At 75.2% G+C, this 51,801-nt stretch carries 43 protein-coding genes; 11 read left to right on the top strand and 32 right to left on the bottom strand.

Going from position 1 to position 51,801, the window contains the following annotated elements; translation table 11 throughout:
• Positions 1 to 1,231, top strand: a 1,231-nt coding sequence (locus ACYVPE_RS22885) for an ADP-ribosylglycohydrolase family protein (protein ID WP_461035557.1), incomplete at its 5' end; no start/stop codon positions are given.
• Positions 1,228 to 2,142, top strand: coding sequence for a ribokinase (locus ACYVPE_RS22880; protein ID WP_461035556.1), 915 nt, complete (start codon positions 1,228 to 1,230; stop codon positions 2,140 to 2,142). The genes ACYVPE_RS22885 and ACYVPE_RS22880, both read left to right, overlap by 4 nt.
• A 5-nt stretch (positions 2,143 to 2,147) precedes the next feature.
• Here the strand turns inward: ACYVPE_RS22880 and ACYVPE_RS22875 are convergent, their stop codons facing one another.
• The 11 genes from ACYVPE_RS22875 to ACYVPE_RS22825 all read right to left on the bottom strand — a co-directional run bounded on the left by ACYVPE_RS22875 (position 2,148) and on the right by ACYVPE_RS22825 (position 15,838).
• Positions 2,148 to 3,449, bottom strand: a complete 1,302-nt coding sequence (locus ACYVPE_RS22875) for an ABC transporter substrate-binding protein (protein WP_461035555.1) — start codon at positions 3,447 to 3,449, stop codon at positions 2,148 to 2,150.
• Positions 3,446 to 4,429, bottom strand: a complete 984-nt coding sequence (locus tag ACYVPE_RS22870) for a hypothetical protein (RefSeq protein ID WP_461035554.1) — start codon at positions 4,427 to 4,429, stop codon at positions 3,446 to 3,448. Before ACYVPE_RS22870 ends, ACYVPE_RS22875 begins: the two co-directional genes overlap by 4 nt.
• Complete coding sequence (locus tag ACYVPE_RS22865) at positions 4,426 to 5,916, bottom strand: VWA domain-containing protein (protein ID WP_461035553.1); 1,491 nt, start codon at positions 5,914 to 5,916, stop codon at positions 4,426 to 4,428. The genes ACYVPE_RS22870 and ACYVPE_RS22865 overlap by 4 nt, the downstream gene beginning before the upstream one ends.
• A gap of 59 nt (positions 5,917 to 5,975) precedes the next feature.
• The gene (locus ACYVPE_RS22860) at positions 5,976 to 8,237 is read right to left on the bottom strand and encodes a serine/threonine-protein kinase (protein WP_461035552.1); all 2,262 of its coding nucleotides are present in this window, start codon (positions 8,235 to 8,237) and stop codon (positions 5,976 to 5,978) included.
• Positions 8,234 to 9,943: a S1 family peptidase gene (locus tag ACYVPE_RS22855; protein WP_461035551.1), complete on the bottom strand. Its 1,710-nt coding sequence runs from the start codon at positions 9,941 to 9,943 to the stop codon at positions 8,234 to 8,236. Before ACYVPE_RS22855 ends, ACYVPE_RS22860 begins: the two co-directional genes overlap by 4 nt.
• 118 nt (positions 9,944 to 10,061) lie before the next feature.
• The gene (locus ACYVPE_RS22850) at positions 10,062 to 10,793 is read right to left on the bottom strand and encodes a class I SAM-dependent methyltransferase (protein WP_461035550.1); all 732 of its coding nucleotides are present in this window, start codon (positions 10,791 to 10,793) and stop codon (positions 10,062 to 10,064) included.
• Positions 10,794 to 10,797: 4 nt separating this feature from the next.
• Positions 10,798 to 11,742, bottom strand: a complete 945-nt coding sequence (locus ACYVPE_RS22845) for a UbiA family prenyltransferase (protein WP_461035549.1) — start codon at positions 11,740 to 11,742, stop codon at positions 10,798 to 10,800.
• 4 nt (positions 11,743 to 11,746) lie between these two features.
• The gene (locus ACYVPE_RS22840) at positions 11,747 to 12,997 is read right to left on the bottom strand and encodes an FAD-dependent monooxygenase (RefSeq protein WP_461035548.1); all 1,251 of its coding nucleotides are present in this window, start codon (positions 12,995 to 12,997) and stop codon (positions 11,747 to 11,749) included.
• Positions 12,998 to 13,005: 8 nt separating this feature from the next.
• Complete coding sequence (locus tag ACYVPE_RS22835; RefSeq protein ID WP_461035547.1) at positions 13,006 to 13,596, bottom strand: hypothetical protein; 591 nt, start codon at positions 13,594 to 13,596, stop codon at positions 13,006 to 13,008.
• Positions 13,593 to 14,687: a polyprenyl synthetase family protein gene (locus tag ACYVPE_RS22830; protein WP_461035546.1), complete on the bottom strand. Its 1,095-nt coding sequence runs from the start codon at positions 14,685 to 14,687 to the stop codon at positions 13,593 to 13,595. The genes ACYVPE_RS22835 and ACYVPE_RS22830 overlap by 4 nt, the downstream gene beginning before the upstream one ends.
• A 131-nt stretch (positions 14,688 to 14,818) precedes the next feature.
• On the bottom strand, positions 14,819 to 15,838 hold the full coding sequence (locus ACYVPE_RS22825; protein ID WP_461035545.1) for an SGNH/GDSL hydrolase family protein: 1,020 nt from the start codon (positions 15,836 to 15,838) through the stop codon (positions 14,819 to 14,821).
• Between the two features lie 191 nt (positions 15,839 to 16,029).
• Here ACYVPE_RS22825 and ACYVPE_RS22820 point away from each other — a divergent pair, with 191 nt between their 5' ends.
• Entirely contained in the window at positions 16,030 to 17,046 is a 1,017-nt protein-coding gene (locus ACYVPE_RS22820) for an aldo/keto reductase (protein ID WP_461035544.1), read from the top strand.
• Positions 17,047 to 17,073: 27 nt separating this feature from the next.
• On the opposite strand, the gene ACYVPE_RS22815 is transcribed toward ACYVPE_RS22820, so the two are convergent.
• Complete coding sequence (locus tag ACYVPE_RS22815) at positions 17,074 to 18,078, bottom strand: aldo/keto reductase family protein (protein WP_461035543.1); 1,005 nt, start codon at positions 18,076 to 18,078, stop codon at positions 17,074 to 17,076.
• On the opposite strand from ACYVPE_RS22815, the gene ACYVPE_RS22810 reads away from it, so the two are divergent.
• Positions 18,077 to 19,123 carry an NADP-dependent oxidoreductase gene (locus ACYVPE_RS22810; RefSeq protein WP_461035542.1) on the top strand — a complete coding sequence of 349 codons (1,047 nt, stop codon included), beginning with the start codon at positions 18,077 to 18,079 and terminating at the stop codon, positions 19,121 to 19,123. The genes ACYVPE_RS22815 and ACYVPE_RS22810 overlap by 2 nt on opposite strands.
• A 63-nt stretch (positions 19,124 to 19,186) precedes the next feature.
• Positions 19,187 to 19,735, top strand: a complete 549-nt coding sequence (locus ACYVPE_RS22805) for an AAA family ATPase (protein WP_461035541.1) — start codon at positions 19,187 to 19,189, stop codon at positions 19,733 to 19,735.
• Positions 19,736 to 19,742: 7 nt separating this feature from the next.
• Here ACYVPE_RS22805 and ACYVPE_RS22800 read toward each other — a convergent pair whose 3' ends face one another.
• The 16 genes from ACYVPE_RS22800 to ACYVPE_RS22725 form a co-directional block, all read right to left on the bottom strand.
• Positions 19,743 to 20,837: an NAD(P)-dependent alcohol dehydrogenase gene (locus ACYVPE_RS22800; protein ID WP_461035540.1), complete on the bottom strand. Its 1,095-nt coding sequence runs from the start codon at positions 20,835 to 20,837 to the stop codon at positions 19,743 to 19,745.
• Positions 20,838 to 20,856: 19 nt separating this feature from the next.
• Positions 20,857 to 21,330, bottom strand: a complete 474-nt coding sequence (locus tag ACYVPE_RS22795) for a DUF4334 domain-containing protein (protein ID WP_461035539.1) — start codon at positions 21,328 to 21,330, stop codon at positions 20,857 to 20,859.
• A 120-nt stretch (positions 21,331 to 21,450) separates the two neighbouring features.
• Positions 21,451 to 23,475 (bottom strand): enoyl-CoA hydratase-related protein, encoded by a 2,025-nt coding sequence (locus tag ACYVPE_RS22790; RefSeq protein ID WP_461035538.1) that lies wholly within the window; start codon positions 23,473 to 23,475, stop codon positions 21,451 to 21,453.
• Positions 23,476 to 23,536: 61 nt separating this feature from the next.
• Positions 23,537 to 24,751 carry an acetyl-CoA C-acetyltransferase gene (locus ACYVPE_RS22785; protein ID WP_461035537.1) on the bottom strand — a complete coding sequence of 405 codons (1,215 nt, stop codon included), beginning with the start codon at positions 24,749 to 24,751 and terminating at the stop codon, positions 23,537 to 23,539.
• Complete coding sequence (locus ACYVPE_RS22780; protein WP_461035536.1) at positions 24,748 to 25,911, bottom strand: CaiB/BaiF CoA transferase family protein; 1,164 nt, start codon at positions 25,909 to 25,911, stop codon at positions 24,748 to 24,750. The genes ACYVPE_RS22785 and ACYVPE_RS22780 overlap by 4 nt, the downstream gene beginning before the upstream one ends.
• Positions 25,912 to 25,991: 80 nt before the next feature.
• The gene (locus tag ACYVPE_RS22775) at positions 25,992 to 26,492 is read right to left on the bottom strand and encodes a VOC family protein (protein ID WP_461035535.1); all 501 of its coding nucleotides are present in this window, start codon (positions 26,490 to 26,492) and stop codon (positions 25,992 to 25,994) included.
• 87 nt (positions 26,493 to 26,579) lie between these two features.
• Positions 26,580 to 28,856, bottom strand: coding sequence for a molybdopterin-dependent oxidoreductase (locus tag ACYVPE_RS22770; protein WP_461035534.1), 2,277 nt, complete (start codon positions 28,854 to 28,856; stop codon positions 26,580 to 26,582).
• Positions 28,853 to 29,881: a peroxidase-related enzyme gene (locus ACYVPE_RS22765; RefSeq protein ID WP_461035533.1), complete on the bottom strand. Its 1,029-nt coding sequence runs from the start codon at positions 29,879 to 29,881 to the stop codon at positions 28,853 to 28,855. The genes ACYVPE_RS22770 and ACYVPE_RS22765 overlap by 4 nt, the downstream gene beginning before the upstream one ends.
• 14 nt (positions 29,882 to 29,895) lie before the next feature.
• Positions 29,896 to 30,717 (bottom strand): ATP-binding cassette domain-containing protein, encoded by an 822-nt coding sequence (locus tag ACYVPE_RS22760; RefSeq protein ID WP_461035532.1) that lies wholly within the window; start codon positions 30,715 to 30,717, stop codon positions 29,896 to 29,898.
• Positions 30,718 to 30,738: 21 nt separating this feature from the next.
• Complete coding sequence (locus tag ACYVPE_RS22755) at positions 30,739 to 31,971, bottom strand: ABC transporter ATP-binding protein (protein WP_461035531.1); 1,233 nt, start codon at positions 31,969 to 31,971, stop codon at positions 30,739 to 30,741.
• A 19-nt stretch (positions 31,972 to 31,990) separates the two neighbouring features.
• Positions 31,991 to 33,175, bottom strand: a complete 1,185-nt coding sequence (locus ACYVPE_RS22750; protein ID WP_461035530.1) for a M24 family metallopeptidase — start codon at positions 33,173 to 33,175, stop codon at positions 31,991 to 31,993.
• 1 nt (position 33,176) lies between these two features.
• On the bottom strand, positions 33,177 to 34,028 hold the full coding sequence (locus ACYVPE_RS22745) for an ABC transporter permease (protein ID WP_461035529.1): 852 nt from the start codon (positions 34,026 to 34,028) through the stop codon (positions 33,177 to 33,179).
• Between the two features lie 3 nt (positions 34,029 to 34,031).
• Entirely contained in the window at positions 34,032 to 34,961 is a 930-nt protein-coding gene (locus tag ACYVPE_RS22740) for an ABC transporter permease (protein ID WP_461035528.1), read from the bottom strand.
• Complete coding sequence (locus tag ACYVPE_RS22735) at positions 34,961 to 36,520, bottom strand: ABC transporter substrate-binding protein (protein ID WP_461035527.1); 1,560 nt, start codon at positions 36,518 to 36,520, stop codon at positions 34,961 to 34,963. The genes ACYVPE_RS22740 and ACYVPE_RS22735 overlap by 1 nt, the downstream gene beginning before the upstream one ends.
• Positions 36,517 to 37,716: a C45 family autoproteolytic acyltransferase/hydolase gene (locus tag ACYVPE_RS22730; RefSeq protein ID WP_461035526.1), complete on the bottom strand. Its 1,200-nt coding sequence runs from the start codon at positions 37,714 to 37,716 to the stop codon at positions 36,517 to 36,519. The genes ACYVPE_RS22735 and ACYVPE_RS22730 overlap by 4 nt, the downstream gene beginning before the upstream one ends.
• Positions 37,713 to 39,521: an FAD/NAD(P)-binding protein gene (locus ACYVPE_RS22725; protein ID WP_461035525.1), complete on the bottom strand. Its 1,809-nt coding sequence runs from the start codon at positions 39,519 to 39,521 to the stop codon at positions 37,713 to 37,715. Before ACYVPE_RS22725 ends, ACYVPE_RS22730 begins: the two co-directional genes overlap by 4 nt.
• Positions 39,522 to 39,848: 327 nt before the next feature.
• On the opposite strand from ACYVPE_RS22725, the gene ACYVPE_RS22720 reads away from it, so the two are divergent.
• Positions 39,849 to 40,601 (top strand): GntR family transcriptional regulator, encoded by a 753-nt coding sequence (locus ACYVPE_RS22720; protein ID WP_461035524.1) that lies wholly within the window; start codon positions 39,849 to 39,851, stop codon positions 40,599 to 40,601.
• 9 nt (positions 40,602 to 40,610) lie between these two features.
• Here the strand turns inward: ACYVPE_RS22720 and ACYVPE_RS22715 are convergent, their stop codons facing one another.
• The gene (locus ACYVPE_RS22715; protein WP_461035523.1) at positions 40,611 to 41,339 is read right to left on the bottom strand and encodes an SDR family oxidoreductase; all 729 of its coding nucleotides are present in this window, start codon (positions 41,337 to 41,339) and stop codon (positions 40,611 to 40,613) included.
• A gap of 140 nt (positions 41,340 to 41,479) precedes the next feature.
• On the opposite strand from ACYVPE_RS22715, the gene ACYVPE_RS22710 reads away from it, so the two are divergent.
• Positions 41,480 to 41,995: an NUDIX hydrolase gene (locus ACYVPE_RS22710; protein WP_461035522.1), complete on the top strand. Its 516-nt coding sequence runs from the start codon at positions 41,480 to 41,482 to the stop codon at positions 41,993 to 41,995.
• Here ACYVPE_RS22710 and ACYVPE_RS22705 read toward each other — a convergent pair.
• Complete coding sequence (locus ACYVPE_RS22705; RefSeq protein ID WP_461035521.1) at positions 41,964 to 42,959, bottom strand: helix-turn-helix domain-containing protein; 996 nt, start codon at positions 42,957 to 42,959, stop codon at positions 41,964 to 41,966. The two genes, ACYVPE_RS22710 and ACYVPE_RS22705, sit on opposite strands and share 32 nt — an antisense overlap.
• Before the next feature lie 56 nt (positions 42,960 to 43,015).
• On the opposite strand from ACYVPE_RS22705, the gene ACYVPE_RS22700 reads away from it, so the two are divergent.
• Positions 43,016 to 44,287, top strand: coding sequence for an MFS transporter (locus tag ACYVPE_RS22700; RefSeq protein WP_461035520.1), 1,272 nt, complete (start codon positions 43,016 to 43,018; stop codon positions 44,285 to 44,287).
• A 26-nt stretch (positions 44,288 to 44,313) separates the two neighbouring features.
• Here the strand turns inward: ACYVPE_RS22700 and ACYVPE_RS22695 are convergent, their stop codons facing one another.
• A complete protein-coding gene (locus ACYVPE_RS22695) occupies positions 44,314 to 45,360 on the bottom strand; it encodes a Gfo/Idh/MocA family protein (protein WP_461035519.1) in 1,047 nt (348 codons plus the stop codon).
• Positions 45,361 to 45,621: 261 nt separating this feature from the next.
• A complete protein-coding gene (mgrA, locus tag ACYVPE_RS22690) occupies positions 45,622 to 46,617 on the bottom strand; it encodes an L-glyceraldehyde 3-phosphate reductase (protein ID WP_461035518.1) in 996 nt (331 codons plus the stop codon).
• 184 nt (positions 46,618 to 46,801) lie between these two features.
• On the opposite strand from mgrA, the gene fdh reads away from it, so the two are divergent.
• From fdh to nrfD, 3 genes are all read left to right on the top strand, one after another.
• The gene (fdh, locus tag ACYVPE_RS22685; protein ID WP_461035517.1) at positions 46,802 to 50,053 is read left to right on the top strand and encodes a formate dehydrogenase; all 3,252 of its coding nucleotides are present in this window, start codon (positions 46,802 to 46,804) and stop codon (positions 50,051 to 50,053) included.
• A gap of 2 nt (positions 50,054 to 50,055) precedes the next feature.
• Positions 50,056 to 50,973 carry a 4Fe-4S dicluster domain-containing protein gene (locus tag ACYVPE_RS22680; RefSeq protein ID WP_461035516.1) on the top strand — a complete coding sequence of 306 codons (918 nt, stop codon included), beginning with the start codon at positions 50,056 to 50,058 and terminating at the stop codon, positions 50,971 to 50,973.
• The coding region (gene nrfD / locus ACYVPE_RS22675) for an NrfD/PsrC family molybdoenzyme membrane anchor subunit (RefSeq protein WP_461035515.1) at positions 50,970 to 51,801 on the top strand (832 nt) is incomplete at its 3' end. The genes ACYVPE_RS22680 and nrfD, both read left to right, overlap by 4 nt.

Raw genomic sequence — 51,801 nt, 5'->3', positions numbered from 1 at the left:
GGCCCCTGGCGACCCGGCGCTGCGCGCGCTGGCCGAGCGGCTGCTCGACGAACTGGCGCTGCTGCCGGCGCCGTCGGCCGACCGGGAGCCGACCGGTCTCGCCGCGATCCGGGCCGCCTGTCCCGAGTGGCCGGTTCCCCAGCCGGCCGGCGCGGCGGCCGTCGACCGGCTGGCCCTGGAGACCCGGCTGCACGCCGGCTGGCTCGGCCGGGCCGCCGGCTGCGTGCTGGGCAAGCCGGTGGAGAAGCTGCCGCTGGCCGGCATCCGCGCCCTCGCCAGGGCCACCGGCAACTGGCCGCTCGACGAGTGGTTCACGGCCCGGGGGCTGCCGGTCGAGCTGACCGCCGCCCACCCCTGGAACCGGCGCTCCGCGGCCACCTCGCTGGCCGAGAACATCGACGGGGCGCCCGAGGACGACGACCTCAACTACCCGCTGCTCGGGTTGCTGTTGCTACACCGGCACGGCCACGGCTTCGACACCGCCGACGTGGCCGGGCTGTGGCTCGACGAGCTGCCCGCCGGCCGCACCTTCACGGCCGAGCGGGTCGCCTACCGCAATCTGCTGGCCGGGATCGAGCCGCCGGCGACCGCCAGCCACCGCAACCCGTTCCGGGAGTGGATCGGCGCCCTGATCCGGGCCGACGTGTTCGGCTGGACGCACCCGGGCGATCCGGCGACCGCCGCCGAACTCGCCCATCGGGACGCGGTGTTGACGCACACCGCGAACGGCGTCTACGGGGCGATGTTCGTGGCGGCCACCGTCGCTGCGGCGGCCGGCGGCGGGGTCGACGTGCACGGCTGTCTGCGGGCCGGGCTCTCCGTGGTGCCGCCCGGGTCCCGGCTGGCGGCCGCCGTGCGGCTCGGCGTCGCGACGGCCCGCGAGCTGCCGGCGGCCGGCGACTTCGACGCCGTGGTGGACCGGCTGCACGCCCACTACGCGGACCACCACTGGGTGCACGTGCTGCCCAACGCGGCGCTCCTCGCCGCCGCCCTGACCCACGCGGACGGCGACTTCACGGCGTCCATCTGCCGTGCGGTCTCCGGCGGTTGGGACACCGACTCGAACGGTGCGACGGCCGGTTCGGTGGCCGGGCTGCTGGCCGGCTCGCCGGCCGCGCTGCCGGCCAGGTGGACCGCGCCGCTGAAGAACCGGCTCGCCACCTCGGTCGCCGGCTTCGACGGCATAGGGTTCGACGAACTCGCCGCGCTCACCCTGGAGGTCGTCGCGTGAGCCGGGCCGGCACCAGGACCCCTGCCGTCGCCGTGCTGGGCTCGACCAACATGGATCTCGTCGTCTACGTGCCGGTGGCGCCCCGGCGCGGCGAGACCGTCTCGGGGCGGGAGTTCCGCACGGTGCCGGGCGGCAAGGGCACCAACCAGGCGATCGCGGCGGCCCGCGCGGGTGGCCTGGTCACCATGATCGGCGCCGTCGGGGACGACGACTTCGGGCCCCGGCTGCGCGCCGCGCTCGCCGACTCGGGCGTGGACACGGCGGGGCTGCGGACCGCGCCAGGGCCGAGCGGCATCGCGCACATCGTGGTCGACGACGAGGGCGGCAACTCCATCGTGGTGGTGCCGGGCGCCAACGGCACGGTGACGGGCCTCGCGCCGGGCGACGAGGAGCGGATCGCGGCCGCCGGCACCCTGCTGCTCCAGCTGGAACTGCCGATGGCCGGCGTGCTCGCCGGGGCGCGGGCGGCGCGGGCCCACGGCGTGCGGACGGTGCTCACCCCGGCGCCGGCCCGGCCGCTGCCCGACGAACTGCTGGCGCTCACCGACCTGTTGGTGCCCAACGAGCACGAGGCCGAGGTGCTGACCGGGCGGCGCGATCCGGCCCTGGCCGCGCGGGCCCTGCTGGACGCGGTGCCCGAGGTGGTGATCACGCTGGGCGAGGCCGGCAGCCTGTACGCCGCCCGGGGCGCCGAGCCGGTCACCGTGCCGGCGACCCGGGTCAGGGCGGTGGACACCACGGCGGCCGGCGACACGTTCGTCGGCGCGCTCGCGGTGGCCGGCGGCGAGGGCCGGCCGATGCCGGCGGCCCTGGCCTGGGCCTCGGCCGCCGCCGGGATCTCGGTGTGCCGGCCCGGCGCCTCGTCGTCGATGCCGGAGCGGGCGGAGATCGAGGCGGCCTCGGCGCGCTGAGGCGTTCAGCCGCAGACCGAGGACGGCCAGGCGCCGCCGTCCTCGGTCACCGCCGCCCGCACGTCCTCGAGCTCGGCGAGCAACGGGTCGGGCGGCTGGTCAGGCGCGGCGAGCAGGCGCAGCACGGCCTGTTGGAACGCGTCCCGCATGGCGGGCGGCATGGCGTCGGAGGCGTCGAGGCAGTGCGGCCCTGGGCCGTGGAGCAGGTCGGCGACCGCGCCGCCCGCGGGGTCGTCGGCGTAGACGTCCCGCCCCACCAGGGAGTTGGCGAACATCGGGCTCGGCACGTCGTCCGGCACGGCGCGGGCCCACAGCTCCTGGGCCTCGGCCGAGGCGAGGTAGCCGATGAGCCGCCGCGCCTCGGGGGTGTCGCGGAACATGGCGGCGAAGTCGCCGGCCACCTCCCAGCCCCGCTGCTCGCCGCCGGTGCCGGGCAGCACGGTGGCCGAGGCGAGGAACGCCGCCTCCGGCACGCCGTCGCCCGGCGCCTCGGCGCCGTACAGGCCGCGGATGAACGACGACTGGTGGTCGAGCGCGCAGCGCGGCGGCTCGGCGAACAGCCCTCCGGATGCCACGCCGATGTCCTGGGTGAGGGAGTCGGTGGCGCGGGTCGAGCCCTGGCCGGTGAGCGCCTGGGCGACGCCGCGCCAGGCGGCCGCCATCTCCTCGGTGGTCCAGCTGCCCGGGGTGCCGGTGGCCCAGGACTCGTAGGCGTCCGGCCCGGCGCTCTGGAGCAGCGCGTCCTCCACCCAGTCGGTGCCCGGCCATCCTGAGGTGGCGTCCGAGCCCATCCCCAGGCACCAGTTGTCGCCGTCGCCGGCCAGCGCCACGGCCTGGTCGGGGGTGAACCGCGCCGGGTCGTACCAGACGACGCTCTTCAGGTCGGCCTTGACCGGCACCCAGTAGGTCTCCTCCTCGCCCGCGAGCGGGGCGAGCCAGGGCTCGCCGTAGGCGTCGCGCTGGTCGCCGAGCGCGCGGCCGAGCGGGTGGATCTCGTCGCGGGCGGCGTACTCGGCCAGCTCGCCGGGGCTGGAGAGGATCGCCACGTCGGGCGGCGATCCCGACCGCACCTGGGACATCAGCACCTCGCGCTGCGCGGTGGTGCCCTGGTACTCGACCTCGATGCCGGTCCGCTCGGTGAAGTCGGCGAGCACGGTGTCGAACACGGCGCCCTCGTCGCCGGTCCAGGAGGCGAACACGGAGACGGTGGGCGCCTCGGACGTCGCCCTGACCACGCCGCCGACGACGGCGGCCGCGGTCAGCAGCAGGGCGAGGGCCCCGAGGAGCGCGGTGCGTCGGCCCCTCATCGCGTGCGGTACCGGTACTCGGCGAGGCGCGGCAGGACGCCCCGCAGGATCAGGGCGCCGAGCACCGGGCCGAGCGCCGGCACCCAGTTGGTGAGGCCGGCCCGCCAGTCGGTGTCACGCATCTCGGTCTCGACCTCCTGGGCGGTGCGGCGGATGGCGCCGGCCACGTCGGCCGGCGTCGCGGTCGGCTCGTCCCCCGAGGTCGACCGCCAAACGCCGACGGTCGCGGCGAGCTGGTCGCGCGACGCGTCCTTGGCGTGCTGGGTCTGGACGGTGCCGGCGGCCAGCAGGGCGCCGGCGGCGAGCGTCACCGCGGTGGCACCGAGCAGCCAGGGGTTGTGGCGCCGCCGGAAGCGGTGGCGCAGGAAGCGCTGGGTCTCGACCAGGGCGCCGGCCAGGGCGGCGCAGAGCAGCAGGGCGGTGGCCCAGGTGAGGCGCCCCGACCAGCCGAAGGTGGTCTGGTCGGCCAGGGTGGCGCGTTGGCCGGCCTGGAGTTCGTCGAGGCGGGCGAGGATGCCGGTGACCGGCCGGTTGAGCATGGTGTCGGCGTAGTGCAGGTAGGCGCCGAGCAGCGGGGAGTCGTCCGGCACGGTGGCGGCCCGTTCGATCCAGCCCGAGTAGGCGACGATCAGCCCGGTGACGGTCTGCAGGGCGCGCAGCCCCGTGTCGCCCGTCACGTCGCCCTCGGCGGCGCCGGCCAGACTCTGGTTGGCGACCGCCAGTTGGATGCGGTAGCCGCCGCCGGCGCCGACCAGCGCGCTCTGGCCCGACTCCAGGGCGGTCCTGGCGGCGTCGTTGGCCTGGCGCAGCGCGTCCTGCGCGGTGGTGACGTCGAGGATGGCGGGGGCGGTGCCGTCGCGCACCGGTCCCGCGCCGCGGTGGACGCCCCCGTAGGCGAGGAACAGCGCGGCCACGGTGACGACGGTGAGCGCGATCAGCAGGATCAGCCGGCCGAACAGCGCCCGGCGGGTGCCGGTCACGCCTGTTCCCGGTCGGCGCCGTCGGTCATGGGCTGCCCGCAGCGCACGCAGTAGCGGGCGTCGGCGGGCGAGAGCGCGGTGCAGTCGGCGCGGGGGCAGCGGCGCGGTTCGGCCGGCGTCGGCCGGTCGCCGCCGGACGGTGGGGGCTCGGAGCGGCCCTCGGACAGCAGGGTGGTGCGGCTGCTGAGCATCACGAGTTGGCCGAGGTGGCGCTGGTCGAAGGCGCGCCGGAGCCGGACCCGGCCGGTGACGGCGTCGGCGATCTCGACGACCTCGGCGAGCAGCCGCAGCTTCTCGGCGTCGGCGAGCCGGTGGGCGATCCGGACGGCGGCGCCGAGCCGGTCCTGGGCGGCGGGCAGGTCGCCCGACTGGTGGGCGTCGTAGGCGTCGGCGACGACGCGGCCGAAGTCGCCGTAGAGGGTGAAGTGTTCGCTGACCGCGCTGACCCTGGTGGGCCGGGCGTCGCCCGGCAGCCAGTGGACGAGGATCGGCACCGGCTCGGGGGCGGCCACCCGGTCGGAGGCCACGGTGACCTGGGCGTAGCCGATCTGCAGGTCCTCGTCGCGGGGGCGGCCCGCGGGGTCGGCGTCCAGGCAGACGTGGTAGACGCGCTCCTCGTCGTCCTGCCAGGCCGGGGTGGGGTACTCGACGGTGCGGCCGGTGGTCGGCCGGCCGCTCTCGGTGAGGTCGTGCTCGACGGGGTGGACCTGCTTGACGAAGCGGATGTCGCTGCCGGGCAGCGGGGTGACGCGGAGCGCGACGCCGGAGAGGGTGCGGGCCATCGAGGCGCGCACCATCTCCTCGAACTCGGCGCGCAGTTCGGCGTCGCGCAGCACGGCCTTGGAGGTGCCGTGCAGCCGGTCGGCGATCTCCTTGAGCTCCAGGGCGTTCCAGCCGTCGCCGATGCCCCGCGCGTCGCAGACGAAGAGCCCGCGGCAGGCGTCGAGTTCGCTGGCCAGCAGTTCGCGGTGGTGCATGTTCCAGCCGTCGGTGAGCAGCAGCATGTGCCGGAAGTCGGGGGCCGGTTCCTGGGCCAGGTCGTCGTCGGCGAGCAGTCGGCGGGCCAGCCGGAGCCAGGCGCCGATGGCGGTGCCGCCGTTGGGGTAGAGGTAGCGGATCCGGTCGGCCGCCTGGGCCTTGGAGTCGTGGTCGGCCGTCTCCAGGCGGCCCTCCGGCGGGTAGACCATGCGGGCCTGGTCGGTGCCGGCGACGACGGCGAACCTGGTGCCGTCGCGGAGCGCCAGCACGGCCGCGGTGCCGGCCTCGCGGGCGGCCGTGATCTTGCTGCCTGGTGAGGCCATCGAGCCCGAGCAGTCGATGACGATCACCTCGGCGGCGGCCGGGGCCGTGCCGAGTACCGTGGGGTCGACGCCGCCGGCCCGCACGTTGAGGAAGCCGTGCACGCCCGACTCGGCGGCCCCGACGGCGAGTTCGCGGTCCTGGCTGATGGTCAGCGTGACCGCGGGTCCGTCCTGCGCTTCGGTCATGTGTCGTTCCTCCTTCAACCGGTCGTGCTCCTGCGGTCGGTGCGGTCGGCTGGGCGTGCTCAGAACGTGCTCCACGGCCGTACCCGGTTGGCGCGGTCGATCAGCGCGGCGTGCTCCTCCCCGGTGCGGGCGCGCTCCGCCAGCTCCCGGAACGCCGCCTCCAGCCGGGCGCGCAGCCCGCGTTCGTCGGGACGGTCGCCGAGCAGCGGGCCCGGGTCGAGCTCCTTCGGGGTCAGGGCCCCGGCCGCCACGGCGCGCAGCGCCGACTCCCCGACCTCGGCGGTCAGTCGGACGCGTTCCTCGCCCTCGGGCCGGCCGCCGTCCAGGCTCAGCGTCGCCGTCAGCCGCTGCGCCGCCCGGAAGTCCTGGGCGGTGGGCGGGTGTTCGCCGCGCCAGCCGACGTGCACCCGGACCATGGCGAGCCGGGCCGCGCCGTGGTGCGGCGCGTGGGCCGGCACCCGGTCGAGGACGTCGAGCGCCCCGGCCCGGTCGCCCCGGCCGAGCCGGACCCTGGCGATGCCGAAGGCGGCGGCGCCGTCCGTCGGGTCACGCCGCCAGACCGCCTGGTAGGCGCGCTCCGCGGCCGCCGGCTCGGCGGCGCGCTCGGCGCAGTAGCCGAGGGCCAGCTTGGGCGCCGGTTCGCCGGGCAGCGCGTCGCAGACGGCGTCGAACCAGTGCCTGGCCCGGGGCCTGGCGCCCGGGCCCATGCCGAGCGCCCGCTGCGTCGCGCCGTCGTCGTGGACGTCGCCCCTGGCCAGCAGGAGCAGCCCGCGGTGCCAGGCGATCCGCCAGTCGTGTCGGGCGACGGCCGGGCTGAGCAGCTGGCAGGCGCGCAACAGGGCCTGCTCGGCGGCGTCCAGGGCGCCGAGCGCCAACGAGGTGGCGCAGGTGCGCAGTTCGCGGGCGGGGCCCGGGGCGTCCGGGTGCGGGATGGGGACGGGGAGCCGGACCGCGACCCGCTCGGGCGGCGGCGGCGCGAGGTCGAGGTCGGGTGCCGGCCGGTCGGGCGGCCGCAGCCAGTGGTCGGGCGGCGGGACGGCGCCGAGGCCGGCGTCCAGCGGGTCGGCGCCCGGCGAGAACACCGTGGACTGGAAGGCGTGTGGTTCGCCGGTGCTGAGGGAGTGGATCTCCCGCCAGATTCCGCGCAGTTGGGCGGACATCTCGGCGGCGGTGGCGAACCTGGCGCCCGTCTGGGGCGCGGTGGCGCGGGCGAGGAGCCGGCCGAACGAGTCGTGCGCGATCTCCGGCCCCGGCTCGGCGGCGTCCACCAGTTCGCGGAGGGTGGTGGCCACGGTGTAGAGGTCGGTGAGCTTGGTGAACCTGGCGTGCCGCCCGAGCCCACCGGAGTCGGCGGGCTCGGCCGGCTCTGGGGCGCGGTACAGCTCCTCGTCAGGCAGGTACTCCGGGGTGATCACGGCGACCGAGTCGTGGTCGTCGATCCGGCGGACGCCGCCCAGGTCGATGACCTTGATCCGGTCGCCGTGGTGGATGACGTTGTCCGGCTTCATGTCGCAGTAGAGCAGGCCCCGGCCGTGCAGGTAGTCGATGGCGTCGAGGATCCGGCAGCCGTAGACGGCGACGTGTTCGAGCCGCAGCGGGCCGCCGAGCAGCCGTTCCTGCCCCTCGGGGGTGACGAGTTCCCGGAGGGAGCGTCCGCTGACGAACTCCATCACCAGGTAGCCGGTGTCCCGCCAGCTGACGACGTTGATGATGCGGACGATGTCGGGGTGGTCGAGCGCGGTGAGGAAGCGGCGTTCGGCCTCGGCGACCTTGAGCGCGGTGGCGTCGTTGGCGTTGATCAGGCCCTTGAGGGCGACCGGGTGGTCGTCAAGGCGGGTGTCCCTGGCGAGGTAGATCCAGCCGAGCCCGCCGTGCGTCACCGGCCCCTCCACCCGGTACTGGCCGCCGAGCACGTCGCCGCGGTTGAGCTGGGGCACGAAGGAGTACGGGTGGCCGCAGCGGGGGCAGTAGCCGGTGGGGGCGGCCGGCTGGTCGCCGTAGCCGATGCCGACGTGTTCCCGGCAGCCGTCCTTGCCGCACTCGCGGCCGCCCCTGGGCGGGCGGGGGTCGGCGTCGATCAGCTCCGACGGGTCGAGGACGGAGACGTCGGGCAGCGCCATGTCCCCGCCGGTGGCGCCGGACAGCACGGCGGAGGCGCGTGGCGGGGCGCCGGCCGGCCCGGGCGGCGTGCCCCGGTGCCGGCGCGCCGGCGCGGGCGAGGAGGCGACCGGTCGCCGGCCACAGGTGTCGCAGTAGCCGGTGGCGGTCACGGCGCCGGGGCAGGGCGGCCGGTCGCAGCGGGGCGCCGCGGCCCCGGTCACCGGGTGACCACCCCGGCGGGCGGCTCGTCCCGCCGGTCGGTGACGGCCACCAGGTAGCGGAGCGCGGCGGCTTCGGCGGCGGCCACGTCGCAGGGCGACCGCCAGAGCAGGTCGTGCGCCGCCGCGTAGAGCCGCGCCAGCTCCAGGTCCTCCTCGCCGCGCGCGGCGCGCGCCCTGGCCTGGGCGGCGCCGAGCCGGCCGCGCAGCTCGTTCCGGCGGGCGATCAGCGCGTCGAGCCCGGTGAGCGCCGTGTCGAGCAGGGCGGCGGCGCTCTTCGGCTGCCGCTCGTAGTCGTCCAACTCGTCGTGGGCGGCGTCGAGTCGGGCGGCGGTACGGTCGGCGGCCGACGCCTCGCGGCGCAGCCGCGGCAGGGAGCGGCGCAGGAAGGAGATCGCGGTGAGGGCCTTGGTGGCGTCGTCGAGGTCGGTGGTGGACACCTGCCGGCGCCGGTCGCGGAACCGGCGCTCCAGCTCGGCGGTGGCGTCGAGCCCGCGGGCGAGCCGGCCGATGCGGTGGCGCAGGCGGAGGGCGGCGACGGCGGTGTCCCGGGTCTCGGCGGGGGCGGCGTGGAAGACCAGCAGCAGCCGGCTGCCCTGTTCGGCGAGGAGTCCGAGGAGTTCATCGAGGCGGGCCGACTCCCGCGCCCGGTCGACGCCGTGCACGACGATGGTCAGCGGCACCTGGACGGTGGCGAGCCGCTCGACGGCGGGGCGGTCGGGGGCGCCCTCGACGCCCATTCGCCGGCAGATCCGCTCGGCGAGCTCGGTCGGGGTCCCACGGCCGACGTCGACGGCCAGGTCGAGGGAGCCCACGGGCGGCACGGTGCCGGGGTTGCCGCCGGGTATCACCAGGGCCCGGCCGGCGGTGGACAGCTCCCGGTCGGCCTGGGTGAGGGCGCGGCGCAGCGTCAGGTTCCTGGCCCGGTCGGCGGGTTCGACCAGGGCGGCGTCGACGGCCGGGGCGGTGTCGCCGCCGCTCAGCCAGCCGGCGAGCCAGGCGGCGAAGGCGGGTTCCTCGGCGGGCTCGGTGCTGGTGGAGACCAGCTCCCGGTCGACGACCGAGTCGCCCTCGGTCCGCTGCCGTACCCAGGGCAGGTGGCGGATCACGGTCTCGGTCGGGATCATGAAGGAGAGCCGCAGCCCCTGCCCGAGGTAGGCGTTGACCACGATCCCGATGACCTGCCCGGTCTGCTGGTCGGTGACGCCGGCGCCGCTGAAGCCGGGGCGCACCACCTCGGCGGCCTCCTCGGGGAAGATCTGCACCCGGCCGTCGCCCCCGATGCCGCCGGCGAGCCGGCCGCGCAGGTAGATCCCCTGGTCGAGGCCCGCGGGAAAGCCGTACATGCGGACCGGCCGGTCCCAGGTGGGCGAGAGCCGCCGGAGCGTGGTGGCCCGGCCCGGCGGTTGCGGCCGCTCCAGGCGTAACAGTGCCAGGTCTCCGCCGAGCCCGGAGAGTTGGTCTCCGCTCTCGGGCACCCAGCCCTCGGCGTCGACGCTGGCCGGCACCGGCTCGGCACCGGGCTCCCCGACGAGGTCGACCAACACGGGCTGGTCCGGTGCGCCCACCACGTGGGCGCAGGTCAGCACGGTGTCGGTGGAGAGCAGCACCCCGGCTCCCAGCACCCGCCCCCGCGGCTGGCGCAGCCTGACTCGCCAACTCTCCGACGCCCCCAGGGAATTCGACGCCAGTGTCGCATTGTCCCCCATACTTCGCAGCATACCCGCGAGACCGTCGCAATCCGTAGGGTCGGGAGACGACGGGCGTACGACGGGGGTGGGAGACGCGTGCGTCCGGCGGGCCCGAAGTGCACCTGGCGACCGGCGCCTACCGACCGGCGCGCCTGGTGGCGAGGGCCACCAGGTAGCAGGGCGGCGTGAACCTGGCGCGCAGGTCGAGGTCGGCGCCCGACCGGTCGGCGATGGCGCGCAGGGCCGCAGGCGCGTACATCCGGCGGAGGCTGACGGTGAAGTCGTGGGCGTTGGGCCAGCCGCCGGCGAGCAGTGCGACGGGCACCAGGCCGAGCAGCGCGGGGTGGCGCCAGCCGTCGACGATCAGCAGCCGGCCGGCGACCCTGGTGCCCTCGCGCAGCACCTCGGCCACCTGTCCCGGGTCGAGGTGGTGCAGCGCGGCGACGAGCACCGCGAGGTCGTGGGAGCGGTCGGGGGCGTCGATGGCGGTGGCGTCGAGCCGGCGGACGCGGGCCCTGGGGTGGTGGCCGAGCGGGCCGGCGCGCAGCCGGGCCACGGTGCCGGGGTCGACGTCGCTGACGGTGAGCCTGGCGGTGGGGATCCCACGAAGCAGCTCGGCGGCCAACCGGCCGCTGCCGGCGCCGAGTTCGAGGATCCGAGGGCGAGGTCCCGGGGCGGCGCGCCGCACCAGGTCCGCGAAGGTCCGGTAGGCGCCGATCAGCCGGTACTGGCGGTCGACGGCGCGCAGGACGCCGGGGTGTCGGTGGCTCAGTTCCGGCCGGTCCAGGTACTCGACGGCGTCGGTCTCGAACCAGCGGTCGAGGCGGGAGGCGTGCGGGCCGCCGCGCGGCATCGGCTCGGGCGGCACCGGCTCAGGCTCCGAACAGGGGCCGGGTGACGTCGCCGAGGAGGTACGCGGCCAGCACGGCGGCCGGGTAGAGGCTGGCGCCGGCGAACAGGGCGAGCGCGGTCTCCTGGCCCGGGTGGCGCCGCAGCCTGGCGGCCGGCCGCAGCAGGCAGAACGTGCCGGCCAGCAGGGCGCCGACGAGGCCGACGGGTCCCACGGTGGACCTGGCGGCGAGCATCAGGGCGGCGCCGGCCAGCACGGTGAGGAGCAGGCAGCCCCCGATCAGCGCCACGCTGGCGCGGTCCCCGTGCACCACGGGGACGGTGCGCAGCCCGAGCCTGGCGTCCTCCTCGCGGTCGGCCAGGTCGTTGGGGATGTTGCGGCCGCCGATCTCCCAGGCGGCGAGCCAGAGGAAGAGCAGCGCGAGCAGCGGCCAGTCGGCGTGCGGGGTGAGGGCGAACCAGCCGGCGGGCGCGCTGACGCCGATCATCGCGCCGGAGAGCAGGGCCTTCCAGGGGGTGACGGCGGCCAGCGCGCAGTAGCCGGCCTGGAGGGCGGCGGCGAGCAGCAGCAGGGCGGCGCAGACCGGGTTGAGCAGGACGGCGATCGCCAGCGAGAGGGCGGCGAGCGCGGCGGTGACGGCGGTGGCGGTGGCGGCCCCGAGCCGGCCCTGGGCGACGGGGTGGCGGGCGCCCGCGGCGTCGATGTCGCGGGTGTCGGTGGCCGCGACGAGGTCGTGGCGGTGCCGGTCGCGGCGCAGGTCGAGCAGGTCGTGGGAGGCGAACATGGCGAGCACGCCGGCGCATCCGGCGGCCAGGGCGAGGGCGAGCCGGCCGGGTGGCGGCCGGTCGTCGGCGAGCAGCGCGGCGAGCAGCAGCGGGGCGACGCTGAGCGCGGCCTGGGTGCCGCGGAACAGCCCGTAGAGCGCCGGCCAGGCGCCGGCCCCGCGGGCGGCGGCGGTGGTCGTCACCGGTTCACCCGACATGCGAGTGCCTCGGCTCGGGCCGGAGTTCGGCGGCGGCGAGGTCGGCGGCAGGGACGTGGGGTGCCGCCCCCGAGCCGGCGTACCGGTGGGCGAAGTCGGTGGCGCGCGGCCCTGGCTCGGCCAGCCGGTGGATCGCGGCCAGTCGCCGCCGCAGCGCGAACGTCGGGTCGCCGGGCGGGAGATGGAGGAGTCGCAGCAGCCGGTCGGAGAACGCCAGGCTGCGGCGGACGTCGGGCAGCCGTCGCGCGGTGTAGCCGTCGAGGGCGAGTGCGTCGCCGTCACGATGGTGGGCGACGAGGGCGGCGGCGAGGTCGGCGGCGTCGGCGACCGCGAGGTTGAGTCCCTTGGCGCCCGAGGGGGTGAGCAGGTGGGCGGCGTCGCCGGCGAGGGCGACCGCGCCGTGCCGCAGCGGCTCGGTGACGCGGCAGCGCATGGGCACCACCTCGGTCTCGTGGATGGCCCCGATCTCGGGGATGGGCGCGGCCTCGGTGGCGAGCCTGGCGCGCAGCCGGGCGCGGATCCGGTGGTGCGGCCAGTCGCCCTCGGTGTCGCCCGGCGGGCACTGGAGGTAGAAGCGGCAGCGGGTGCCGGCGCGCGGCATCATGCCGGCGAAGCCCTCGGCGGTGACGGCGTAGCGGATGGCGGTGGGCTGCCGGTCGACCTCGGCGAGGACGGCGAGCCAGTCGAAGGGGTAGCGGTGTTCCGCGTCCCGGGCGGCCGCGCCGGCGGCGGCGGTCAGCCGGGCCGCGGCGACGCCGTGCCGGCCGTCGCAGCCGACCACCTGGTCGCAGTGGATCTCCAGGCCCGGGCAGACGATCCTGGCGCCGGCCCCGGGTCCCTCCTCGACGGCGCGCGCCGGCCGGCCGAAGTGCGGCGGCCGGCCGGCGGCGACCAGGGCGGCGACCAGGTCGCGGACCAGCTCGTGCTGCGGGTAGGCCCAGTGCCGGTAGCCGCCGGAGTGGCGGGCGTAGTCGACGTGGACCAGCCGGCCGAGGCACTGGAACTCGCAGCGGCCGTGCGGGACGCCCTCGGCGAGCAGCCGGTCGGCGAGTCCCGCGGCGCGCAGGTGGGCCACGGTGCGGTGTTCGAGGAAGCCGGCCCTGGACCGGCTCTCGACCCGTGCGCGACTGCCGCGTTCGACGACCTCGCAGTCGACGCCGGCGGCGGTCAGCGTGTTGGCGAGCACCAGTCCCGCGGGGCCGGCGCCGACGATGCCGACCTGGGTGCGGAGGCGTCGCATCGGGCGGCTCACTCGCCGGTGGCGGCCGGCACCACGGCCGGGTTGAACGTCTCGGTGATGGCGGCGAGTGGCGCGTCGCCGTGCCACAGCAGGTAGGTCTTGAAGCATCCGGGGCCGTCCTCGGCGTCGTGCGGCCAGGAGCGGCGGCCGGCGGCCAGCACGGTGCGGCGGTGGCCGGTGCCCATGGACCACAGGACGGCGCCGAGCGGCAGCGCGGAGACGCTGAGGCGTTCGGCGAGGCGCGGCAGCAGGTCGAGGCGGATCACCACGTGGTTGACGGAGAGCGCGCGGTCCGCGTTGCCGAGGCTGAGCGAGTGGCGGGTCAGCACCTCGGTGCCGTTGGGGGCCCGCAACAGGTCGGCGGCGCCTGGCGCGGCCTCGCCGGCGGGGAGCCGGCCCTGGTGGAGGGGGTGCAGCCGAGGGCGGACGGCGGTGAGGGCGGCGAGCAGCGTGGTGGTGAGCCCTTCGCTGCTGAGCAGCATCCGGGTCAGTGGGGAGGCGAAGCGGGCGATGGACGGGCCCGGGTCGGCGTCGGGGCCGAGGTCGAAGGCGCCGGGCGGCGGCTCGGTCGGGTGGCGCTGGGCGGTGCGGCCGGTCACGGGGCGTCGACCTGGGGTCCGCCCGGCCGGTCGACGGCGAGGCCGGCCCGCTCGATGACGGTGGCCGTCAGCTCGTCGAAGGCGGCCCGCGCGGTGGGGGGCGGGTCGAGGGAGGCGAACGCCCGCCCGGCGAGGACGAGGTGGTGTCGGGCGGCCCGCTCGGTGGCGCTCCTGGCGCCGGCCCGGTCGGCGAGCTCCGCGGCCCGCGCCATGGCCGACGCGTCGGGCAGGCCGTCCGCCAGCATGCCGGCGAGGCGTGTCCCGTGGTCCGTTCCCGAGCCCACGGCGGTGAGCAGCGGCAGGGTCTTCTGGCCGCGGGCCAGGTCGCTCGACGATTCCTTGCCCGTGGCGCGTGGCGGGCCCCAGACGCCCAGCAGGTCGTCGACGAACTGGAAGGCGAGGCCGAGGTGTTCGCCGGCCTGGACGAGGGTGCGCAGGGCGGTCGGGGGCGCGCCGCCGAGCTGGGCGCCGATGGCGGCGGCGCAGCCGAGGAGCGAGGCGGTCTTGTCGGCGGCCATCGCCCGGTACTCGGCGATGCCGACGGCCTCGGGCCCACGCCAGGGGCGGGCGGCCAGGGCGAGGTCCCTGGCCTGGCCGCGCACCAGGCGCATCAGCATGCCGGAGAGCAGCCGGACGGCGTCGGGGGCGTGCGGTCCGCCGCGGCGCAGCAGGATGTCGACGGCGCCGGCGTGCAGCCCGTCGCCGAGCAGGATCGCGGATCCGGAGCCGAAGACCTGCCAGACGGCCGGCCGGTTCCGGCGGACGGCGTCCCCGTCCATCATGTCGTCGTGGATCAGGGTGGCGTTGTGGATGAGCTCCACGGCGACGGCGCCGGGTTCCGCCGTCTCGTCGGCCACGCCGGTGGCGTCGGCGCCGAGGAAGACGAGGGCGGGCCGCAGGGCCTTGCCCTCCACGGCCTCGGGGCAGGGGTCGCCGCGCTCCCCCCACCAGCCCATGTGGTAGCCGAACATCCGCTCGAGGGAGGCGTCGAGGTGCCCGACCGCCTCGCGCAGCGCGGCCTGCGTCAGCCGCCGGGCCGACTGCCGGGCGAGGCGGACCGGGTCGTGGGGCGGCGAACCAGGAGTAGTCACATGGTCATCCTGAATGACCGGCCCGGTGGGCGCGAGACGCGACGCACCGGGCCGGCCGTTCCCGGCCGGGAAACCCCTCGCTCAGACGAGTGGACGGCCAGACGGGTGGCGGGACGCGCTCGGAGGCGTGCTCAGAGGCGTGCGGCGATGATCGGCGCGAGCCGGCCGGTGATGGTCCGGTGCCCCTGGTCGTTCGGATGCACCGAGTCCGAGAGGTCGGACGAGCTCAGCCAGCCGGTGGTGTCCACGAAGGAGACCCGGCCGTCGCCGCCCGCCGTCACGGTCGACACGGCGGCCCTGGTCTCCGTCGGATAGCGGCCGCGGAAGGTGCCGACCGCGAAGATCCAGGCGTTCGGATACTTCTGCCTGACGGTGCGCAGCAGGTTGGTGTACGCGGTCTGGAACTGGGCGCCGCTCACGCCGTGCCCGACGTCGTTGGTGCCGAGGTTGATCACCACGGCGTCGGCCCGGTAGCGGGCGAAGTCCCAGTCCGGCGTGGGCGCGTTGGGGTTCAGCTTGGTGAACTGCTGCTCGAGGCCGACGCAGTCGGCGGCCACCAGGCAGGCGCCGCCCTGGGCGATCGCGGTGTGGTCGGCGCCCAACTGCTCGCCGATCAGCCACGGGTAGGCGGTGAGGTGGTTGCGGCTGCTGGTGGTGCCCACCGTGATCGAGTCGCCGACGAACTCGATCAGCCGCGCCCGGCGCGGCGCCGCGAACGTCCGCGCGCCGGCGTCGAGCGTGAGCCCCTGGAACACCGCGTCGCCGTGGTACGAGCCGGCCACCACCCGGTAGCTCACCACCAGCGTGTGGTTGCCGGAAGCCAGCGGCTGCGGCGTCAGGTTCACCACCCCGCTGACCCCGGTGTACGACACCGTGGGGCCGCCGTCGATGCTGGCGTACAGGTCGATGGTGCCGCGCTGCGTGAGCCGCACCGTGGTGCCGGTGAAGCCGACGGTGAGGTACGCGCCCGCCCAGTAGGGCGTGTAGGCGGCCGAGTTCGAGGTGTCCCAGCGGCCGGTGAACCGAATGTTCGGATCGGTCGGCTGCGCCTCGGCTGCCGCCGTCTGAGCAGCGGCGGCCGGTGCTGCCAGAGCGCCGGCCGCCACCATCGCCAGCAACACGGCGGATACCAACCATCTCGCGAATCGCATCACGCACACCCTTCCGGTAGCACCCCCGCGACCAACGCGACCGCCAGCAAAGCGGTTTGATCCTGGCCGGCCAATGCTTTCGGCGCGATTTCGAGATCTTTCGCACCGCGCCTTCGGGTGACGTTGACTTGGCGTGCGCTCCAACTCCTAGCGTTGTCACATATCAGTGCACACATGGGAGAGAATTCCGAATGAAGACCGTGGAACTGGGCCGCACCGGCGAGCAGGTCAGCCAGCTCGCGCTCGGCTGCATGAACATGGGCACCCTGACGGACGAGGCCACCTCGTTCGCCATGCTCGACGACTTCCTGGCCGCCGGCGGCACCTTCCTCGACACCGCCGACTGCTACGCCTGGTGGAACGACCGCGGCAGCCACGGCGGCCACAGCGAGGAGCTGCTCGGCCGCTGGTTCGCCCAGGGCGGCGGGCGCCGCGAGAAGGTGTTCCTGGCCACCAAGGGCACCGCCCAGGTGCCCGACCTGTCCCGGGTCTGGGGCGAGGGCGACGAGCCGATCTGGGCCGCCGCGCACGACGGCGGCTTCGCCGGCGCCGGCGCCGAGACCCTGCGCCGCGCCGTCGACGACAGCCTGCGCCGGCTCGGCACCGACCACATCGACCTGTACTACGTGCACGTCGACGACCGGTCGACGCCGCTGGAGGAGACCCTGGAGGCGCTGGCCGGCATCGTGGCGGCCGGCAAGGTCAGGTACCTCGGCTGGTCAAACGTCCGCACCTGGCGTCTGGAGCGGATCCGCCAGCTGTGCGAGCGCGAGGGCTGGCCGGCGCCGGTCGCGCTCCAGCAGCAGCACTCGTACCTGCGGCCCAAGGCCGGCCTCGACACCGCCACCGTCACCGACGCGGAACAGCTCGACTACCTGCGGGCCCACCCCGACCTCGGGCTCGTCGCCTACTCCCCCATCCTCAAGGGGATCTACGGCTCCCCGGCGAGGCGGCGCGACCACTGGGTGATGGACTCCTACGCCGGGCCCGACGCGGACGCCAGGCTGGCGGCGCTCGACGCGGTGGCCGCGGAGGCCGGGGTGACCGGCAACCAGCTGGCGATCGCCTGGCTGCTGCACCAGGCCGACCCCCGGGTCATCCCGCTGATCGGCCCCCGCACCACCGAGCACTACCGGGCCGCGCTGCCGGCCCTGGACGTGAAACTCGGCCAGGACCAGCTGGCGGCCCTGGCGTCCGCCGGAGCCTGAACGGCCCCGGCGGACCGCCGCGAGCCGTCAGGGGCGGCGGGCCGGCACGTTCTGGTAGGCCTTGACCGGGTCGGTCTCCGCGACCGGCAGGATGATCTCGTCGATCCGCTTCAGCAGGTCGACCTCCAGCCGGACGCCCGCCGCCTTGGCGTTCTCGCCGACCTGCTCGGGGCGCGAGGCACCCACGATCGCCGCCGAGACGTTGGGGTTCTGCAGCACCCAGGCCACCGCGAGCTGGGCCAGCGAGAGCCCCACCTCGTCGGCCAGCGGCCGCAGCCGCTGCACGGCCTCGAGTACCTCGTCCCGCATGAAACGGCTGATCATGTTCGCGCCGCCCTTGCCGTCCGTGGCGCGCGAGCCCTCCGGGGCGTCCTGGCCGGGCAGGTACTTGCCGGTCAGCACGCCCTGGGCGATCGGCGACCAGACGATCTGGCCGATGCCCAGTTCCTCGGACGTCGGCACCACGTCGCGCTCGATGACCCGCCACAGCATCGAGTACTGCGGCTGGCTCGACACCAGCGGAATCCGCAGCTCGGTGGCGAGCGCGTGCGCCCGCCGGATCTGCTCGGCCGGCCACTCGGAGACGCCTATGTAGTGGGCCTTGCCCGAGTGGACGACGTCGGCGAACGCCGACATGGTCTCCTCGAGCGGGGTGAACCGGTCGTAACGGTGGGCCTGGTAGAGATCGACGTAGTCGGTCTGGAGCCGGCGCAGCGAGTTGTCGATCGACTCCATGATGTGCTTCCGCGACAGGCCGCGGTCGTTGCGACCGGGTCCGGTCGGCCAGAAGACCTTGGTGAAGATCTCCAGACCCTCGCGGCGCTCGCCCTTCAGCGCGCGGCCGAGCACCGACTCGGCGCGGGTCTCGGCGTAGACGTCGGCGGTGTCGAAGGTGGTGATCCCGGCGTCGAGGGCCGCGCGGACGCAGGCGGTGGCCGCCTCCTCCTCGACCTGGGATCCGTGGGTGAGCCAGTTGCCGTAGGCGATCTCGCTGATCAGCAGGCCGCTACGGCCAAGGTGTCGATACTCCATGACCAGCGAGCCTATCGTCCGACGAACGTCGTCCGAATGGCCGGTCATGGTGCGCGCGGGCTGTGTGGTGCGCCGGGCCACCGGCCCGCTTCGCATAGCCTCCACGACGATGCGCGCCCTGACGATGTACGAGATCCCCGGCACGCCCCTGCCGTCCGAGCTGCCGGATCCCTCCCCGGCGGCCGGCGAACTCCTGGTGCGGGTGGCGGCCTCCTCGATCAACGGCTACGACGCCGCGGTGGCGGGCGGCCTGGTCCCGCACCCGCCGCCGGACTTCCCCTTCGTGCTCGGCAAGGACTTCGCCGGCACGGTCGACGCGATCGGCGAGCGGGTCGGCAGGTTCTCGGTCGGCGAGGCCGTCTTCGGCGTGGTCACCGGCACTTTCCCCGGCACCGGATCGCTGGCCGAGTACGTCACGGTCGCCGAGGAGTTCGGGGTGGCCAGGATCCCGGCCGGGGTCACCCCGACCGACGCCGGCGCGCTCGGCCTCGCGGGCACGGCCGCGCTCGACGCGATCGAGGCCGTCGGGCCCGCGCCCGGCGACCTCGTGCTGATCTCCGGCGCGACCGGCGGGGTGGGCGCGTTCGCCCTCCAGTACGCGCTGTCGGCGGGCGCCGACGTGATCGCCACGGCCCGGCCAGGACGGCAGGCCGACTTCGTCCGCGAGCTCGGCGGCGACCGGGTGCGGCTCGTCGACCACGGCGGCGACCTGCTCGCCCAGGTGCGCCCGCTGGCGCCGAACGGCGTCTCGGCGGCCCTGCACTTCGCCGGCAACGGCGAGATCCTGGCCGAACTGGTCACCGCCGGCGGCCGGATGGCCTCCACCCTCGGCTTCGGCCCGGTACAGGCCGCCGGCCGCGGCTTCGCGGTCACCGAGGTGGTGGCCTCCCCCGACGCCGCGACCCTCGACCGCCTGGCCGCCGACGTCGCCTCAGGACTGATCCGGGTCCCCATCACCCGCACCTACTCCCTCGCCGAGGGCACCCAGGCCTTCACCGACTTCACCGCCGGCGCCCTCGGCAAACTGGCCGTGGCCCTGCCGTAGCCCGGCGGAGCCGGGCCAAAACCCGGTGTCCCCGGCGGCGCCGGGTATGGCACCTTCTCCCCCATGAACCAGAGCACGCCGGACCCGGGCCCCTCCGTGGTCCTCGTCACCGGCGTCATGGCGGCCGGGAAGTCGACCGTGGCGCAGCTGGTCGCCGAGCGGTTGCCGAGGGCGGCGCACGTGCGGGGGGACGTGTTCCGGCGGATGATGGTCTCCGGGCGGGCCGAGATGGCGCCCGGCGAGTCGGCCGAGGCGTGGCGGCAACTCCTGTTGCGGTACCGGCTGGCGGCGGGCGTGGCCGACGGGTACGCGGCGGCCGGCTGGACGGCGGTGGTGCAGGACGTGGTGCTCGGCGGCGTGCTGACCGACTACCTCGGGTTCATCACGACACGGCCCCGCCACCTCGTGGTGCTCGCGCCGGACCGGGCAGCGGTGGCGCGGCGCGAGGCGGGGCGGCAGAAGACGGGCTACGGCGCCTGGACGGTCGCCGAGTTGGACCGTTCGCTGCGCGAGGAGACCCCGCGCCTCGGGCTGTGGCTCGACACCTCGGGGCAGACGCCGGAGGAGACGGTGACGACCATCCTGGACCGGCTGCCGGAGGCGCGGGTCTGATCCGGGGTCACCACACCAGCACGGGTTTGACCGCGCGGCCGGCGCGTTGGTCGGCGACGGCGCGGTTGATGTCCGTGAAGGAGTAGGTGGTGATCAGCTCCTGGACCGGGAAGCGGCCGGCGGCGTGCAGGTCGAGGAGTTCGGGGATGAAGCGCTGCGGCACGGCGTCGCCCTCTATGCAGCCGCGTACGGCCTTGCCGTTGAGCATCAGGTCCTGGAGGTCCAGGGTGAGTTCGGCCGCGCCGAGGCCGACCACGACCAGGGTGCCGGTGGGGGCCAGGGCGCGGACGGCGTCGGCGACGACGGAGGGGATGCCGGTGGTGTCGAGCGCGTGGCTCGGGCCGCCGCCGGTGGCCTCGCGGACGGCCGCCACCACGTCGCCTTCCGTCGGGTCGATGACGGCGGTGGCGCCGAGGCGGCCGGCCAACTCGCGGCGGGCGGCGACCGGTTCGACCACCACCGTGGTGGCGGCGCCGGCCGCCTTCGCGGCGAGCAGCGCGGACAGGCCGACGCCGCCCGCGCCGTAGACGGCGAACCTGGCGTCCTGGCCGGGACGCAGCACGTTGAGGACGGCGCCGGCGCCGGTCTGGAAGCCGCAGCCGAGCGGGGCCACGGTGGCCAGGTCGGCGTCCTCGTCGGCCACGACCACCACGTTGTCCGTGGAGGCCAGGGCGTGGGTGGCGAAGCTGGACTGGCCGAAGAAGGAGCCGGCCACCGGCGCCCCGGCCTGCCGCATGGTGGCCGAACCGTCCGCGCGCCGGCCCGAGTTGTTCAGCCGCATGCTCTGCTCGCAGTAGGCCGGGCGGCCGGCCAGGCACCGGCCGCAGCGGCGGCAGCTGCGGTAGCTGAGGATGACGCGGTCCCCTGGCCGGACCCCGGAGACCGCGTCGCCGACCTCCTCCACCACGCCGGCGCCCTCGTGGCCGAGGACGACCGGGCCGTGTTCCGGCGTGATGGCCGACCTGATGGCCAGGTCGGTGTGGCAGAGACCGCCGGCCGCGATCCGGACCAGGATCTCGTCCGCGCGCGGCGGGTCGAGTTCGACCGTCTCCAGGGTGAACCCGGCCCCCGCGGCCCGCGACACCGCGGCCGTTATCCGCATCGCGGACTCCTCAGCAGCCTCAGACTCGTTCCAGCAGGAAGTAGAAGTGCTCGCCATTGTGCAGGACCAGCTCGGATTTGCCGTTCATGATCCCCATCAGGGTCGTGTCATCGACCCGTTTGAAGTGGTCGAGGTCGGGCCGCCCGTCGTAGACCATGGTGGCCGTCACCTCGCCCCTGAACTCCATGTTCCACAGGCTGGCCTCGCCCTGGCCGAGCGCGACGTTGGAGAACAACTCACCGTTCTCGCCATAGCAGATGAGGGGCTTGGCGTCGGTGACCGAGTTGAAGGTCTTGCCGAACCAGCGGATGGCGACCAGCCGCTGGTAGAGCCCGTGGCCGGTGGCGAACCCCTGGCCCTTCCAGCGGCCCAGGATGTCCTTGGCCGGCACCGCGTCGAGACAGGTCCAGATCCGGTCGAGCTCCACGCTCGACACGCCGTCGTCCTTGTTGCGCAAGTCGTGGAACTTCACCCGGGCTTCGTTGATGTTCACCCAACGTTCCCTTCCCCATGGGGCCGGTGCGTCGACTACGAACTCACGTGTTCGATATCGACTGACCGTACGCCCGCCCCCGGGGAGCGACAAGATCGCCTCGGGACGGCCCGACGGGGTTCAGCCACCCGCGAAGGTCTCGCCGCGCGCCGCCTTCGCCGTCAACAGCGGTGGTGGGGCGAAGCGTTCGCCGTGGGCCTCGCGCAACTCCGCCGCCCGGGCGGCGAATCCGGGCAGGCCGTCGGCGTGGCCGTCGGCGAACCGGAGGGCGCCACCGGTCCATCCTGGGAAGCCGGCGCCGAGCAGCGAGCCGACGTTGGCCTCCGCGGCGGAGCCGAGCACGCCCTCGTCCAGGCAGCGCACGGCGTCCAGGGCGACGGCGAACAGCAGCCGCTCGCCGAGCTCGGTGAGGTCGGCCGGGGCGGCGCCTGGGGAGGCGAAGTGCTCCCGCAGGCCCGGCCACAGCCCCGCGCGCCCCCCATCCGGGTGGTCGTAGAAGCCGGCGCCGGCGGCGCGCCCCTGGCGGTCGAACGCGTCGATCATCCGGTCGATGACGGCGTCCCCGGGGTGCGGCGGGCGCGGTCGGCCGGCCGCGCGGCGGAGCCGGCGGGCGAGCGGCAGCGAGAGCTCGTCGAGCAGGGCGAGCGGCCCGGTCCTGAAGCCGGCCTGGGCGGCGGCCTGTTCGACGGTGGCGGGGGCGATGCCGGCGCCGACCATCGCGGCGCCCTCGTCGAGGTAACGGCCGGTGAGGCGCAGGGTGTAGTCGCCGTCGACGACGATGGGCGCGGCGCCGAGCGCGGCGGCCAGCTCGCGCAGGGCGGCGAGCGCGGCCTCGTCGGCGGCCGCGCCGCGCGCGATCTCCGCCAGCGGCATCGGCTCGGCGGCCGGCGGGAGCCGCAGCCCGACCAGGCGGTCGGGGTGGCGCGCGCCCTCGGCGATCGCGGCCAGGGGCAGGGTGGCCGTGGCGGTGCAGAGCGGCGCGTCGGGGGCGAGGACGTCCTCGAGCTCCGTGAGCGCCTTCTGCTTGACGGCGAGGTCGTCAGGGGCGGCCTCGACGACCAGGTCGCAGCCGGCCACCTCCCGCGCCTCGGTGGTGGCCACGACGTCGAGGCCGGCGTCGGCGCAGGCCCGGGCGAGGGCGGCGGCCGGCTCCCCGGCGCCGAGCACGCCGATCAGGACCGGGTTCTTGGGCCGTGCGGCGCCGCCGGCCGAGGTGACCGCGCGCAGGTCGAAGAAGTAGCCCTGGATCATGTTCTTGGCGGTCTGGCCGGTGACCAGCTCGGTGAAGTGGCGGCCCTCGACGACGAGCGCGGTCTCCAGGTCGACCTGGGCGCCCTCGACGGCGGCGGCCAGGATGGCGCGCGGCGCCGGGAACGGCGCGCCGCCCAGCCGTTGCTCCAACTGGGCGGGGAAGGCGATGAGTTGGGGCGCGAGGGCGCGGTCGCCCGGCAGGCCGCCGGGGATCCGGTGACCCTTGGTGTCCCAGGGCTGGCGGGCGTCGGGGTTGGCGCGGACGAAGGCGCGGGCCTGGGCCAGCAACTCCTCCGAAGTGTCGGCGAGTTCGTCGACCAGGCCGGCGGCCAGCGCCGCGCGGGCGGTGTGCCGGCGGCCGGCGAGCAGCACGTCCGGCAGCGCGCCGGCCAGGCCGAGCAGCCGCACGGTCCGGGTGACCCCGCCGCCGCCGGGCAGCAGGCCGAGGGTGACCTCGGGGAGGCCGATCCTGGACTCCGGTGTGTCCAGGGCGATCCGGTGGTGGCAGGCCAGGGCCAGCTCGTAACCGCCGCCGAGCGCGGTGCCGTTGAGGGCGGCGACCACCGGGCGGCCCAGCGTCTCCAGGCGGCGCAGGGTGCGCTTGACGGCGAGGTTGGCGGCGAGGAGGTCGGCGGCCCGCTCGCGGGTGACGGTGCTCAGTTCGCGGAGGTCGGCGCCGGCCAGGAAGGTCCGCTTGGCCGAGGTGACGACGACGCCGGTCAGCCCGGCACCGTCCCGCTCGCGCTCCAGGCGGTCGACGGCCTCGGCGAGGGCGGCGGTGAACGCGGCGTCGGCGGTGTTGGCCGACCGTCCCGGCGCGTCGAGCAGCAGGGTGACGATGCCGTCGGCGTTCTGTTCCCAGCGGATCGGGCCGGGGGCGGTGGGGCTGGCCATGGCGGGTGGCTCCAGTCTCGGATGACGGTGGCGGGCCCGGTCGCGGGCGGGGCGGCCGGTTTCAGACACGTTCGACGACGGTGGCGATGCCCATGCCGCCGCCGACGCACAGGGTGACCAGACCGCGGCGCAGCTCGCGCCGCTCCAGCTCGTCGACGAGGGTGCCCAGGATCATGGCGCCGGTGGCGCCGAGCGGGTGGCCCATGGCGATGGCGCCGCCGTTGACGTTGACCCGGTCGGGGCCGAGGCCGAACTCGCGCATGAAGCGCAGCACCACGGCGGCGAACGCCTCGTTGATCTCGATCAGGTCGATGTCGTCCATGGTGAGCCCGGCCCTCGCTAGGGCCTTGCGGGTGGCGGGGGCGGGTCCGGTGAGCATGATGGTGGGGTCGGCGCCGGAGACCGCGGCGGAGACGATCCGGGCGCGTGGCGTCATGCCGAACCGCTCGCCGGCGGCGCGGCTGCCGATCAGGGTGAGCGCCGCGCCGTCCACGATGCCCGAGGAGTTGCCCGCGTGGTGGACGTGGTCGATCCGCTCCAGCCAGTGGTACTTGCGCAGCGCGAGGGCGTCGAAGCCGCCGGCCTCGCCGAGGGCGGCGAACGAGGGCTTGAGCGCGGCGAGGCTGTCGGCGGTGGTGCCGGGCCTGAGGTGTTCGTCGCGCTCCAGGACCGGGACGCCCGAGCGGTCGACGACGGGGACCACGGAGCGGTCGAAGTGGCCGGCCTTCCAGGCGGCGACGGCCCTGGCCTGCGACTCGGCGGCGTAGGCGTCGACGTCCCGCCGGCCGAAGCCCTCGATGGTGGCGATCAGGTCGGCGCCGACGCCCTGCGGGACGTAGCCGGTGGCCCGGCTCGTCTCCGGGTCGAGGAACCAGGCGCCGCCGTCGGAGCCGATCGGCACCCGGGACATCGACTCCACGCCGCCGGCCATTACTAGGTCCTCCCAGCCGGAACGTACCTTGGCGGCGGCCAGGTTGACGGCTTCGAGCCCGGAGGCGCAGAAGCGGTTCTCCTGTACCCCGGCCACGGTGTGCGGCAGTCCGGCGGCCAGCGCGGCGATCCTGGCGATGTCGGAGCCCTGGTCGCCGACCGGGCTGACGACGCCGAGCACCACGTCGTCGACGGCCGCCGGGTCGAGCCCCGGGAAGCGGCGCAGCAGTTCGCCGATCAGGCCGGTGACCAGGTCGACCGGCTTGGTGCCGTGGAGCGAGCCGTTGGCCTTGCCGCGCCCGCGCGGGGTGCGGATGGCGTCGTAGACGTAGGCGTCGGTGGTCACGGTCGGGGCCCTTCGGTCGGATCGGGTGTCGGATCGGGTTGCGGCAGCCGCCAGTCGCGGGCGATCTCCGCGGCGTGCTCTCCCGGCAGCGGGGGCGGGCGGCGCAGCGATCCCGGGGTGGCGGAGAAGCGGGGCGCGGGGGCCGGCTGCCGCCCGCCCCGGCCGTCCGGGAGGTGGCTGCCGCGGGCCGCCGCGTGGGGGTGGGCGGCGGCCTCGGTCAGTGAGAGGACGGGCGCGGCGCAGGCGTCGCCCTCTGCGAAGACGGCCGCCCACTCGTCCCTGGTCCTGGTGGCGAAGCGGGCGGCGATCAGGGCGCGCAGCTCGGGCCAGCGGGTCGGGTCGTCCCGGTCCGGCGCGTCGGGCGGCAGGCCGAGCCGGGTGGCGAACTCGGCGTAGAAGCGGGGTTCGAGGGCGCCGACGGCCATCCAGCGGTCGTCGGCGGTGCGGTAGGCGGCGTAGTAGGGGCAGCCGCCGTCCAGCAGGTTGACGCCTGGTCTGTCCTGCCAGGCGCCGGCGCCGAGCAGGCCGACGATCATGGTGGTGAGGTGGGCGGCGCCGTCCACGATGGCGGCGTCCACCACCTGGCCGACGCCGGTGGCGCGGGCGTGGTGCAGGGCGGCGAGCACGCCGACCACCAGGTAGAGGGAGCCACCGGCGAAGTCGCCGAGGAGGTTGGCCGGCGGGGCCGGCGGGCCGCCTGGCGGCCCGGTCATGCCGAGCACGCCGGCGACCGCGAGGTAGCCGATGTCGTGTCCTGCCCGGTCGGCCAGCGGCCCTTCCTGGCCCCAGCCCGTCATCCGGCCGTAGACCAGCCGCGGGTTGCGGGCCAGGCAGACCTCGGGGCCGACGCCGAGCCGCTCGGCCACGCCCGGCCGGAAGCCCTCGATCAACACGTCGGCCCTGGCGGCGAGTTCCAGGACCTGGGCGGGCCCTTCCCGGGCCTTCAGGTCGACGAGGACGGAGCGCTTGTTGCGGTGGGTGAGGTCGTGGGCCGGCTCGACGCCGTGGCCGGCGCCGCCGGGCCGGTCGACGCGCACCACGTCGGCACCGAGGTCGGCCAGCAGCATGCCGGCGAACGGCCCGGGGCCGATGCCGGCCAGCTCCACGACCCTCACCCCGGCCAGCGGGCCGCCGGCGCCGGGCGGCGGTGCGTTCTCCATGTGGCGCTTCCCGCCCACCTAAGTGACTGAACGGTAGTTAACCTGCTCGTGGGAAACGCTAGGTCGCGGCGGGGGCGCGGTCAAGACGTGGCGGCCGCCTGGTAGGCCGCCTCCAGGGCCGCGACGTCCAGCTTCTTCATGCCGTACATCGCCTTGGTGGCGGCGGTGGCCCCCGCGGTGTCGGACGAGGTGAAGAGCTCCATGAACCGCCTGGGCACGATCTGCCAGGACAGGCCGAACCGGTCCTTGAGCCAGCCGCAGGGCCCCTCCTCGCCGCCGTCGGCGGTGAGCTTCGCCCACAGCTCGTCGACCTCGGCCTGGTCGGCGCAGTCGACCTGGAGCGAGATGGCCTCGCTGAAGGTGAACTGGGGGCCGCCGTTGAGGGCGACGAACCGCGAGCCGGCCAGCTCGAAGGTGACCGTGAGGACGGTGCCGGGCTCGCCGGGGCCCGCCTCGTTGCGCCGCGTCACGTCGACCACCCGGGAGTCGGGGAAGAGCGAGACGTAGAACTCGGCGGCCTCCTGGGCCTGGTCGTCGTACCAGAGGCAGGGGCTGATCTTCTGGGTGGTGATCTCCGGCATGGTGGGCTCCTTCGCGCCTGTCGGTCATGGCCGTCGAAGGGGTGGACCGGGGGCGGGGGCCGAACTCATCGGTGCCGGGGCGCGCGTTCAGCGGCTCGCGATCGGCGGCGGCTCGTGGGCCCGCACCGGCGGCGGTGGGGCCGTCAGCCGTTCGACGGCGACCCGGGCGTGCTGCCCGGTGCAGCCCTGGGCGAGCCGGGAGGTGCCGACGTCGGTGGTGAGCGCGTTGGGGTTGCCGTGTACGCAGGTGGCGACGGCGGGCGCCGAGTCGTCGAACCAGGCGCCGGTGGCGAGTTGGACCACGCCGGGCCGCAGCGCGTCGCTCAGCACGACGGCGGCCAGGCAGGAGCCGACGGCGCTGCGCAGCCTGACCACCTCGCCGGCGGCCAGGCCGAGCGCGGCCGCGTCGTCCGGGTGGACGCGGACCGGCTCGCGCCCGTCGATCTTGGCGGCGGCGCTGTGCGGGCCGTGGTCCAGCTGGCTGTGCAGCCGGGTGGCCGGGTTGTTGGCGACCAGGTGCAGCGGGAACTCCGGGTCCGGCGCGGGCGGCGGCAGCCAGGCGGGGTGGCCTGGGCAGTCGTCGTAGCCGAACGAGGCGACCGTGGCCGAGTACAGCTCGATCCGTCCTGACGGGGTGGCCAGCGGGTGGCGCTCGGGCTCGGCGCGGAAGCGTTCGTAGAGGGTGTGCCGGATGCGCCGGCCGGTCAGCGTGACGCGACCGGCGCGCCAGAACGCGGCGAAGTCCTCGGGGGGCCGGTGCTCGGGCGGCAGGTCGGCGCGCCAGCCCTCGTAGAGGTGGGCCAGCCACTCCCGAGCGGTCCTGCCCTCGGTGAACTCGGCGCCGACGCCCAGCTCGTGGGCCAGGTCGGCGAAGATCGCGTAGTCGTCGCGGGCCTGGCCGCGCGGCGCGGCGACCCGGTGCATGGCGACCAGCACCGGGTCCTGGCGGGCGGCGCCCAGGTCCTCGCGCTCCAGGGTGGTGGTGGCGGGCAGCACGATGTCGGCGTGCCGGGCGGTGGCGGTCCAGAACGGCTCGTGCACGACGACCGTGTCGGGGCGGGTGAAGGCGCGGCGCAGCCTGGCGAGGTCCTGGTGGTGGTGGAACGGGTTGCCGCCCGTCCAGTAGACGAGGCGGGTGTCCGGGTACGTCAGCCGCTGGCCGTCGTACTCGTAGGTGTCGCCCGGGTGGAGCAGCAGGTCGGCGATACGGGCCACCGGGATGAAGTCGGGGACCCGGTTGGTGCCCTGCGGGAGGGTGGGCAGCCCGTAGGGCAGCAGCCCGGCGCCGGTGCCGGCGGTGGCGCCGTAGCCGTGGCCGAAGCCGCCGCCCGGCAGGCCGATCTGGCCGAGCAGGGCGGCCAGCGCGATGCCGGCCCAGATCGGCTGCTCGCCGCGGTGGGCGCGTTGCAGCGACCAGCTGAGCGAGACCAGGGTGCGGTGGGCCGCCATCTCGCGGGCCAGCGGGGCGATGCGGTCGGCGGGGATCCCGCAGACGGCAGCCGCCCAGGCGGGGGTCTTGGGCACGCCGTCCCGGCCGCCGAGCACGTAGTCGCGGAACACGTCGAACCCGGTGACGTGGCTCGCGCAGAACGCGACGTCGTAGCGGCGCTCGACCAGCAGGACGTACGCCAGGGCCAGCAGCAGGGCGGTGTCGGTGCCGGGCAGCGGGGCGATCCACTCGGCGTCGAGATCCTCGGCCAGGTCGTCGCGGAGCGGGCTGACCAGCACGAAGCGGGCACCGCGGTCGCGGGCGGCGCGGAGTTGCCCGGCAGCGGTGTGGCGGCTGACGCCGCCTGAGTTGACCTGGGAGTTCTTGGCCGGCATGCCGCCGAAGCAGACGAAGAGCTCGGTGTGCTCCGCCAGCACCTGGTAGGTGGTGGGTTCGACGATCGACCGGTCGTCGCCGACGACGTGGCAGAGCAGGTTGCGGGAGGCGCCCAGGCTGTAGGTGTTGACCGAACGGGTGTAGCCGCCGAGGTGGTTGAGGAACCGGTGCACCTGGCTCTGGGCGTGGTGGAAGCGGCCGGCGCTGCCCCAGCCGTAGGAGCCGCCGAAGATGGCGGAGTTGCCGTGTTCGACGCGCACCCGGTCCAACTCGCCGGCCAGCAGCGGGATGACCTCGTCCCACTCGACGGGCACGAAGGCGTCCCGGCCGCGCCGCTCGTCGGGTCCTGGGCCTTCGGTGAGCCAACCGCGCCTGACGTACGGGCGATCGACGCGGGCCCTGGTGAACCCCGGCAGGTTGCCGAGCAGCGGCGAGGGCTCGGGGTCGCCCGGGTCGGGCCGCACCGTGAGCCGGTCGTCGGCCGGGTGGTGGGCGGCGTGGAAGGTGCCGTAGTGCGAGCTGTGCGGGTGTCGGGTCATGGTGCGGCCGGCTCGTGGTGGCTGCCGAGGCTGAGCATCAGCCGGTTGGCCCAGGCGAAGAAGGCGGCGCAGTGCACCAGGTCGACCAGCTCCAGATCGGTCAGGCCGGCGTCGCGGAGGTCGGCGACCTCGGCCCAGCTGGCGGTGGTCGGCACCGGCGCGAGCCCGGCGGCCAGCCGGACCACCAGGCTGGCGCGGCGGCCGACGACGGCGTCCGAGCCGTGGGCGAGCAGCCGGGCGACGGCGGCCCGGTCGAGGCCGTGCCGGGCGGCGAGCCTGGCGTGCACGGAGACGCAGTACACGCAGCCGTTGTACAACGAGACGGCGGTGGCCGCGAGTTCACGCTCGCCGCGGGGCAGGCCGCCCTCGGAGGCGAAGGCCGCCAGATCGATGGCGGTGCGCTCGGCGAGGATCGCCAGGTCGTGGCCGAGGGTGCGGAAGTAGGGGCTGTCGGGGCGCTTGCCGGCGAGCGCGCGGTGGTGCTCGGCGGTCAACTCCGCGACGGGGATGGGGCGGACGGTGGGGTGCCAGGTCAGCACCCCGGTGGTGAAGTGCGGGCCGCCGGCGAGGGTGGGCGGCGCGCCGGCCGCGGGCTCGCCGGTGGCGGGCTCGCCGGTGGCCAGCAGCCTTAGACCTGCGGCGAGTTGGAGCTGCTGGTTGACGAAGGCGATGCCCTGGGAGAGCGTGACGATCTCGGCTTCGCCGAAGCCGGCCGCGCGCAGCTCGTCGATGTCCGCCGCCGAGGCGGCGGCGGGGCGGTGGGTGAGCAGCCGGGCGTGCGCGACGGCCGCCGCCGCACGGGGCCCGTCCGCCTCCCGGCCGGCGTACTGCCCGAGCGCGGCCGGGTGCCGGCCGGCCGCGGCCACGGCGCGGGCGGCGGCCCGCAACTCGGCCGGCTCGGTCGCCGCGGCGCCGAACAGCACGTCGTGGGCGCGCTGTTGGAGCTCCACGAGGCGCGGGCGCAGCGCCCGCAGCCGGGCGACCTCGGGGAGGTCGCCGGCGAGCCGGTCGATGACGTCGTACACGGGTTTCCCTCTCCCTAGGCGGCCCGGCGGGCGGACAGGCCGGCGGCGAGCAGGGCCCTGGTGTAGTCGCTCTCCGGTCGCTCCATGATCCGGTCGCGGTCGCCGGCCTCGACGATCTCACCGGCGCGGAGCACGGCGATGCGGCTGCTCATGTGCCGGACGACGGTGAGGTCGTGGGAGATGAACAGCATGGCGAGGCCGCGACTCCGCTGGAGCTCGGTGAGCAGGTTGAGCACCTGCGCCTGCACGGACACGTCGAGCGCCGAGACGGGCTCGTCGGCCACCAGCAGCCGCGGTTCGAGCGCCAACGCGCGGGCGATGCCGACGCGTTGCCGCATACCGCCGGAGAGCTCCTCCGGGTAGGCGACGGCCAGCGCCGGGTCGAGCCCGACCTCGGCCAGCAACTCGGCCACACGGGCGCGCCGTTCGGCGCGGGTCAGCTCGGTGTGGAACAACAGCCCGGCACCGACGGTGTCGCCGATCCGGCGATCGGGGTTGAGGGACCCGTACGGGTCCTGGAACACCATCTGCACCTTCGGCGCGAGCCGCCGCCGCGCGCGGCGGGACGCGTGCGTGACGTCCTCGCCGTCCAGCAGCACGGCCCCCGAATCGGCCCGCCGCAGCCCGAGCAGCACCCGCGAGATGGTGCTCTTCCCGGACCCCGACTCCCCCACGAGCCCGAACGTCTCCCCCGCGGCGATCTCGAACGACACCCCCCGTACCCGCACCTGCCGCCGGCCGAGCCGGCCGGGGTAGGAGACCGTCAGATCCCTGACGACGAGCAGCGGAGCTGCCGCCGAGGCGGCTTCGCCCCCGGAGGCACGCGGCACGGGCACGGCGGCTCCGCCGCCGGTGGCCTACGGCCCGGTCCCCCGGCCGACCGTGGGCGCGGCGGGCTGGGCAGCAGCCGCCGCGAGCCCCGGATCAGCCGCCGGCACGGCGGCCACGGCGCCGGTGGCGGCATCACGGCCGCCCTCGGTGCGGGAGGCCGCGGCTTCCGACTGATCGGCCGTAACGACGCGGTCACCCGCAGACGCCACCGCAGCCGCGCTGCCGCCCGGTGCGGCTGTGACCGTCGCCGTCGGCCCACCGACCTCGGCGCCAGCCGGACCGGCTTCGCCGTCGGCCGGTACCGCCGCGTCAGCGGCTCTGTCCGCCGGCACGGCGGCCTCGCCGGCGGCGATGGGCCGCGGCACGGCGGCTCCGCCGCCGTCGGTGACGGTCAGGGCGGGGTCGGAGAGGGACTCCTCGTCGATGGGGCCGATGAGGCTGGTGACGACCTCGGGGACGGTGGGGAGGCGGGTGCCCGGTTCGTCGTCGGGGCGGGGGACGGAGGCGACCAGGGCGCGGGTGTAGGGGTGGGTGCCGGCGGTCAGCACCCGGTCCGTGGGGCCCTGTTCGACGACCCGGCCGCGGTACATCACGACGACGCGGCCGCAGACCTGCTCCACCACGCCGAAGTCGTGGGTGATCAGGACGACGGCGATGCCCGTCTCCCGCTGGAGTTCGACGAGTTGGTCCAGCACCTGGGCCTGGACGGTCGCGTCGAGGGCCGTCGTCGGCTCGTCGGCGATGATCAGTTCCGGCTCGTTGACGAGGGCGAGCGCGATCATCACGCGCTGCCGCATGCCGCCGGAGAACTGGTGCGGGTACTGGCGGGCCCGCTGCTCGGGGTGGTCGATGCCGACCCGGGCCAGCAGGTCGACGGCCCGCGCGCGGGCCACCGCGCGGTCGGCGTCGGCGTGGTGCAGCCGGTACGCCTCGGCGATCTGTTCGCCGACCCGGCGGTACGGGTTGAGGGCGTCGAGCGCGTCCTGGAAGATCATCGCGACCCGCCGGCCGCGTATCGTCCGCAGGGTCTTCTCGTCGGCGCCCACCAGCTCCTGGCCGTCCAGGGTGACGGAGCCGGTGACGGACGTGGTACGGGGGTCGTGCAGGCCGAGGACGGCGAGGCCGGTGGCGCTCTTGCCGGATCCGGACTCGCCGACCAGGCCGACGATCTCGCCGGGGCCGATCTCCCAGGAGACGTCGCGGACCGCGGGGCGCCCCCCGAAGGAGACCGTGAGGTTCGAGACGGACAACAGTGACATGTCAGCGCTCCCGGTGCGGTCAGACCTGGATCAGGTCGCGGCGGGTGGTGGTCAGGTACTCGAAGCCGGTCTCGGTGATCACGATGCTGTCGGAGTGTTGGAGGCCGCCGAAGCTGGGGATCCGGAGGTTCGGTTCGATGGTCAGCACCATGCCGGGGGCCAGGACCAGGTCGTCGGTGGGGCCGAGGCTCGGCTGCTCGTGCGGGCCGAGGCCGAGGCCGTGGCCGATGCGGCCCGGCAGGTAGTCGCCGTAGCCGTGCCGCTGGTAGGCGGCGCGCGCCGCCTCGTAGACGTCGGCGCAGCTGAGGCCCGGCCGCAGGGAGGGCTTGACGTCCTCGGTGATGGCGAGCAGCGACTCGAACGCGGCCTGGCGTTCGGCGTTCAGGGGGCCGACGGCGACGGAGCGCTCGTTCTCGGTGTGCATGCCGTCGATCGCGGTCCAGATGACGGTCCACTGGATCTCGCCGTCGACCGGGCGGCGGTCGGTCGGCGGGGCGGAGTTCATCGGGACCCGGTCGCCGACCAGGGAGTAGGCCCAGAGGGAGTTGAAGACGCCGCCCTCCAGGTTGCCGAAGTCGATCGCGATCCGGTCGGGGTACCTGGTGGCCCAGGTGTCCTGCATGGCGCGCATCGCGGCGGCCGAGACCTCGACCTCGCTGCGCCGCTCGGCGACGGCGGCGAGCACCGCGTCCATGCCGGCGTCGGCGACGGCGGCGGCGACCCGCAGCGACTCGAGCTCGGCGGCGTCCTTGACGTAGCGGGCCCGCATCAGGGCCTGGCCGGCGTCGACGAAGGTGGCCTCCGGCAGGGTCTCGGCGAACCTGGTGAGGTGGTTGTGCGGGAGGAACTCGCCCTCGATGCCGATCCGGCCGCCGGCCAGGCCGCGTTCGGCGAGGACGTCGGCGAGCACCTGCCACCAGTGGTCGGGGCCGATCTCCTTGGCCCACCGGCCGTAGGGCCGGATGTCGGTGATCAGCGAGACCCGGCGGGAGGAGTGGGCGCGCAGCGCGTGCAGCACGAAGACGGGGTCGCCCTCGGCGGGCAGCACGACGAGCGCGGGGTGGGAGTAGATCACCGGCGTGTAGCCGGAGAGGTAGAAGGTGTTCTGCGGCTTGAGGACGATCATCGCGTCGACGTCCGCGGCGCGCAGGTTCTCCTGGACGCGGGCCCAGCGGGCCTTGACGGTGGTGGTGTCGGGCAGCATGTCAGACGGTCCTCGTGGCGGTTGTCGGGAGGTGGGGGGCGCCGCGCCGGCGGCGGGCCAGCCGTTCGCCCAGCAGGTTGGCGGAGATCACCAGGACGACCAGGCAGAGCCCCGGCAGCACGGCGATCCACCAGGAGCTGAGCAGTTGGCCCTGGCCTTCGGAGACCATCAGACCCCAGTCGGCCTCGGGGGCCTGCGCGCCGAGCCCGAGGTAGCTGAGGCCGGCCTCCATCAGGACGGCCCTGGACAGGTCGAGGGTGGCGGTGACGGCGACCAGGCCGCGCACCCCGGGCAGCAGGTCGCGGACGGCGACCCGCCAGGCCGGCACGCCCTGGGTGAGGGACGCCTCGACGTACTCGCTGGTGCGGAGCGAGAGCACCCGGGAGCGGACCAGACGGAAGTAGGTGGGCCAGCCGGTGAGGGCGATCACGAGGACGAGCACGGCGGTCGACCGGCCGCCGAAGGAGAGCACCAGCAGCGCCAGCAGGATGGAGGGCAGGGCGAGTTGGATGTCGGTGAGCCGGGAGAGCAGCTGGTCGAGCCAGCCGCGGGCGAAGCCGGCGACGAGCCCGAGGGCGGTGCCGAAGACGCCGCCGCACAGCACGGCGAGCACGCCGACGAGCAGCGGGGTGCGGGCGCCGTAGAGCAGTCGGCTGAGCAGGTCGCGGCCGAGCTGGTCGGTGCCGAGGAGGTAGCCGTGCTCGCCGGGGGCGGCGTTGGTGTGGGCCAGGTCCTGGGCGAGCGGGTCGTGGGGGGCGAGCACGGGGGCGAGGAGGGTGACGAGGACGATCAGGCCGAGGACGGCGGCGCCCACGGTGCCGGCGTTCAGCCGGGGGAAGGTGCGGTTCCGCATCGGTCAGCTCCTCTCGCTCGCGTGCCGCACCCGCGGGTCGAGCAGGCCGTACAGCAGGTCGACGATCAGGTTGACCAGGACGAAGGCGGTGATCAGGAAGGTGAGGTCGGCCAGCACCAGCGGGTAGTCCTCGTTCTGCAGGGCGGTGATGACCAGTTGGCCGACGCCGGGCCAGGAGAAGACGCTCTCGATGATCACGGTGCCGCCGAGCAGCGCGCCGGCCTCCAGGCCGAGGATGGTGATGGTGGGCAGCATCGAGCCGTGCGCGGCGTGCCGCAGCACCCGGGCGCGTGACATGCCGAGGGCGATGCCGGTGCGGGTGTAGGGGCGGGTGAGTTCGCCGCGGAGGCTGTTGCGGAAGACCCGGGCGAGCGGCGGGGTGACGCCGCAGGCGAGGGTGAGGGCGGGCAGCAGCAGGGCTCCCGCGCCCTCGGAGCCCGAGGTGGGCAGCCAGCGCAGCTGGACGCCGAAGATCCACACCAGCAGCACGCCGATGTAGAAGCCGGGCACGGACTGGGCGAGGAACACCAGCCACATGGGCCACTCGCGGCGGGCGCCGCCGCCCTCCCGGGAGCCGGACCAGAAGCCGGCGGCCGCGGCGGCGACGCAGGCGATCAGCAGCGCGGTGCCGGCCAGGGTGAGGGTGGCGGGCAGCCGTTCCAGGACGACGTGGAGCGCGGACTGCTGGAAGGTGAGCGAGTCCGGGAAGTCGCCGCGGAGCACGTCGCCGAAGAAGGAGACGTACTGCTCGGCCAGCGGCCGGTCGTAGCCGAGGGCGTGGCTGAGCTGGGCGATCTGGTCCTCGTCGGCGCCGACCGGCGCCATCATCACGGCCGGGTTGCCCGAGGAGTGGAGCACCAGGAAGACGGCGGACAGGGCGCCCCAGACGGCGACCAGGGTCAGGCCGAGGTGGCGCAGGACGAAGCGGGCCATCACGCGGCTCCCTTCCAGGACATCTCGGCCGGGCGCACCCAGTCGTCGGGGCGGGCCCGCCATTCCAGGTCCCGGGCGGCGGCGTGGATGCCGGGCTGCGGGAAGAGGAAGAGGACCGGGGCCTGTTCGCGGGCGCGGCGGGCGGCGGTGGCGTAGAGCTCGTCGCGGCGCGTCTGGTCCTCGGTGGTGCGGGCCTCGGTGACGGCGTCGGTGAACTCGGCGTCGTCCCAGTAGGCGTAGGGGCTGTCGGCGACGAAGAGTCCGTAGAGGCCGCCGGCGGCCAGGGTGGGCCAGGCCTGCGTGATGTACTGCATGTCGGACATGTCCTGGTCCACCAGGTACTTCTGCATGTAGACGGTGAACGGGATGCTGTTGATGTCCGCGCGGATCCCGACCTGGCTCAACTGCTGGGCGACGGCCTGCACGATGAGGTCGCCGGCGACGTACTGGCCGGTGGGGACGGTGAGTTCGACGTGCAGCCGGTTGCCGTCGCCGTAGCCGGCCTCGCGCAGCAGCTCCCTGGCCAGGGCCGGGTCGTAGGGGTAGCCGGTGAGCCCTTCCGCGTAGCCGGCGTAGTCGGTGGTGAGGAGCTGTCCCGGGCTCGGCTCGACGGTGCCCTTGAGCAGGCTCTCGGTGATGGCCCGCTTGTCGACGGCGTGGTTGACGGCCTGCCGCACCCGCAGGTCCCGCATGGGTCCGGTGAGGGTGTTGAGCTTGATGAACGCCATCCGGGTGGTGTCGAGCTGGTGGACGGTGAGCTCGCGGTCGGTGCGGAGCCGGTCGAGGTCCTGGGGGTCGAGTCCGGCGACGAGGTCGAGTTCGCCGGAGAGCAGCCCGGAGACGCGGGCGGCCTCGGAGGGGGTGATCCGGTAGGTGACGTGGCGGACCGCGGGCGCGGTGGCCCAGTAGTCGTCGCGGGCGCGGAGTTCGACGATGCCGCCTGGGCTGTAGCGGGTGATCTCGTAGGGGCCCGAGCCCATGGTGTCGGTGGCGGGGGTGTGGCTCTCGGCCCAGGCGGGGCTGAGCAGGTAGAGGAAGGAGAGCGCGCCGAGCAGGTCGGCGTCGGGCTCGCTGGTGACCAGGTCGACGGTGCCCGCGTCGACCCGCTCGGCGCCGGTCAGCAGCGGGAAGTTGGAGGTCATGCGCAGCGCGTTGTCGGCGTTGAGCAGCCGTTCGACGTTCCAGACGACGACGTCGGCGTCGAGCGGGGTGCCGTCGGCGAAGGCGGCGCGCCCGTCGAGGTGGAAGCGCCAGCGGGTGGGTTCGACGCGGTCCCAGGAGGCGGCGGCGTCGGGCCCGATGGAGAGGTCGGGGCGGCGGGTGACCAGGGACGAGTACACGGAGGACAGCACGGAGAGGTCGGTGCCGACCGAGGTGGTGTTCATCGGGTCGAGGGTGGTGACGGCGGCGGAGAGGCCGATGACCACCCGGGAGTCGCGGGCCCGTGAGCCCGAGGTGTTGGAGCCGAGGCAGCCGGCGAGGGTGCCGGCGAGCAGCGCGCCGCCGCCGAGGCCCAGGAAGCCACGGCGGGAGAGGCCGCGGCGGGAGGGTGTGCTCATCGGTCGTCCTCCGCGAAGACGGCGCGGTCGGAGGCGCAGGGGTTGCCGAGGGTGACGTAGAACGCGCCGGCGGGGAGGACGGCGATCGAGGCGTAGGTGGTCTCGGAGCCGGCGCCCGCGACCTGGTGGCGGCAGAGGGAGTTCTGCGGGTAGCCGTCGTGGTCGGCGAGGAGTTCGGCGAGCGCGCCCGGGGTCATGCCGCGCGCCGCGTCCAGGGCCCGGCCCGCCACCAGGTCGCGGTGGTAGGTGGAGGCGTTCTCCTCGGGGGTGGGGGCGAGCGGGGCGGTGGCGGCGCAGACGTAGTGGTTGGTGAGCACGTGGTGGTCGGCCTGGTCGCGGACCACGACGTCGTCCGCGGTGGCCTCCAGGGCGAGCCGGCCGCCCGCGGCGTCGGCGACGGCGAGGTTGAGGCCGCTGATCCTGGGCTGGGCGCGGAGCAGTTCGGCGAACTCGGCGGCGCTGCCGGCGCGGCGCAGCAGGTCGTGCGAGTTGATCAGGATCCAGCCGGTGCCCGAGGCGCGCCAGTCGACGTCGGTGCGGTGGCTCCACACGCCGGAGGTGGACATGGCGACGCCGGCGTCGTTGATGCCGCTGCCCGGCCACAGCACGCTGCCGGCGACGGTGACCTCGGTGAGCCTGCGCCCTTCCGGGTAGCGGCGGCGGAGCACGACGTGCTCGACGAAGTTGCCCGCCATGTCGCGGGTCTTGGCGAGCAGCGAGGTGTCGGGGGCGGCGTGCTCGCCGGCGACGATCAGCTGGCTGCACTCCTGGGGGAGCCAGCGGAGCACCATGTGGGCGGGCAGGTTGAGGGCGAGGACGTCGCGGAGCGGGGCGTCGGCGCCGTCGGCGATGCCGGCCAGTTCCGCGTACTGGTCGGGGTCGGTGGCGCGGACGAACGCGGCGTTGGCGTCCAGGCAGTCCTCGTAGCGGGCGCGGGCGGTGTCGTCGGCGCAGAGTTCGGCGATGTCGCGGCGGACGGCGGCGATGTTGGCGGCGATGGCCTCGCGTGCGGCGCGGCCGTGCTGGCGGCCCTGCTCGGCCGGGGTGCCGGTGAGGTCGAGGTAGCCGGCCGTCTGGTGGCCGGCGGCGGAATCGGCGGCGGGCGTGGAGTGCGGCGCCAGGCCGAACTCCCGCCAGTGGCCGGGGTGCGCGGCGGGCGGTGCGGCGTTCGGGCTCTGTGCGGTCGTTCCGGTCACTGCGGAGTCTCCTGGGGGGCGCGGGCGGGGTGGCCGAGTCGGGCCAGCACCTCGGCGGCGACCTGGTCGGTCTCGTGGAAGAAGGCGGCGTCGGTGCCCGGTCGGGCGCCGATGGCGGTGGTCCAGCGCACCCCTTCGAGGGGCACTCCGACGGCGAAGAGGCCGCGGTGGACACCGCCGCCGGGACATCGCAGCCGCCCGTCGCGGGCCCGCGCGTCCAGGGCGCCGGTGGGCAGGGGCGGGCCGCCGGGGGTGGCGGAGGGCAGGGTGTGCGGCCGGCCGACGCCGTCGGCGAGCAGGGCGCGGACGAGTCCGGGTCCCGGGGTGGTGACGTCGACCGGCGGGATCCAGGCGTCGACGACGGCGTCGGGTCGGACCGTGAGGCGGTCGGCGACCGTGGAGGCCCAGGCGCCTTCGGGGGTGCGGGTGGCGGGGCCGAGGAGGCGGACGACGCCGGCCTCGTGGAGCGCGCGGAGCTCCCGCACCCGGCGGGCCGGGGGCCCGGCGGAGAAGAAGTTCAGCAGCCCGTTGAGGTGGCCGAGCACGTCGCGGCGGTAGGACTCGCCGGTGAGGTTGCCGGCGGTGAGCAGCCGGTTGAGGGCGGGCCTGGCCTGGCGCATCGCGACGGCCAGGGCGGCGGCCGGCGGCAGCGCGGGGTCGGTGGCGGCCGCGAGGTCGGCGTCGAGGTGGCCGGCGAACCAGTGCTGGAGCTGGTCGGGGTCGGCGAACCGGCGGCCGGCGAGCGGGGCGGCGAGCGCGTCGAGGTCGAGGCGGAGTGCGGCCGGCAGGTCGGGGGCGGCGCCGTCGCGGGCCCCGGGTATCCGCTCGTACCAGGCGAGTTCGAGGTCGGCGACGAGCAGCGGGAGGACGTCGTCGCGGAAGTCGAGGCGGGGGCGGGCGGCCAGCTCGGCGACCCGCTCGGGCGTCAGGTGGGCGACCGGGGTGCGGACGCCCGGGGTGTCGACGCGGGCGTGGAAGGGGACGCCGCGCCTGGTGGTGATCCAGATCCGGGGCTCCCGGCCGCTCGGCAGATAGCCGTCGGCGGTGAACCGGCCGCCGCGCCCGGCGGTCAGCAGGGCCAGCACGTCGTAGGCGTTGAGGCCGCCGCCGCGGAGCAGGACCTCGGCGCCGGGGGCGAGCGCGGTCAGGTCGAAGTCGGTGGGGTGGCCGCCGGGCAGCCAGGCGGGGCCCTCGGCGGCGGGGCCCTCGGCGGCGGTGGGCGCGGGCGGCTGGTCGAGGTGGCCGGTGGCGAGCACCACGGCGGTGGCGGTGAGCCGGCGGCCGGCGGCCAGCCGCACCAGGTGCCGGCCGTCCTCCGCGACGGCGACCGCGGTGGCGGAATCCGTCAGCACCCGGACGGGCAGTCGCGAGCGCACGGCGGCGAGGGCGTCGACGAGATATACCCCGTAGACCCGGCGGGGCGCGTAGTCGCGTTCCGTGGAACTCCTGGCGAACTCGACGGCGCCGGGATCCCGATGCCCTTCCCCGGCTATCCGGCGCAGCCACCCCAGAAATGTGGGGCCGGTTTCCACGGGTGAGTCGAGGCGCACCGAGGCGTCGGGGAAGACGGTGTTGTCGGCGCTCATGGTGTTCATCAGCAGCTCGGCGGGCTGCTCGGGGCGCCACACCTTCCCGGCCCCTGCCCGGTGCGGCTCGACGAGCGTGATCCGCAGCTCGGGGGCGGGGCCGGCGCCCGGCCGCGCGAGGCGCGCGGCGACCCGTTCCAGCACGGAGAGCCCGCGTGGCCCGCCGCCGACGACGACGAGGTGGACTTCGTCGTCCGGTACGGCGGCTGTATGGGTCATGGTGCTTTCACATTCGGCGCGAGGCGTGCGGAGGGAAGGTCGGGCGGTCGGTCAATGGGGAAAGGCCGACCGCCCGACCTGGCTCGGTGATCGGGAAATGTGCCCCGGGGCACGGTCCGCAGTCAAGCCTGTTCCATTCACTGAACAATCGGAACTCCGCTTTCTTTCCGAACGTACCGCACCCTTTTTCCGGAACCTGTTGCATCAGGTTTCGGGTTCGCGGGAATACCGTGCCGCGACCGCGAGTTGGCCTTGTCCGAGCGGTACCGGCCTGCTGCATCAGGCCCTCGCATGTGTCGTTCGTCACACCAATCTGATGGGGGCACCATGTCAGAGACCCCGGCCTATCTGCGGGTGGCGGCCGAGCTGCGCCGCCTGATCGTCGAGGGCGCGCTGGCGCCGGGCGCGCGGCTGCCGTCCAGGGCCGCGCTGGCCGAGGCGCACGGCGTGGGTCCCAACGTGGCGAACTCGGCGGTGCGGCTGCTGATGGCCGAGGGCCTGGTGCACGGGCGGGCCGGCAGCGGCGTCTTCGTGCGGCGGCCGACGGCCCGGCGGGCCGTGGTGCGGTCCTGGCACGACGAGCGGCTCGGCGGCAGCCTCTACGTGCCGGACGACGGCACCGGCCGGGCGGCGGGCGGCGGCCGGGAGTGCGCGTCCGCCACGGTGCCGGCGCCCCCGGAGATCGCGGAGCGGCTCGGCCTCGCGGCGGAGGCGCCGGTGGTGCGCAGCGACTACACGTTCCTGAGCGACGGCGAGCCCGGCATGATCTCCAGCAGTTGGGAGCCGCTGGCGCTGACCGGCGGCACCCCGGTGGTGCTCCCGGAGGCCGGCCCGCTGGCCGGCCACGGGGTGGTGGCGCGGATGGCGCACATCGGGGTCACGGTGGACCGGGCGACGGAGTCGGTGACCGGCCGCGCGGCCACCCCAGAGGAGGCCGAGCGGCTCGGCATCGCGGTCGGCGCCGGGATCCAGGCCCTACAGCGCACCTACTACGCCGGGGACCGGGCGGTGGAGACGGCGGATCTCGCGGTTCCCGCGAGCCGCTTCCGGCTGGTCTACGAGTTCCCGGTGGGCGGCTGAGCCGCCGGCTCAGGAGAGCCAGTCGGCGTAGCGGGTGGGCGCGAGGTGGGCGTTCCGGTCGGTGAGGACGTCGCCCTTCACGGCCGCGAACATGCCGGCGGTGGGATCGGTGACGACGGCGCGGTTGTCGGAGGCGTGGGACAGGGTGATCCGGCCCAGCTCGTCGAGCGGGAAGACCTCGGGCCCCGCGACGTTGTGGATGCCCATCAGCGGAGGGCCGGCGGCCACGTCGGCCACCGCCTGGGCCACGTCGTCGGCGGCGATCGGCTGGACCGGGGTGGCCGGCAGCCGGACGGTGTCGCCGTCGGCCGTCATATCCATGACCGCGTCGACGAACTCCATGAACTGCGTCGCCCGGACGATCGAGTAGGGGATCGGGCCGGCCCTGAGCACGTCCTCCTGGAGCGCCTTGGCCCGGTAGTAGTCCAGCTCCGGCACCTGGTCGACCCCGACGATCGACAGGATGACGAAGTGCCGGACGCCGCCCCGTTCCCCCGCGGCCAGCAGGTGGTCCATCGAGGTCTGGAAGAAGGCCAGCGAGGCCTCGTCGAACGTCGGGGAGTTCGTGAGGTTCACGATGACGTCGGCTCCCGCCACCGCCTCGTCGAGCCCCCGGCCGCTGCTGACGTCGATTCCGGTGGAGTGCCCGTGTGGCACCGCCTCGTGGCCGGCGGCGTTCAGCTTCGTGACGACCCGCGAACCGATCAGACCGGTGCCGCCGATGACCGCGAACTTCATGAGGGGCCTTCCTTCGAGGGGGTTCCCGGCAATATGACACACCGTCAGCCAGGTGCTCCGGTAGGCGCAGGATCGCGCCCGGGGGAAAGCTCGCCGACCGCGGCGAACGCCCCGGCCTGGCCGCCTGCGAGGATGGGCACATGCGAAGAACTCCCAGGCGGGCGGCCCGAGTCGCGCTGGTGGCCCCGGACGGCGCGGTGTTCCTGCTCCGGCACGACGACGCGGAGCTGGGCCCGCACTGGGTCCCACCGGGTGGCGGTCTGGAACCGGGCGAGTCGCCGCTCCAGGCAGCCGCGCGCGAGCTGCGCGAGGAGACCGGCTGGGCCGACGTCGCGCTCGACGGCACCCTGCTGTGCAGGTGGACCCACGACTTCACCCAGGCCGGCGTGCCGGTCCGCCAGCAGGACGACATCTTCCTGGCCCACGTCCCGCGCCGGGACCCGGCCGGCGACCTGACCGAGGCGCACGCCGCGGACGGCATCCTGGGCTGGCGCTGGTGGTCGCCCGCGGAGTTGGCCGCCGCCGACGCGGAGCCGGTGTGGCCGCCGCGGCTCCCCGAGCTGCTGGCGGCGGTACCCGCCGGCGGGCTGCCGCCGGCGCCCGTCGACCTCGGCTACGTGCCGCTCACGCCCCGGCGGAACCGGCCACGGCCGTGAGCCGGTCGCCGAGCCCGCTGCGCCGGTAGAGCACCCGCCTGCCGTCCCGGTCCCGGCTGACGAGCCCGTTCGCGTAGAGCACCCGCAGGTGCTGGGAGACGGCGCTCGGGGTGACGCCGAGGCGGCGGGCCAGCTCGACGGTGGCCAGCGGCTCCTCGACCAGGAGGAGCAGCCGGGCCCGGGGGGCGCCGAGCAGCGCCGCGAGCGCGCCAGGGTCGGCGGGCGGCACGGCCTCCCAGAGCGTGGCGACGCCCCGGCTCGGATAGACGAGGCGTGGCGGCTCGTCAGGGCTGACCGGGGGCGCCGGCTGGTGCGCGAACACGGAGGGGATGAGCAGCAGGCCGCGCCCGGCCGCGGCGACCCGGTGCCGACCGATCATCCGGGCGATGTGCAGCACGCCGTCGTGCCAGCGCAGGTTCGGGTGCATGTCGGCGAAGAGCGAGCGGGCGCCGCCGATGGCGAGCCGCCGCGCCCGGTAGGTCATGTCGGCCTCCAGCAGCAGCCGCATCCGCGGCCACCACGGCTCGATCGCCGCCGCCCAGTACCCGGCCAGCAGCTCGCAGATCGCGTCGCGCAGCGCGGCGACCCGGCCGTCGTCCTCCTCGGCGGCGGCGCGGAGCGCCGCGGGCGGCGGATCGGGCGCGTGGGCGAGCCTGAGGTCGTGCCTGACCCGGTCGGGCGGGGTGCGGCGGGCGACGGCCAGCTGCTCCGCGAAGGTCGGCGCGAAGCTCGCCGGCGTCGGGGTGACGAAGTCCGGCAGGGTGCGGCGCCTGGCCACCAGCGCCATCAGCAGCTCCGTGTCCAGGTGGCCGAGCCGGCCGAGCACCGAGCGACGCCAGGGCAGCTGGAGCGCGGAAAGACCCGGGTCCCGGAGCACCCGCAGGCTGAGCAGGGCCTCCGCCGCGGGAGAGACGGCGAACCGGGTGTCCGCGAGGTCCTCGACGCCCAACTCGAAGCTGATCATTAAGCCAGAGGCTACATCCATTGGTTCCGGACCGACCATGCCGTGGACTCCACGCCATGACCGACACCGCGGCGCCTCGCCGCCTCGTCCCGCTGCTGGCCCTGACCTGCGCGGTGGCCGTGGGCACCGTCTACTTCCCGCAGGCGGTCGTGCCGCTGGTCGCGGACGCGCTGGACCTCTCCCCCGGCGCCGCCGCCCCGATCGTGACGGCCACCCAACTCGGCTACACGGCCGGCATCCTGCTGCTCGTGCCGCTCGGCGACCGGTTCCGGCACCGTCCGCTGCTCGTCACCCTGCTCGGGCTCACCGGGCTCGGGCTGCTGGCGGCCGGCTCCGCGCCGGCCCTGCCCCCACTCGTCGCCGCCAGCGCGCTGGTCGGCCTGACCACCGTGGCGGCGCAGCTCACCGGGCCGCTGGCGCTCGGCCTCGTGCCCGCCGACCGCCAGGGCGCCATGCTCGGCGTCCTGTTGAGCGGATCGACCGGCGGCATGCTGCTGGCCCGCACCTTCGGCGGCACGCTCGGCGAGTGGCTCGGCTGGCGGGCGCCCTACCTGGTGGCCGCCGCCGTCGTCCTGACGCTGGCGGCGGTGCTGGCCCGCACCGTGCCGACGGTCCCGGCGCCCTCCCCCCAGCCGTATCCGGCCCTGCTGGTCGAGCCGCTGCGCCTGTTGCGCGCCGAGCCCGAACTGCGCCGCTCCTGCCTCTACCAGGCGACCGTCTTCGGCGGCTTCTCCGCCGTCTGGACCTGCCTCGCGCTGCTCCTGACCGGCCCCCGCTACACGTGGGGCGCCCACGCGATCGGGCTGCTCGCGCTGGTCGGCGCCGTGACGATGCTCTGCACCCCGCTGGCCGGCCGCGCGGTGGACCGCCGGGGACCTGGCCCGGTCAACCTGGTCTGCCTGCTCGGCACGCTCCTCTCCGCTGCCGTCCTCGCCGGCGGCTCCCGCGGCGGCGCCGCCGGGCTCGCGGCGCTGGTCCTCGGCACGCTGCTGCTCGACGTCGCGATGCAGTGCGGCATGGTCGCCAACCAGGCGCGCGTCTACGCCCTGCGGCCGGACGCCCGCGGCCGCCTCAACACCGCCTACATGACCTGCGCCTACCTGGGCGGCGGCGCCGGCTCCTGGCTCGGCGCGCACGCCTACGCCCGAGCCGGCTGGCCGGCCGTGTGCGCGCTCCTCGCCACGCTCGCGGGCCTCGCCCTGGCCCGCCACCTGGCGGGGCCGCGCCCGGCAGCCGGGAACGAAGCGGTCGACCGGCGGCGTGCGCCGATCGGGGACCAGGCCGGCACGGCTGAGGCGCGGGCCGGCGCCGCCGACGCCGGCCGGTGAGCGCGCCCCGTGGCAGGGCGCGCGCCTCAGGCCCTGGCCGGGTCGGGTTCCGCCAGGTCCACGGCCAGGCCGTGGGCGAGGCAGTGCGCGGCGGCCAGCTCGACGGCCGCCGCGTGGAGGCCGTCCGTGGTGTCGGCGGCGCGGCGCAGCGGGTCCTTGGGGTCCACCGGCTCGCCGGCGTGGAACAGGGCGCGGAAGAGCTCGGCGTCGCCGTCGTCCCCGGTGGCGGGGATCGGGATCTCCGCGTCCGGCTTGCCGGGGCACCGTACGGTGAGCCGCCGGCCGGCGACCAACTCGGCCTGGCCCTCGGTGCCGTCGACCACGACCAGGGACGGCTCACCCGGGGCCGTGCGGGTGTGGGTCAGGGTCGCGCCGCCCCGGTAGTGGACCGTCACGCCGCCGATGCCGTCGGCGCCGGCCGTGACCCGGGCGGGAGCGTCGTCCAGCCACCAGTTGGCGAGGTCGACGTGGTGGCAGGACGGGACGGGCGCCTCCGCGCCCTCCGTACCCGCCGCGCCCTCCGCACCCGCCGCGCCTTCCGCGGCGGCCGGCCACGCCGCCCGGAGGCCCGTCACGCGGCCGATCCCGCCGGCGGCCAGCACCTCGCGCAGCGCCGTGTTGCCGGCCGCGTAGCGGCGGTCGAAGGCGACGACGACATGCCGCCCGCTGGCTTCGAGTGCGCCGGTGATCCGCCGGCCGCCCGCGGCGTCGGTGGTGAGCGGCGCCTCGACGATCACGTCGGCGCCGGCGAGCAGCGAGCGGCAGGTCAGGTCGGCGTGGGTGGCGTCGGGGGTGGTGAGGATGACGCGGTCGATCTTCTGCTCGTCGATCATCCGCTCCAGGCCGCCGGCGCCGTACCGCACCGGCGACCTGCCGCCGAGCGTGAGGCTCTTGACGTAGTCCTCGAAGCGGTCGAGCCGCAACGGGACGGCGTCGAGTAAGGCGACGAGTTCGGCCGTCTCCCGGTGGTCGCCGAGCAGCGCGCGCACGTAGTCGCGCGCCCGCTCGCCGGTGCCGATGAGCGCGTAGCGCGTGCGCGGTCGCGCCCCGTCCGGCGGATTCCCCCTCGCCACTGTGGTGCCCCCTGGTCGGTGTGGTCGAACTGGTCGAGCTGGCCGTGCTGGTGACGGTGTGGACGACTCCCACCACTCTAGGCAACTTCGGTAGCCTAGTGAAGTAACTCCGGGGAAAATATGCAGCGTTGAAATCCGGCGTCCACCCGAACCACCCGGATCGCGGTGGTTCGCACCCCTTGCCCGCGGCCGCCGAGCGGGGCAGCCTTGCCACTGGTCCAACCATCGAAGACCGGCGCGAGGCGCCCCCACGGACACGTCCTAGCCTGCCAGCGCCGCCTCGATCTCGGCGAGTTCCTGGTCCGAGAAGTCCAGGTCGTGCGCCGCCGCCACGTTGTTCTCGAGTTGGGTCACGCTGCTCGCGCCGACCAGCGCCGAGGTGACCCGGCCGCCGCGCAGCACCCAGGCGATGGCGAGTTGCGCCAGGCTCTGGCCGCGGCGGGCGGCGATCTCGTTCAACGCGCCGGCCCTGGCCAGGTATTCCGGGGTGATGCCCGCGCGGGACAGGAACGGGCTGTCGCCGGCCGCCCTGGAGCCCTCGGGGACGCCCTTCAGGTAGCGGTCGGTCAACAGCCCCTGGGCCAGCGGCGAGAACGCGATGGAGCCGGCGCCGAGCTCGTCGAGCGCGTCGAGCAGGCCGTCGTCCTCCACCCAGCGGTTGAGCATCGAGTAGGCGGGCTGGTGGATCAGCAGCGGGGTGCCGAACTCCCGCAGGATGCGGGCGGCCTCGCGGGTCTGGGCGGCGGAGTAGTTGGAGATCCCGACGTAGAGGGCCTTGCCCTGCCGGACCGCCGTGTCCAGCGCGCCCATGGTCTCCTCGAGCGGGGTGTCGGGGTCGGGGCGGTGCGAGTAGAAGACGTCGACGTAGTCGAGGCCGAGCCGGCCCAGGCTCTGGTCCAGGCTTGCGAGGAGGTTCTTGCGGGAGCCCCACTCGCCGTACGGCCCGGGCCACATGTGGTACCCGGCCTTGCTGGAGACGATGATCTCGTCCCGGTAGCCGCGGAAGTCGGCCGCGAATATCCGGCCGAAGTTGCGCTCGGCCGCGCCGGGCGGCGGGCCGTAGTTGTTGGCGAGGTCGAAGTGGGTGACGCCGAGGTCGAACGCCCGCCGCAGGATGGCGCGTTGGGTGTCCAGGGGGTTGCCGTCACCGAAGTTGTGCCACAGCCCGAGCGAGACGGCAGGCAGCCGGAGCCCCGACCGGCCGCTGCGGCGGTAGGGCATGTCGTCGTAGCGGGTTTCGGCGGCGACGTGGGTCACGGAGGCTCCATGGTTGGCGGCCAGACGAATCGCGGCATCCTGTCATACACGGTGTCAGCATCACAACCGGTTACGACCCACCGGAACCATCATGGCAAACGGGTGCGAATCACAAGATAGTCGGTAAATAATCCCCAGAACGGGAAACTGACCCTGAGACAGCCTCGAAGGGAAGGGACCCGCGATGGGCGCCAGGCGCTGGATCCAGGGCTGGCCGGTCTACCGGCAACTGACCGGCGGGGACCCGCTGGGCCGCGGCGCCGCCGTGAAGTCCAGGGCCACCGACGAGCTGCGGCCCCGCACCACCACCGCCGACCGGGTGGTGGACTCGGTCTGTCCCTACTGCGCCGTGGGCTGCGGCCAGAAGGTCTACGTCGAGAACGGCCGGGTCACCCAGATCGAGGGCGATCCCGACTCCCCCGTCAGCCGCGGCCGGCTCTGCCCCAAGGGCGCGGCCACGCTCCAGCTGGTCACCGGCGCGGCACGCCGCCACCAGGTCCTCCACCGGCGCCCTGGCGCCACCGACTGGGAGCCGCTGGACCTGGAGACGGCCATGGACATGGTCGCCGACCGGGTGGTCGCGACCCGCCGCGCCACCTGGCGGTGGGAGGCGGACGGGGCCCGGGTGGCCCGCACCCTCGGCATCGCGAGCCTGGGCGGCGCGGTGCTGGACAACGAGGAGAACTACCTCATCAAGAAGCTGTTCACCGGGCTCGGCGTCGTCCAGGTCGAGAACCAGGCCCGGGTCTGCCACAGCGCGACGGTCGCCGGCCTCGGCACCTCCTTCGGCCGGGGCGGGGCGACCACCTTCATGCAGGACCTGCAGAACGCCGACTGCGTGGTGATCCAGGGCTCCAACTTCGCCGAGTGCCACCCGGTCGGCTTCCAGTGGGTGATGGAGGCCAAGGCCAGGGGTGCCACGGTCATCCACGTCGACCCGCGCTTCACCAGGACCAGCGCGCTGGCCGACCTGCACGTGCCGATCCGGGCCGGCAGCGACATCGCCTTCCTCGGCGGACTGATCAACCACGTACTCACCGAGGGCAAGGAGTTCCGCGAGTACGTCCTCGCCTACACCAACGCCGCCACCATCGTCGGCGAGGACTTCCGCGACACCGAGGACCTGGCCGGCGTCTTCTCCGGCCTCGACGCCGAGGGCCGGAGCTACGACCCCGCCAGCTGGAGCTACGAGGGCGATCCGGTGCGCGCCCCGGCCGGCAGCCAGCGGGCCCAGCCGGACGAGACGGCGCTGGCCGACGAACGCCAGGCCTGTGTCGCCGAGTCCCACGGCTCCGGCGGCGCCCAGGTGCCGCCGCGCCCGGAGCGGGACGAGACGCTGAGCCACCCGCGCTGCGTCTACCAGCTCCTTCGGCGCCACTACGCGCGCTACACGCCGGAGATGGTCGAGCGGGTCTGCGGCGTGGCCCCGGCCACCTTCGCCCGGGTGTGCGAGGCACTGACCGCCAACTCGGGCCCCGACCGCACCAGCGCCTTCGCCTACGCGGTCGGCTGGACCCAACACTCCATGGGCACCCAGTACATCAGGGCCGCCTGCGTGCTCCAGCTGCTGCTCGGCAACATCGGACGGCCGGGCGGCGGCATCCAGGCGCTGCGCGGCCACGCCAGCATCCAGGGGTCCAGCGACATCCCCACACTGTTCAACCTGCTGCCCGGCTACCTCCCGATGCCCCAGGCGCACCGCGACCCCGACCTGGACTCCTTCGTGGCCGCGGTCCGCACCGACAAGGGCTACTGGGCCGAGGCGCGGTCCTACGCGGTGAGCCTGCTGAAGTCCTACTACGGGGCGGCCGCCACCGCCGCCAACGACTACTGCTACGACCACCTCCCCCGCATCACCGGCTCGCACAGCACCTACGACACCGTGCTCGCGCAGCTGGCGGGCGACTGCCGGGGCTACTTCCTGTTCGGCGAGAACCCGGCGGTCGGCTCGGCCAACGCCCGGCTCCAGCGGCTCGGCATGGCCAACCTCGACTGGCTGGTGGTGCGGGACTTCTCGCTGATCGAGTCCGCCACCTGGTGGCGGGACGGGCCCGAGATCGAGAGCGGCGAGCTACGCACCGAGGACATCGCCACCGAGGTGTTCTTCTTCCCGGCGGCGGCGCACACCGAGAAGTCGGGCTCGTTCACCAACACCAACCGCTGGCTCCAGTGGCACCACGCCGCCGTCGAGCCGCCCGGCGAGGCGCGCAGCGACCTGTGGTTCGCCCACCACCTGGAGCGCAGGATCCGGGCGCGGCTGGCCGGTTCGACCCGCCCGGAGGACCGGCTCTTCCTCGACCTGGCCTGGGAGTACCCGGAGGAGGGCCCGCTCCTGGAGCCCTCGGCCGAGGCGGTGCTCGCCGAGATCAACGGGCACGGCCCGGACGGCGCGCCGCTGTCCGCCTACACCGAGCTGCGGGACGACGGCTCGACGGCGTGCGGCTGCTGGATCTACTGCGGGGTGTACGCGGACGGCGTCAACCAGGCCGCGCGGCGCCGGCCGGGCGGGGAGCAGGACTGGCTGGCGGCCGAGTGGGCGTGGGCCTGGCCAGGCAACCGCCGGATCCTCTACAACCGGGCCTCGGCCGCGCCAGACGGCCGGCCGTGGAGCGAGCGCAAGGCGCTCCTGTGGTGGGACGCGGACGCCGGCCGCTGGGCGGGCCACGACGTGCCGGACTTCCCCGTCACCCTCGACCCCGGCCATGTGCCGCCGGCGGACGCGACCGGCGTCGCCGCGCTGCGCGGGGACGACCCGTTCGTCATGCAGGGCGACGGCAAGGGGTGGCTGTTCGCGCCGGCCGGCCTGGTGGACGGGCCGCTGCCGACCCACTACGAGCCGCAGGACTCGCCGTTCGCCAGCCCCCTCCACCCCGAGCACGGGCGCTCGCCGGTGCGGACGACGTTCCCCCACGAGGGCAACGAGTACCACCCCTCGGGCGGGGAGCACGGCGCCGCCGTCTTCCCGTACGTGGTGACCACCTACCGGCTGACCGAGCACTTCACGGCCGGCGGGATGACCCGCTGGTCGCCCTATCTGGTGGAGCTGCAGCCGGAGATGTTCTGCGAGGTCTCCCCCGAGCTGGCGGCCGAGCGCGGCCTCCGGCACCGCGGCTGGGCCACCGTGGTGACACTGCGCGGCGCGATCGAGGCGCGGGTGCTGGTCACGGACCGGATGGCGCCGCTGCGGGTGGCGGGCCGGACGGTCCACCAGATCGGGCTGCCCTACCACTGGGGGCCCAACGGGCTCAGCCGCGGCGACGCGGCCAACGAGCTGTCCTCGATCGTGCTCGACCCCAACACGCACATCCAGGAGGTGAAGGCGCTGACCGCGGACATCAGGCCGGGGCGGCGCCCGCGCGGCCCCGGGCTGCGCGAGCTGATCGCCGACTACCGGCGGCGCTCGCACGCCTCCGCCGAGACCGGACTGGAGGTCTGACCATGACGACGGGCGATCCCGAGGGACGGGCGCGGCGGCTGCTGTCCGGTCCCGAGCCCGAGGTGGCCGCCGACGCCGGGCACGCGGAACCACCGCCGCGGGTCGGCTTCTTCACGGACACCTCGGTGTGCATCGGCTGCAAGGCGTGCGAGGTGGCGTGCAAGGAGTGGAACGCGATCCCGCCGGCGGCCGGCGAGGCGGGCGGCCCGCTGACCGGGATGAGTTACGACAACACCGTGGGCCTCGGCGCCGACACCTGGCGGCACGTGGCGTTCGTCGAGCAGAGCGCGCCGCGGGACGACGGCTCCGCCGAGAACGACGGGAGCGGCGGGAGCGGCGGGCTGCGCTGGCTGATGGCCTCGGACGTCTGCAAGCACTGCACGCACGCCGCCTGCCTCGACGTCTGCCCGACCGGCTCGCTGTTCCGCACCGAGTTCGGCACGGTGGTGGTGCAGGAGGACGTCTGCAACGGCTGCGGCTACTGCGTGCCGGCCTGCCCGTACGGCGTGATCGAGCAGCGCGCCGGCGACGGCCGGGCCTGGAAGTGCACGATGTGCTACGACCGGCTGGGCGCCGGCCAGGAGCCGGCCTGCGCCAAGGCGTGCCCGACCGACTCCATCCAGTTCGGGCCGCTCGACGAGCTGCGTGAGCGGGCGGCCGCCCGGGCGGCCACGCTGCGGGAGGCCGGGGTCGAGGACGCCCGGCTGTACGGCGCCGACCCGGCGGACGGGGTGGGCGGCGACGGCGCGTTCTTCCTGCTCCTCGACGAGCCCGAGGTGTACGGGCTGCCGCCGGACCCGGTGGTCACCACCAGGGATCTGCCGGCGATGTGGCGACACGCGGCGATCGCGGCCGCGACCCTGCTCGGCGGCCTTGCGGCCGCGTTCACCTGGAGGATCGAACGGCGGGAGAACAGATGAGCGAGGCGGAGGTCAGGCGGGACGGGCTCGCGGAGGTACGGCCAGGGCGGGACGCGCCGGTCGGCGCGGGGCTCGACGGGCTCCGGAGGCCGGTGGCCGACTCGTACTACGGCCGGCCGGTGGTCAGGGCGCCGTCGTGGGTGGCGCGGGACGTCGCCGGCTACCTGTTCCTCGGCGGGCTGGCCGGCGCCGGCTCGGTGCTGGCGGCCGGCGCCGAGCTGACCGGGCGGTCCCACACCGCGCGGGCGATGAAGCTCGGCTCGCTCGGCGCGGTCTCGCTCTCGACGGCCGCGCTGGTGAACGACCTGGGCCGTCCCGCGCGGTTCTGCAACATGCTGCGGGTGCTGAAGCCGACGTCGCCGATGAGCGTCGGCTCCTGGCTGCTGGCCGGCTACTGCGCGCTGGCCGGCGTGGCCGCCGCCGACGAGGTGGCGAGCCGGGCGCCGCGCGCCGGGCGGGCCGCCACCCTGGCGGCCGGCTGCCTCGGCCCCTGCGTGGCCACCTACACCGGCGTGCTGCTCGCCGACACCGCGATCCCCGCCTGGCACGAGGCCCATCGGGAGCTGCCGTACCTGTTCGCCGGCTCGGCCGCCACGGCGGCGGCCGGGATGGCGCTGCTGGCCGGGCCCCTGGCCGAGAACCGGCCGGCCAGGCGGGTCGCGGTGCTGGCCGTGGCGGCCGCGCTCGCCGCGCTGCGCTCGGCGCAGGCCAGGGCCGGGCTGGTGGCCGAGACCTACCGGTCGGGTGCGGCCGGCCGGCTCCTCGGGGTGGCGGGCCGGCCCGGCACGGCGGGGGCGGCGGCCGCCGCGCTGCTCGGCGGGCGGTTGG

This window comes from Streptomyces mayteni (assembly GCF_054783955.1).
This window is presented reverse-complemented; position numbering and strand designations above follow the sequence as displayed.

Excerpts from the sequence above, each read along its gene's own strand:
- ACYVPE_RS22825 (WP_461035545.1), bottom strand. The coding sequence starts at position 15,838 with ATGCGATTCGCGAGATGGTTGGTATCCGCCGTGTTGCTGGCGATGGTG.
- ACYVPE_RS22770 (WP_461035534.1), bottom strand. The coding sequence starts at position 28,856 with ATGACCCGACACCCGCACAGCTCGCACTACGGCACCTTCCACGCCGCC.
- ACYVPE_RS22790 (WP_461035538.1), bottom strand. The coding sequence starts at position 23,475 with ATGGCCAGCCCCACCGCCCCCGGCCCGATCCGCTGGGAACAGAACGCC.
- ACYVPE_RS22750 (WP_461035530.1), bottom strand. The coding sequence starts at position 33,175 with ATGCTGCCCGACACCACCACCGTCAAGGCCCGCTGGGCCCGCGTCCAG.
- ACYVPE_RS22720 (WP_461035524.1), top strand. The coding sequence starts at position 39,849 with ATGTCAGAGACCCCGGCCTATCTGCGGGTGGCGGCCGAGCTGCGCCGC.
- ACYVPE_RS22705 (WP_461035521.1), bottom strand. The coding sequence starts at position 42,959 with ATGATCAGCTTCGAGTTGGGCGTCGAGGACCTCGCGGACACCCGGTTC.
- ACYVPE_RS22855 (WP_461035551.1), bottom strand. The coding sequence starts at position 9,943 with ATGGGGGACAATGCGACACTGGCGTCGAATTCCCTGGGGGCGTCGGAG.
- ACYVPE_RS22680 (WP_461035516.1), top strand. The coding sequence starts at position 50,056 with ATGACGACGGGCGATCCCGAGGGACGGGCGCGGCGGCTGCTGTCCGGT.
- ACYVPE_RS22840 (WP_461035548.1), bottom strand. The coding sequence starts at position 12,997 with ATGCGACGCCTCCGCACCCAGGTCGGCATCGTCGGCGCCGGCCCCGCG.
- ACYVPE_RS22735 (WP_461035527.1), bottom strand. The coding sequence starts at position 36,520 with ATGAGCACACCCTCCCGCCGCGGCCTCTCCCGCCGTGGCTTCCTGGGC.
- ACYVPE_RS22725 (WP_461035525.1), bottom strand. The coding sequence starts at position 39,521 with ATGACCCATACAGCCGCCGTACCGGACGACGAAGTCCACCTCGTCGTC.
- ACYVPE_RS22745 (WP_461035529.1), bottom strand. The coding sequence starts at position 34,028 with ATGCGGAACCGCACCTTCCCCCGGCTGAACGCCGGCACCGTGGGCGCC.
- ACYVPE_RS22865 (WP_461035553.1), bottom strand. The coding sequence starts at position 5,916 with ATGACCGAAGCGCAGGACGGACCCGCGGTCACGCTGACCATCAGCCAG.
- ACYVPE_RS22815 (WP_461035543.1), bottom strand. The coding sequence starts at position 18,078 with ATGGAGTATCGACACCTTGGCCGTAGCGGCCTGCTGATCAGCGAGATC.
- ACYVPE_RS22800 (WP_461035540.1), bottom strand. The coding sequence starts at position 20,837 with ATGCGGATAACGGCCGCGGTGTCGCGGGCCGCGGGGGCCGGGTTCACC.
- ACYVPE_RS22700 (WP_461035520.1), top strand. The coding sequence starts at position 43,016 with ATGACCGACACCGCGGCGCCTCGCCGCCTCGTCCCGCTGCTGGCCCTG.
- ACYVPE_RS22780 (WP_461035536.1), bottom strand. The coding sequence starts at position 25,911 with ATGGAGAACGCACCGCCGCCCGGCGCCGGCGGCCCGCTGGCCGGGGTG.
- ACYVPE_RS22715 (WP_461035523.1), bottom strand. The coding sequence starts at position 41,339 with ATGAAGTTCGCGGTCATCGGCGGCACCGGTCTGATCGGTTCGCGGGTC.
- ACYVPE_RS22820 (WP_461035544.1), top strand. The coding sequence starts at position 16,030 with ATGAAGACCGTGGAACTGGGCCGCACCGGCGAGCAGGTCAGCCAGCTC.
- ACYVPE_RS22875 (WP_461035555.1), bottom strand. The coding sequence starts at position 3,449 with ATGAGGGGCCGACGCACCGCGCTCCTCGGGGCCCTCGCCCTGCTGCTG.
- ACYVPE_RS22710 (WP_461035522.1), top strand. The coding sequence starts at position 41,480 with ATGCGAAGAACTCCCAGGCGGGCGGCCCGAGTCGCGCTGGTGGCCCCG.
- ACYVPE_RS22805 (WP_461035541.1), top strand. The coding sequence starts at position 19,187 with ATGAACCAGAGCACGCCGGACCCGGGCCCCTCCGTGGTCCTCGTCACC.
- ACYVPE_RS22810 (WP_461035542.1), top strand. The coding sequence starts at position 18,077 with ATGACCAGCGAGCCTATCGTCCGACGAACGTCGTCCGAATGGCCGGTC.
- ACYVPE_RS22775 (WP_461035535.1), bottom strand. The coding sequence starts at position 26,492 with ATGCCGGAGATCACCACCCAGAAGATCAGCCCCTGCCTCTGGTACGAC.
- fdh (WP_461035517.1), top strand. The coding sequence starts at position 46,802 with ATGGGCGCCAGGCGCTGGATCCAGGGCTGGCCGGTCTACCGGCAACTG.
- ACYVPE_RS22755 (WP_461035531.1), bottom strand. The coding sequence starts at position 31,971 with ATGTCACTGTTGTCCGTCTCGAACCTCACGGTCTCCTTCGGGGGGCGC.
- ACYVPE_RS22740 (WP_461035528.1), bottom strand. The coding sequence starts at position 34,961 with ATGGCCCGCTTCGTCCTGCGCCACCTCGGCCTGACCCTGGTCGCCGTC.